The 41933-nt window shown below is 59.8% G+C and carries 34 protein-coding genes, 1 tRNA gene and 1 pseudogene (1 of these 36 only partly in view); 20 read left to right on the top strand and 16 right to left on the bottom strand.

Going from position 1 to position 41933, the window contains the following annotated elements:
• Nucleotides 1-147 precede the first annotated feature (147 nt).
• On the bottom strand, nt 148-1116 hold the full coding sequence (locus tag QRN61_RS23900) for an AraC family transcriptional regulator (protein WP_285375799.1): 969 nt from the start codon (nt 1114-1116) through the stop codon (nt 148-150).
• 157 nt (nt 1117-1273) lie between these two features.
• Nucleotides 1274-2161, bottom strand: coding sequence for a LysR family transcriptional regulator (locus tag QRN61_RS23895; protein ID WP_177409056.1), 888 nt, complete (start codon nt 2159-2161; stop codon nt 1274-1276).
• Between the two features lie 134 nt (nt 2162-2295).
• Here QRN61_RS23895 and QRN61_RS23890 point away from each other — a divergent pair, with 134 nt between their 5' ends.
• Complete coding sequence (locus QRN61_RS23890) at nt 2296-3042, top strand: SDR family oxidoreductase (RefSeq protein ID WP_096796887.1); 747 nt, start codon at nt 2296-2298, stop codon at nt 3040-3042.
• A gap of 138 nt (nt 3043-3180) precedes the next feature.
• Here the strand turns inward: QRN61_RS23890 and QRN61_RS23885 are convergent, their stop codons facing one another.
• Nucleotides 3181-3543: a DUF6124 family protein gene (locus QRN61_RS23885; RefSeq protein WP_096796885.1), complete on the bottom strand. Its 363-nt coding sequence runs from the start codon at nt 3541-3543 to the stop codon at nt 3181-3183.
• Nucleotides 3544-4001: 458 nt separating this feature from the next.
• Here QRN61_RS23885 and QRN61_RS23880 point away from each other — a divergent pair, with 458 nt between their 5' ends.
• From QRN61_RS23880 to QRN61_RS23870, 3 genes are all read left to right on the top strand, one after another.
• Nucleotides 4002-4874: a helix-turn-helix domain-containing protein gene (locus tag QRN61_RS23880; protein WP_285375796.1), complete on the top strand. Its 873-nt coding sequence runs from the start codon at nt 4002-4004 to the stop codon at nt 4872-4874.
• A 117-nt stretch (nt 4875-4991) separates the two neighbouring features.
• Nucleotides 4992-6260, top strand: coding sequence for a DUF1479 domain-containing protein (locus tag QRN61_RS23875; protein WP_285375794.1), 1269 nt, complete (start codon nt 4992-4994; stop codon nt 6258-6260).
• A 650-nt stretch (nt 6261-6910) separates the two neighbouring features.
• Nucleotides 6911-7162: a DUF2790 domain-containing protein gene (locus tag QRN61_RS23870; RefSeq protein WP_027613803.1), complete on the top strand. Its 252-nt coding sequence runs from the start codon at nt 6911-6913 to the stop codon at nt 7160-7162.
• Nucleotides 7163-7207: 45 nt separating this feature from the next.
• On the opposite strand, the gene QRN61_RS23865 is transcribed toward QRN61_RS23870, so the two are convergent.
• A complete protein-coding gene (locus tag QRN61_RS23865) occupies nt 7208-8152 on the bottom strand; it encodes a LysR family transcriptional regulator (protein ID WP_115990012.1) in 945 nt (314 codons plus the stop codon).
• Nucleotides 8153-8239: 87 nt separating this feature from the next.
• Between QRN61_RS23865 and QRN61_RS23860 the strand changes: the two are divergent.
• The 13 genes and pseudogenes from QRN61_RS23860 to QRN61_RS23800 all read left to right on the top strand — a co-directional run.
• Nucleotides 8240-8326 (top strand): annotated as a pseudogene (locus tag QRN61_RS23860) (G/U mismatch-specific DNA glycosylase); the annotation flags it as partial.
• 355 nt (nt 8327-8681) lie between these two features.
• Entirely contained in the window at nt 8682-9197 is a 516-nt protein-coding gene (locus QRN61_RS23855; protein ID WP_027613808.1) for an Hcp family type VI secretion system effector, read from the top strand.
• Nucleotides 9198-9323: 126 nt separating this feature from the next.
• Nucleotides 9324-12230, top strand: coding sequence for a type VI secretion system Vgr family protein (locus tag QRN61_RS23850; protein ID WP_285375793.1), 2907 nt, complete (start codon nt 9324-9326; stop codon nt 12228-12230).
• Complete coding sequence (locus QRN61_RS23845) at nt 12227-16912, top strand: RHS repeat-associated core domain-containing protein (protein ID WP_285375791.1); 4686 nt, start codon at nt 12227-12229, stop codon at nt 16910-16912. Before QRN61_RS23850 ends, QRN61_RS23845 begins: the two co-directional genes overlap by 4 nt.
• A complete protein-coding gene (locus QRN61_RS23840; protein ID WP_285375790.1) occupies nt 16902-17384 on the top strand; it encodes a DUF4265 domain-containing protein in 483 nt (160 codons plus the stop codon). Before QRN61_RS23845 ends, QRN61_RS23840 begins: the two co-directional genes overlap by 11 nt.
• A gap of 59 nt (nt 17385-17443) precedes the next feature.
• Nucleotides 17444-17707, top strand: a complete 264-nt coding sequence (locus QRN61_RS23835) for a PAAR domain-containing protein (RefSeq protein WP_007969244.1) — start codon at nt 17444-17446, stop codon at nt 17705-17707.
• A gap of 124 nt (nt 17708-17831) precedes the next feature.
• A complete protein-coding gene (locus tag QRN61_RS23830; RefSeq protein ID WP_285375789.1) occupies nt 17832-22535 on the top strand; it encodes an RHS repeat-associated core domain-containing protein in 4704 nt (1567 codons plus the stop codon).
• Nucleotides 22535-22774 (top strand): hypothetical protein, encoded by a 240-nt coding sequence (locus QRN61_RS23825; protein WP_238547102.1) that lies wholly within the window; start codon nt 22535-22537, stop codon nt 22772-22774. The genes QRN61_RS23830 and QRN61_RS23825 overlap by 1 nt, the downstream gene beginning before the upstream one ends.
• Nucleotides 22775-22823: 49 nt before the next feature.
• Nucleotides 22824-23219: a hypothetical protein gene (locus QRN61_RS23820; RefSeq protein ID WP_285375786.1), complete on the top strand. Its 396-nt coding sequence runs from the start codon at nt 22824-22826 to the stop codon at nt 23217-23219.
• A 24-nt stretch (nt 23220-23243) separates the two neighbouring features.
• Complete coding sequence (locus QRN61_RS23815; RefSeq protein WP_285375784.1) at nt 23244-23627, top strand: DUF1801 domain-containing protein; 384 nt, start codon at nt 23244-23246, stop codon at nt 23625-23627.
• Between the two features lie 137 nt (nt 23628-23764).
• Nucleotides 23765-23839, top strand: a tRNA-Gln gene (locus tag QRN61_RS23810).
• A 172-nt stretch (nt 23840-24011) separates the two neighbouring features.
• Nucleotides 24012-24392: a RidA family protein gene (locus QRN61_RS23805; protein WP_003224376.1), complete on the top strand. Its 381-nt coding sequence runs from the start codon at nt 24012-24014 to the stop codon at nt 24390-24392.
• 217 nt (nt 24393-24609) lie between these two features.
• On the top strand, nt 24610-26598 hold the full coding sequence (locus QRN61_RS23800; protein ID WP_115990005.1) for a peptidase U32 family protein: 1989 nt from the start codon (nt 24610-24612) through the stop codon (nt 26596-26598).
• Nucleotides 26599-26625: 27 nt separating this feature from the next.
• Here QRN61_RS23800 and QRN61_RS23795 read toward each other — a convergent pair whose 3' ends face one another.
• The 6 genes from QRN61_RS23795 to QRN61_RS23770 form a co-directional block, all read right to left on the bottom strand.
• A complete protein-coding gene (locus QRN61_RS23795) occupies nt 26626-27588 on the bottom strand; it encodes a Dyp-type peroxidase (RefSeq protein ID WP_285375781.1) in 963 nt (320 codons plus the stop codon).
• 68 nt (nt 27589-27656) lie between these two features.
• Nucleotides 27657-28922, bottom strand: a complete 1266-nt coding sequence (locus QRN61_RS23790) for an NAD(P)/FAD-dependent oxidoreductase (protein WP_285375780.1) — start codon at nt 28920-28922, stop codon at nt 27657-27659.
• 2 nt (nt 28923-28924) lie between these two features.
• On the bottom strand, nt 28925-30502 hold the full coding sequence (locus QRN61_RS23785) for an aldehyde dehydrogenase (NADP(+)) (RefSeq protein WP_285375779.1): 1578 nt from the start codon (nt 30500-30502) through the stop codon (nt 28925-28927).
• Between the two features lie 57 nt (nt 30503-30559).
• The gene (locus QRN61_RS23780; RefSeq protein WP_041072540.1) at nt 30560-31507 is read right to left on the bottom strand and encodes a dihydrodipicolinate synthase family protein; all 948 of its coding nucleotides are present in this window, start codon (nt 31505-31507) and stop codon (nt 30560-30562) included.
• Nucleotides 31508-31556: 49 nt separating this feature from the next.
• Nucleotides 31557-32483 carry a 4-hydroxyproline epimerase gene (locus QRN61_RS23775; protein WP_285375777.1) on the bottom strand — a complete coding sequence of 309 codons (927 nt, stop codon included), beginning with the start codon at nt 32481-32483 and terminating at the stop codon, nt 31557-31559.
• A 21-nt stretch (nt 32484-32504) separates the two neighbouring features.
• Nucleotides 32505-34133, bottom strand: coding sequence for an APC family permease (locus QRN61_RS23770; protein WP_027613819.1), 1629 nt, complete (start codon nt 34131-34133; stop codon nt 32505-32507).
• Between the two features lie 200 nt (nt 34134-34333).
• Here QRN61_RS23770 and QRN61_RS23765 point away from each other — a divergent pair, with 200 nt between their 5' ends.
• Nucleotides 34334-35107, top strand: coding sequence for an AraC family transcriptional regulator (locus tag QRN61_RS23765; RefSeq protein WP_183785318.1), 774 nt, complete (start codon nt 34334-34336; stop codon nt 35105-35107).
• Nucleotides 35108-35117: 10 nt separating this feature from the next.
• Here the strand turns inward: QRN61_RS23765 and phnE are convergent, their stop codons facing one another.
• From phnE to QRN61_RS23740, 5 genes are all read right to left on the bottom strand, one after another.
• Nucleotides 35118-35885 (bottom strand): phosphonate ABC transporter, permease protein PhnE, encoded by a 768-nt coding sequence (phnE, locus tag QRN61_RS23760; protein WP_285375773.1) that lies wholly within the window; start codon nt 35883-35885, stop codon nt 35118-35120.
• A complete protein-coding gene (locus QRN61_RS23755; protein ID WP_103370548.1) occupies nt 35882-36709 on the bottom strand; it encodes a PhnE/PtxC family ABC transporter permease in 828 nt (275 codons plus the stop codon). The genes phnE and QRN61_RS23755 overlap by 4 nt, the downstream gene beginning before the upstream one ends.
• A complete protein-coding gene (locus QRN61_RS23750) occupies nt 36703-37500 on the bottom strand; it encodes a phosphonate ABC transporter ATP-binding protein (RefSeq protein ID WP_103367576.1) in 798 nt (265 codons plus the stop codon). Before QRN61_RS23750 ends, QRN61_RS23755 begins: the two co-directional genes overlap by 7 nt.
• Nucleotides 37497-38360, bottom strand: coding sequence for a putative selenate ABC transporter substrate-binding protein (locus tag QRN61_RS23745; RefSeq protein WP_041072554.1), 864 nt, complete (start codon nt 38358-38360; stop codon nt 37497-37499). The genes QRN61_RS23750 and QRN61_RS23745 overlap by 4 nt, the downstream gene beginning before the upstream one ends.
• A gap of 157 nt (nt 38361-38517) precedes the next feature.
• Nucleotides 38518-38916 (bottom strand): RidA family protein, encoded by a 399-nt coding sequence (locus tag QRN61_RS23740; RefSeq protein WP_285375766.1) that lies wholly within the window; start codon nt 38914-38916, stop codon nt 38518-38520.
• 122 nt (nt 38917-39038) lie between these two features.
• Between QRN61_RS23740 and QRN61_RS23735 the strand changes: the two genes are divergently transcribed.
• Both QRN61_RS23735 and QRN61_RS23730 read left to right on the top strand, forming a co-directional pair.
• Complete coding sequence (locus tag QRN61_RS23735) at nt 39039-39983, top strand: LysR family transcriptional regulator (RefSeq protein ID WP_285375764.1); 945 nt, start codon at nt 39039-39041, stop codon at nt 39981-39983.
• A gap of 74 nt (nt 39984-40057) precedes the next feature.
• Nucleotides 40058-41218, top strand: coding sequence for a radical SAM protein (locus QRN61_RS23730; RefSeq protein WP_097089983.1), 1161 nt, complete (start codon nt 40058-40060; stop codon nt 41216-41218).
• Here QRN61_RS23730 and QRN61_RS23725 read toward each other — a convergent pair.
• On the bottom strand, nt 41200-41933 hold the 3' portion of the coding sequence (locus QRN61_RS23725; protein WP_285375761.1) for a LysR substrate-binding domain-containing protein. The gene runs 154 nt beyond the window's last position; only the last 734 of its 888 coding nucleotides appear in the window; its start codon lies off the right edge, out of view — the gene reads right to left on this strand; the stop codon is at nt 41200-41202. The two genes, QRN61_RS23730 and QRN61_RS23725, sit on opposite strands and share 19 nt — an antisense overlap.

Raw genomic sequence — 41933 nt, 5'->3', positions numbered from 1 at the left:
TGAGCCCAGCACATAACCCCACGGCACCGACCAGCCGCAATCTTGAGTCCACCAACTAACCCTGTGGGAGCGAGCCTGCTCGCGAAGGCGTCATGTCAGCCCACATCACCATCAACTGACCCACCAGCATCCCCGCCGATAAACCAATCAACCACGCCCCCTCAACTGCGCCGGACTCACCCCATACGCCTGCTGAAAATACTGACAAAACCGCCCGACATTACTGAAGCCAAAACGCAGCGCCACCTCCGTCACTGACGCCGAATGCCGCTGCCCCAGCACCTCAAAAGCCCGCTCCAGCCGCACCTGCCGCTGATACGCCACAATCGGCATCCCGACAAACCGCCGAAAGCCCTCCTGCAATGCACGCTGACTGACATTGCTCAACCGCGCCAACTCCACGCCACTCACCAGTTGCTCCGGATGTGCCTGAATAAACTCCATCGCCAACTTCACATGCCGGGGCGCGACCCTCGGCGCCGGCTGGTGCAACGCCTCGGTAAAATTGTGCGGCCACGCCTCCAGCACCGCATCAATCAACATCTCGCGCAACCGCGACGGCATCAGCGTGCCGCTATTGAGCAACAGATCAAACTCCGTCCCCGTCGCCAGATCAATCAACGCCTTGATCCCCCGGAACGCCGACGTGTGCAGATCCACCACCGGCTCAAACACAATCTTCTGCACAATCGGCCGCCCCAACAACGCCGCCAACCGCTCAGTCAGTTGCCCCCGATTCACCGAAATCCCGTGCTGCGCATGATTGTCGAGAAACCGCATCGAACGGATATCCGCCTTATCAATCGCCAACCCCACCTGCGCCACACCGACGGACTCGGTACGGTGGTTGAACACAATCTTGCCCGCCGTGGGAATCACGAAAGTTATCTCGTCCTGCGGGTCGGGGAAGGTCACGGTGAAATCGCCGTGGTAATGCATGCGACGGAAACTGACGTCATCGTGTCTGCCGTAAACGCCGCCGATAATGATGTTGGAGGGGATCGGCGGGGTGTCGGCGTAGCGATTGCCGAAGAGCCGGGAGAAGAGGGCGCCGAAGTCTTCGGAGTGGAGGTTTTCGGAGCGGAGGATGATTTTTTGGCGGGGGTTTGGGGACACCTTGAGGGCACCTTTGGTTGGGGCTCTTGGATAGGGGGATTGCTAGTCGCAGGGGAGGTTAGCAGCTTGGGGTGACAGGTCTGTGACGGGAATTGAGTCGAGGGAGGGGCCGCATGCTGATGCTGCTTCGTTCGCAACTTGGCCGTGGTCTAAAAAACTATTCAGGGCGCTCATGGAATTCAGCAAAAATATCCGCCATGAAATCCATGAAAACGATGGCTCGCTGAGGCAGCAGCCGATTAGCCAGGTAGACAATTTGGATCGGGACGGGGGGCGCCACGTATTCGTTAAGCAGCAATTGAAGATTGCCACTTCTCAGCCCTTCCTCATAAAGCCATTGCGGCCCCTGCGCGATGCCCAACCCTGCATTGACGTACTCACGGATCGCCTCAGGCGAGTTGACACGCAGTCGTCCGGAGATCGGGACATCCGTATCCCTGAACCGCCAGTTGGTTCCAGTGGATAGAAGGGTATAAATGAGGCAGTCGTGTTTCTTCAGGTCATCAGGCGAAGAGGGAGTGCCACGTTTTTCCAAATATGCACGGCTGGCAACGCACACACGCTCGAACCAAGCCAGTGGCCGGGCTCGCATTGCACTGTCCTCCAGGTGACCGATACGAATCGCGAGTTCTACCCCCTCGTCGACTAAATTGACGTAGCGATCATTGATTTGAAGATCGAGCGACAGTTCGGGGTAGCGGCTTAGAAAACTCGCGACGTGCGGTACGATGAAGGTGTGAGCCAATGCGGTCGGGCAAGCGACGCGCAGCAACCCGGACGGCGCTACGTTTCCTCTCAGTGAGGACTCGGACTGTTCCACTGAGTCCAGGATACGCCGCGCATCTGCGTAGTACCGTTCACCCTCGGGCGTGAGCATCAGCTTTCGTGTGGATCGGTGAAGCAGCCTGGTTTGCAAATGGTCCTCAAGAGCAGCGACGTAACGACTGACGCTCGGTTGCCCTAGTCCCAGATCACGTCCCGCAGCAGAAAAACTGCCTGTCTCGACAGCCCGTACAAAACAGCTCATCAGTAACAACCGGTCCATCACACCCCTATTCATGCGACTTTCGCATGAGATCTATTCTATTTGCCCATCTTATCAGCGCACAGGCATGAATACATAGTTGCTCTCAGAGGGCCAGTCGTCCGTTTGGCGGCCCCAAAAAAGAGGAAATTCAGATGTCCCGTTTACAAGGCAAACGTACCCTCATCACTGGCGGTACAAGCGGCATCGGTCTAGAGACCGCGAAGCAATTTCTCGCCGAAGGCGCACGTGTGATCGTCACCGGTGTCAATCCTGAGTCCATGGCAAATGCTCAAGCAATTTTAGGTAGCGAAGTCCTGGTGTTGCGCGCCGACTCAGCTAGCGTCGCAGCCCAGAAGGAGCTGGCGCAGGCCGTTCAGTCTCATTACGGGCAGCTGGACGTTGCCTTCCTCAATGCTGGCGTATCCGTCTGGAGGCCAATCGAAGACTGGAACGAGGAGATGTTTGATCGCTCCTTCGACATCAATGTCAAAGGCCCTTACTTCCTTCTGCAAGCACTGCTGCCGACTTTCTCTAACCCTGCGTCGGTGGTTCTTAACACCTCGATCAGTGCACATCTGGGCGCCGCGAACTCATCCGTTTACGCCGCAACCAAGGCTGCCTTCCTGAATATGTCGAAAACGCTCTCTGGCGAGCTTCTACCGCGTGGTGTTCGAGTCAATGCGGTCAGCCCTGGTCCGATCGACACGCCGCTGTACGACAAGGCGGGTATACCCGATGCCTACCGCGAGCAGGTCAATAAGGAGATTGTCGCGACTATCCCATTTGGCCGTTTTGGCACGCCTGAAGAAGTAGCCAAGGCGGTGCTGTACCTCGCGTCGGACGAGTCTCGCTGGACGGTGGGAACGGAAATTATTGTTGATGGTGGTCGCGCGCTTTAACGAAATAGGCGCGTCTTCGAGTCTGTACATCCCGCTTCCTGCCCGGAAGCGGGAGTTGTCGAAATGACAGTGTTGATGTCCATTAGGCAATACCCTCCGTGGCACCAGGCTAGCTAGCGGCCACAGAGGCCTTACGAGTTACTGCATCGGCACAACATTATCCAACGCCTGATTCACCGCCAACTCCCCGAGCATCACCACCTGCGCAATGCCCAGCAGCGTCTTGCGAATCGGCCCCTCAACCAGCGCCGCGACATCCCCCAACATCACCGTCGCCGAACCCAGTGATTCACTGGCGTTCGCCAGCAGTTCCTCGGTGGCGATTTTGGGGTTGGCGAGGAATATGGCGTTGGGTGTGTAGGGCGTGGCCATGATCTGGCTGGAGGGGTTGAGGTAGTGGTCGAGGGCGCGTTCGGCGGCTTCGCTGAGTTTTCGGGAATCGGGGGATTCGTAGGGGGAGACCGTTTCGGTTTCGGGTGGGTTCGGTGTGACTTTGAACATGATGATGCTCCTGGGAAAACGATTAGGGAGCCATCACGCTTCGCTACCAAACGAAGGGTGGCGGCCATGCACAGGTTGGTAGACCGGCCCAGGAGCCCGGCGCGCCCTAAGACGCCCTACGCATGACCACCATAAAACAGGGACGAGAAATCGACCTCTGCATAAGGGGAGCTATGCGACCTGGAAGTGCCGGGCTACCAAACCCGATCGCTGCTTTTCAGCGACCGACCCACGATAGAACCCGCACTCTGGGCGCACAAGCCGGCGGATTCTGGCGTAGTCGTAGGCAATGGCGCAAGGCGTTGTAGCCTGGGATGACGTAACACTGGGTGTCTTTAAACGGCTCTGGCAAAACCTTAAACACGAGCGAGAAACTGACCGATGCGCGGCTTGAGCATTTCGATCGCGGTGATACGATCGTGGCGCGCCACCCACGCCAAAGAGCAGAATCGATCACCATGAAACCCAGTTTCGAAAAAATCCCCACCGAAGCCACTGCCTCGTGGACACTGCTGAACCGGCGTTTGCCGGAGGCGATTCCGTTCGAATGGCATCACCATCCCGAGTACGAGCTGACGCTGACCTTGAACAGTCGTGGCCATCGCTACATCGGTAATGATGTCGAGCCTTACGATGACGGCGATCTGATTCTGGTCGGACCGAATGTGCCACATAGCTGGTCGTCGGCGGAGCGGGTCGATGCCGGGCAACCGCATGTGGCGTTGGTGATCTGGTTTTCGGCGGCGTGGGCGGAGTCGCTGGTGACGTTGTTTCCGGAAATGGGATCGGTTCGGCAATTGCTCGCGGCGGCGCGGCAGGCGTTGAGTTTCAGTGCGGCAGCGTCGCGGGAGATTCGCCCGCTGATCGAGGCGATGGTCGAGCAGGAGCCGTCCGAGCGGTCGATCGCGTTGCTGGTGGTGTTGAACAAACTGACGCGGGACGTCGATGCCAGGCGAATTCTCTCTGCCTCGGACTCGCAGGCTGGCACTCAGATTGTTGAAGACCCGCGCATCCATCGGGTTGTGGATTATTTGCATGGTCACTACGCCCAGGCGATCAGCATTCCCGCGTTGGCCGAGATGGGGTGCGTCAGTGTGTCGGCGTTCCATCGGATGTTCCGCCGTCATACGCGCTGTACGGCGTTGGACTACATCGTACGGCTAAGAGTCGGACATGCCTGTGCGCTGTTGATGCAGGGACATTCGACGGTCTCGCTGATTGCCGAGGAAGTGGGGTATTCGTCGCTGGCGCTGTTCAATCGGCAGTTCAAGGCGTTGAAGGGGCTGACACCTTCAGAGTTTCGTCGTCAGCACGGTCATCATTTTCTGTAAGCGGCGCGCTGCTTAAGCGCCACAATCGTATTACTCGACGCGGTAAATCAGGCTGCCGCCGCCACCCTCGGAAGTGGTCCCATACCTGCACCAACAATAAGGTCTGCAGGTCCCCCGATGAGCAAATACCAGGCATTCGAGAGCGCAACGCTTCCGGAGAACTACCGCGACAGCATCGTCAAAATGAAACGCACCTTGCGCGCGCAGATCGGCGATGTACAGGGGCTGTTCGCCGAGGTCAGTGAGTTTATTGCCGGCGAAATTGCGTCGATCAAAGTGCAGGAGGGGCAGACGGGTTCCGGTTGGCCGGTGTTGGAGTTCGCTGAGATCGCCGCCGGTAAAGTGACTGCCGAGCGTTTGGCCTTGATCAAGCGTCGGGGTTGCGTGGTGATCCGCAATCACTTCCCCCGCGAGCAGGTGCTGCAGTGGGACCAGGGCTTGCTGGATTACCTCGACAAGAATCGATTCGATGCGCTGTATCGCGGGCCGATTGACCAGTTTTTCGGCAATCTTGAGGCGTCGCGGCCGGAAATTTTTCCGATCTACTGGTCGGCGGCGCAAATGCAGCTGCGCCAGCATGAGCGGATGGGCACGGCGCAGGCGTTTCTCAATCGATTGTGGAAGACTCATTCGCACGGCCAGGACTGGTTCAACCCGGATATTAATGCGCTGTATCCGGATCGGGTGCGCCGACGTCCGCCGGGCACACACTCGAAAGGCCTTGGCCCGCACACCGATTCCGGGGCGCTGGAGCGCTGGCTGCATCCGGCGTATCTGAAAGTCTTCGACAACATCTACAGCAACGACTTCGCGGCCTACGACCCGTGGGACGCGGCGTTTCGTACCGAGGTGGATGAATACGCCTACAAGGACACGGTCAAGTGCTCGGCGTTTCGCACGTTTCAGGGCTGGACTGCGCTGTCGGACATGCAGGCCGATCAAGGCGTGCTGCACACCGTGCCGATCCCCAAGGCGATGGCCTACCTGCTGCTGCGGCCGCTGCTCGATGACGTGCCCGAAGACGAGTTGTGTGGGGTGGCGCCGGGCAAGGTGCTGCCGGTATCGCGGCAATGGCATCCGTTGCTGGTGGAGGGGCTTAGTCCGATTCCGGATGTGCAGGCCGGCGATTCAGTGTGGTGGCATTGCGATTTAATCCATAGCGTCGCGCCGGTGCAGAACCAGCAGGGCTGGGGCAACGTGATGTACGTGCCGGCGGCGCCGATGTGTCCGAAGAATCTGCGTTATGCGCGGGATGTGTTCAGGGCATTCGAGCAGGGCGCTTCGCCGGATGATTTTCCGCGTGAGGATTATGAGCGCTCGTGGGTGGAGCGTTTTCCTGTGGAGCGTCTGAATTCGCTGGGGCGTGCGGGGCTTGGACTGGAGTAGGTGAGTTTGGGGTTTGGGGCCGGTCGCGGCCCATCGGGACGCTGCGATGTTTCGCTAAATCCTCTCACCACCGTTTTTTGTTTTGTCTGATTGAGCGGGGTGCCTTTCGGACAGCGAAACGCCCAAGGGTTTGGCACATCCTGAATGTTTAGGACGGCTTACTGCCTTGGGCGGGATGGGCGCAGATTGGTCGACGGCAATGCGAGGAGAAAGATAGAACTGCTTCGGAAAGCCTACAAGCCAGCCACTTCCGCAAGATTTGTAGGCAAATGCGCGGGCGCTTGTAGCCCCAATGTGGGGGTGATAACGGCTTGATATGAGTGGTTTGCCTGTTGGTGGTTGAAAACGGCCATGGCTAGGCGGTTTTTGAACTGGCGGCAGACTTGGGTTTTTCGCTGACTGGGCTGGCGTTTTCGCGAGCAAGCCCGCTCCCACAATGGTTTTGCGGTGTTCTGGAATGGTGTGGTCGGCGCAAAACCTGTAGGAGCGAGCCTGCTCGCGAATGGGATATCCACGGTACTCAGGTCTTATTCATCACCATTCTGGACACAGTGTTTGTCCAGCCGACCGATTTTTGCCGTGCGCTTGAACCCCTAACATCGTCTCCACTCCGTGAACAAACACGGTTCCCCCACGAGACGGTGAACATCATGAAACTGGCAAAAATCGCTCTTCTTCTGGTCTTCGGTGGTATCGGCGCGCAAGCGTTTGCAGCTGACGAGACCGCGCAAGTCGAGGCCTACAACGCCGCCGCTCAAGCAGACATCGCCCATGTGGTGTCGATCTCCGAAGCGGCCAATCAGTGCGGCGCGGTGCCGGTGCAGATGACTTATGACGACTCGACCGGTGCACGGCATGTCGTGCAATACCAGGTGATGGGTAGCGGTTGTTCCAACGGTTGATGGTCGATGCCGGCGCTGGAGGGTCGACACTCCGGGTCTGCGGCACTAAGCGTTGGCAAGTTCCTTGGCGCCGGCCATGTCTTCATCGGATGCCAGCAGTTGCGGGATGGCGGTTTTCAGGAACTCCACCCAGGTCTTGATTTTGGCGTCGACGAATTTGCGCGACGGGTAGATCGCGAACAGGTTGTATTCCTCCAGGCGGTACTGCGGCAGTACCCGCACCAGCGTTCCTCCGACCAATCCTTCGACGGCTGATGCCAGCGGCTGAATGCCGATGCCCATGCCATTTCTGATCGCCGTGGCCATGCCGTCGGCGGTGTTGATGTGGAAGGGTGAGTCGGGGATATTCTGCGTTTCCATGCCTTGCGGGCCTTCGAACACCCAGTTGTCTGCGGGCATCACCGTGTTGACGATGCGCAGGCAGTCGTGCGCTGCGAGGTCGGCGGGTGTGGCGGGGTGGCCGCGTTTGGCCAGGTACGCCGGTGAGGCGCAGAGGATGCTGTAAGTAGTGCCCAGGCGTTGCGCGACGAAGCCGGAATCCGGCAGGTCGCGGGCGAGGACGATCGACATGTCGTAGCTTTCTTCGAGCAGATCGGGCAGGCGATTGCTCAGGGTCAGGTCGAACATCACCGTGGGGTGAATTTCGCGGTAGCGGGCGATCGCATTGATCACATAGTGGTTGCCGATGGCGGCCATGGCGTGGATCTTCAGACGCCCGACCGGCAAGGTCTGCGCGGTGCCGGCTTCGTCATCGGCCTCGCGCAGGTCATCGAGGATTTTTTCGGCGCGCTGCAAATAACGCACGCCGGCTTCGGTCAGGGCGAGGCGGCGGGTGGTGCGGTTGATCAAGCGCGTGTGCAGCCGGGCTTCGAGGCTGGAGACGGCTTTGGAGACGTTGGTTGTGGTGGTGTCGAGCACGTCGGCCGCAGCGGTGAAGCTGCCGCTCTGGGCGACGGCGACGAAGCAGCGCAGGGTCTGAATAACGTCCATCGTTGTGGTTGGCTCTGTGGCTGGGATGGCCATTCTAGGGTTTGCCGTGGGTGGTGTTGCAAATGTTTGCGAATGAGGGGTGGGCGCATGGCGGGTGAAGGGCTTGAAGACATTCTGGCGCCGGGGCTGTCGGTGGTGTTCTGCGGGATCAATCCGGGATTGCTCGCGGCGGCGTATGCGGCGTTGACGGGGCAGAAGGTGGTGGCGCCAGCGTCGAAAATCTAAACACCACCACTGCGCAAAAAGTTGCGCAGTTGCTTCGTCAATTTCACCCGAGAATTCCCTTCAAGCCTCTCTAAATCAAGCCCTTCAGCCAAGTGCGCAAGAAGTTGCACAGTACTGCGCAACTTCTTGCGCACTTTTTTCTGTTTATCGAAGTTTAAAACGCCGGAACGCGAAGGTATTGCCGCCAACCCATTGATCCGAAATGGCTAGAAGATGGCTGGCACGGAACTTGATATCCGAGCAGGTACCCGGGCAGGCAATGGTGCCTGTCGGTTGTGTTTTTTCAGGCAAGGAGAGCATCCCCATGGCAACACCAGCGTACATGTCCGTCACTGGCGAAAAACAAGGTCTGATCACTGCCGGCGCGTTCACCGCCGACTCCGTGGGCAACACCTTCCAGGAAGGTCACGAAGACCAGGTCATGGTTCAGGCCTTCACCCACGACGTGATCATCCCGCGTGACCCGCAATCCGGTCAGCCAACCGGTCAGCGCGTACACAAGCCAGTGGTCATCACCAAGGTCTACGACAAGGCTTCGCCTCTGCTGCAAGCGGCGCTGACTTCCGGCGAGCGCATGAGCGAAATCGTTATCCAGTGGTACCGCACTTCTGCTCAAGGTACTCAAGAGCACTACTACACCACCAAACTGGAAGACGCGATCATCGTCGCCATCAACAACAAGATGCACAACTGCCAGGACCCGTCGAACGCCCACTTCACCCACCTGGAAGAAGTGCAGTTCACCTACCGCAAAATCACCTGGACCCACGAAGTCTCCGGTACTTCGGGTTCCGATGACTGGCGTGCTCCAGTCGTTTAATCGCGACTGATGGTTGTACCACCCCGGCAGTGCGGCTGGCCGGGGCGGCTTTGACCTACAGAATTTTTTGCGTGCGCCACGCTTCATGGAATGGCGCCCGTCGCAGCATTGCGCGAGGAACAAGGGATGTTCTCACCGGCCAATCAGCCTCATTTCAATCTGACCATCGATGGCGCGGACAGCGATTTCCAGGTGCTGTCGTTCACCGGGAAAGAGGCGCTCAACACCCCCTTCGAGTTCGAGCTGGAACTGGTCAGTGAGAAAGCCTCGATCAACCTCGAAAGCCTGCTGCACAAACTCGCGTTCCTGCAGCTGTCGCCCAGCAGCACGGGGATTCACGGGCTGATCTACAGCATCGCCCAGGGCGAGGCCGGCAAGCGCCTGACCCGCTATAAAATCTCCCTGCGCCCGCAGCTGTCGTACCTCGCGCATCGGGTCAACCAGCGCATCTTCCAGCAGATGACCGTGCAACAGATCATCAGCAAGGTCCTGGAAGAACACGGCATTCTCGCCAGTGACTATCACTTCCAGCTGAGCGCGATTTATCCGGAGCGCATCTACTGCGTGCAGTACGACGAAAGCGATCTGCATTTCGTCCAGCGCCTGTGTGAGGAGGAGGGGATTCACTACCACTTCCAGCACACCGCCAGCGGCCACAAACTGATGTTCGGCGATGACCAGACGGTGTTCCCGAAACTGGCGCCAGTGGCTTATCAGCAGGACTCCGGACTGGTCGCCGATCAACCGGTGGTCAAGCGTTTCGGCCTGCGTCTGGCGACCCGCACCAGCCGCACTACACGACGTGATTACGACTTCGTCAAACCGAAGATCGAGCTCGAAAGCGATGCCAAGAGTAGCGCCCAGCCGGATCTGGAGGATTACGATTACCCGGGGCGTTTCGTAGATCGCGAGCGCGGCAAGCACCTGGCCAATCGCGCACTGGAGCGCCATCGCAGCGACTATCGTCTGGCCGAGGGCAACAGCGATCAGCCGATTCTGGTCAGCGGGCATTTCCTCGCCCTCACCGAACACGCCAACCCGACCTGGAACGATCTGTGGCTGCTCACCGAGATCTTCCACGAAGGCAAACAGCCGCAAGTGCTCGAAGAGTCGGTGACCAGCGACACCACCGATAACAAGGACGATTTCCACCAGGGCTACCGCAACCGCTTCAACGCGATCCCGTGGGACGTGCCGTACCGGCCGCCGCTCGATCACCCGAAACCGAAAGTCCTCGGCACCCAGAGCGCCGTGGTCTGCGGCCCCGAGGGCGAAGAGATCTACTGCGACCAGTACGGTCGGGTGAAGGTGCAGTTCTTCTGGGACCGCGAAGGCGAGCACGACGACAAGACCAGTTGCTGGATGCGTGTGGCCTCGAACTGGGCCGCGGAAACCTTTGGCGCGATCAACATTCCGCGGGTCGGCATGGAGGTGTTGATCACCTTCCTCGAAGGCGATCCCGATCAGCCGCTGATCACCGGTTGCCTGTACCACGGCGCGAATCTGCCGCCGTACAAACTGCCGGACTTCAAGACCCTGGCCACGGTCAAGAGCAAGGAATACAAGGGCAGCCGCGCCAACGAACTGCGCATCGACGACACCACCAGTGAGATCAGTATTGCGCTGCGCAGTGATCACGGCGCCAGTGCGATCAACCTCGGCTACCTGACACACCCGCGCCCGAGCGGCGGGCAGCCGCGTGGCGAAGGTTTCGAGTTGCGCACCGACCGCCATGGCGCGGTGCGTGCTGGCGCCGGTCTGTTGATCACCACCGAGCCGCGCCCGAACGAATCGAAGCACCACAAAGACCTGCCGGAAACCGCCGAGCGCCTCGCCACCGCGAGCGATCAGCAGGACGGTTTCGCCACCCAGGCCAAAGAGCTTCAAGCGCAGGAGGCGGGCGATCAGGACGACGTGGCCAAGGCCTTGCACGCGCAGCATCAAGGCGTGCTCGGCAGTGGCCCGGCGAACATGACTGCCAATGAATTCCCTGAATTCACCGAGCCGCATCTGGTGCTCGCCAGCCCCGCGGGTATCGCCCTGACCACGCCGCGCTCCAGCCATATCGCCACCGGTGAACACCTGGCGCTGAGCAGCACCGGGCACACCAGTTTTTCCATTGGCAAACGCCTGCTGGCCAGTGCCAGCCGTGGCATGCGTCTGTTCGTGCAAAGCATGGGCTGGCGTCTGGTCGCGGCGTCCGGCGACATCGACGTCAAGGCCCTCAAGGACAGTATCAACCTGCTGGCCAAACTCAACATCACTGCCAACGCCGACCGCATCACCATCACCGCCAAGACCGAACTGGTGATCCAGGGCGGCGGCAGCGCGACCACCTACAACGCCGGCGGCATCACCCACGCCACCACCGGCCCGTACACCGCGCACGCGGCGAACTTCGCCTACACCGGCGCGAAAAGTCTGGCCGGGGTGTTCCCGGAACCGCCAAAACCGGGCAAGGGCAATCTGGAACTGTTCAACCAGTACGCCGGGCGTCAGGGCATCAAGGAAGGCGACTACGAAGTCATCGACGCCCTCGGCAAAAGCATCAAGGGCAAGCTCGACGCCAAGGGTTTCGCCAGCGTCGCCGGCGCCGCCCCAGGCCCCGCGCGAGTGGTGTTCGGCAAGGATCCGGCGGACACCTGGAGTGAGGGCAGCTACATCGGCAAAGCGGAATGGCCGCTAAAACCGCCAGCCACTGAAGACGTGCCGAGCCAGGTGCAGGCGATGGTTGCGCAGGTTCTGCCGAACAAGAACTGGGACATGCTGGAGAAGGGCAAGGAACTGGCGCAGAGCGGCATGGGCGCCATGCAGACCGCACAGGGCGCGATGCAGACGGCGCAGCAGGTGAAAGGGGCGGTGCAAGGCGGGGTGGCCGGGTTGCCGAAACTTGCCAGTGCGGCGCTGCCGAGTGCATCGAGCATCCTCGGCGCAGCGAGCAAGGCAGGGAAACTGCCAAGCCTCCCGGCCCCGTTCTTGCCCAAACCATCGCTCAAGACGCCTGGCCTGCTGAATGGGGAGGTGCTCTCATGACTGAGGCAGCCGTTGCCAAGAAGCGCGAGCCGCAGGTCGCTATCGTTCCGCTCAACACGCTGGACGTGCAGGACGTAGGTCGTGGTGCTGCCCGGTTTGATGCCTGGCTGCGATCCATCAGCGGTGGTGTCGTCACGCTCGATCGAATCAAAGGAGTTGCCGGGTCGCTGCCGGTTGTCGGCAACATCATGGCGCTGGTCGATGCGCTGGGCGATATCGTCACGCTTACCAGAAGCAAGCAGCGGGAGTTGCTTGATTGGGTCAGCCTGGGGATCAACCTGATCGGTGTTTTACCTGCGCCTCCGACCATGGCGGCTGCTCGTATGAGTTTGCGTCCGACCTTGTTTCTGGTACGTCAGGAATTGCGTAACAGCGTCAAGATGCTGTTGGGCGATTCAATGATCGAAGTGCTGGTCGGGCATTTGAACGCGACTATCGTCGGCACGATCGATGACTTCGTGAAACAGGCTCAAGGCAAACTCTCGGGCATTCTCGCCGATGCAGGAAAACTCGGCGAAAGCGCAGTCACCGAAATTGCCAAGGGTCTTGAGGCCGTTGTAAATGGCAAGCTTGATTCAAAAGGCGATGCGCGCGCGGCTGGACAAAAGATCACGGCGGCGGGCAATCAACTGCTCAGCGATCCCAAAGCGGCGATCAGTAATATCTTCGGGGCGGCATTCAGTGCCTACAAAGCCGTGGGTAAAGGGGTTGCCAACAGCGCGGCGAAGAATCTTCTGCCGGATCAGGCCAAAAAACTGGTGATGACGCACACCGGCTCATTGAGAGCGATGGGGCCTGAGATCAAAACCCAATTGAGCAAGTTGGGTGACCCGGGAACGCGTCACACGATTGGTTGGTTGTTGCAAATGCTCAGCGGTGCTGTGTTGACGTGGCGCAAGCGTCGTGGGCATGGACAGAGTGCCAGCGTTAAACCCAACGCCACCAGTAAGGCTCAGAACAAGGCAGGTGAAGGACGACTCGAGGCCAGCAGCCATCAGGCTCCTGCGAACGCCAACGCCAATGGCAAAAAAAATGGTGCTTGTGCGGGTACTTGCAACAGCATCAGTTTTGCGTTGGGATCCGAGTCACTGAGCCATACCGATTTCAGCCTGCCGGGTCCATTTCCTGTCGAGTGGGTGCGCACCTACAGCTCCCGGTTCGATGCTTTTGACAATGGCGAATCAGGGGCACGGTGGGTAACAGAGTTTACGACCCGATTCGACTGCAAGGACGATGGACTGGTTTTTTTTGGAGCCGATGGTCGTAGCATCGATTTCCCCCTGCCCAAGCCAGGCCTCTTTCACTATGACCCCGTTGAAAATCTCACGCTGGTTCGTTCCGCTGAGGATCAACTGCTCGTTTGCTTCGGTTTCGAGCGCAAGGAAACCTATGTCCGTCGTGGTCGTTCCTTTTGGCTGACGGATGTCAAAATGCGCAGTGGTGCCGGGCTGATGCTGCATTACGAGCATCGTCATGGGGACGCCCTCGTATTATCCGACCTGATCACCTATCAAGGTGACGTCACGCAAGTCCACTTGCACGTCGGAACGCTGCTTGATGATCAAGGACGCTTGACCGGTCTCTGGGAGATTCGTGACGGCGCGCCTGTACGGCAATTGTGCCATTACCAATACGACATCCATGGCAACTTGATCCAGGCGCAGGATGAAAACGGTGCGGCCTGGAGTTATCAGTATCAGCATCACCTCCTGACTAGGTATACCGATCGCACCGGCCGCGGGTTGAATCTGCAGTGGGATGGTCACACATCGCACGCCAGGGCTGTGCGCGAGTGGGCGGATGACGGCAGTTTCGATACTCGCCTTGAATGGGACGAAAATATCCGCCTGACTTACGTGACTGATGCCCATGGCAACGAGACTTGGCATTACTACGACATCAAGGGCTATACCTACCGGATTCGCTATGCCGATGAACGTTCAGAGTGGTTCTTTCGCGATGATGCGAAGAACGTGATTCGTCACGTTCATACAGATGGCACCACCGATCGCTACAGCTATGACGAGCGCGGTAATTTGCTCGAGCACATCAGCCCCGACGGCAGTGTCGCTCACTACGCCTACGATGATCTCAACCAACTGATCAAGGTCAGTGATGCAGAAGGCGGTCAGTGGCAACGAGCTTACGACGACGCCGGCAATCTGGTGGAGTCGGTCGATCCGCTTGGCAACAAGACGGAGTACGCCTATGACAAAGCAGGTCAGTTGATCGCTATCAAGGATGCAACAGGCAACGAGAAAACGCTTGAGTACAACGTTGCCGGTCAGCTTCTCAAATATACCGATTGCTCCGGCAAGACCAGCGAATGGGAATACAACGATCGCGGTCAGATGATCTGCTTTACCGATGCAGCGGGGCAAAGCACCGAGTATCAGTACAAGGTCGGGCATGTCGCCTTGATAACGCATCCGGATAAAACCGAGGAGCGATTCGAGCGTGATGCCGAAGGGCGTCTGCTCGCTCATGTTGACGGTCTGGATCGCTGTACGACGTGGAGCTATAACGCGGCCGGTCTGGTTGCCGAGCGAGTAGACGCCTGCGAGCAAACGCTTCGTTACCGTTGGGACCTGCTAGGCCGTTTGATAGCACTCGAAAACGAAAACGAGCAGCGCACCCAGTTTCACTATGATCCTGTCGGAAGATTGCTCGAGGAAAAAGGCTTCGACGGCCTTGCCACACGCTATCAATACGACGCTGAGAGCGGGCGGTTGGCGAGCGCCATCAGCGGTGAGCGCATCATTTCGATGGCGTTTGACCCAATGGGGCGGCTTGTTGAACGCCATGCGAGCCTGGGCAATGCGACTCAAAGCGAATCCTTTGCGTATGACGGTAATGGCAACATGGTTTTGGCCACGAACGACCAGAGCCGGTTGCTGTGGTTTTATGATTCGGCCGGTAATCTGATCAGAGAGCACCAGCATTATCAGGATCTGGATGCACCGCTCGTTGCCATCTGGAGGCATGAGTACGATGCCCTCAATCAGTGTGTCGCCACGACTCGTCCGGATGGCCATCGGGTGAGTTGGTTGACGTACGGCAGTGGGCATTTGCTCGCGTTAAAACTGGATGATCACGAACTGGTCGGCTATGAGCGAGATGATTTACATCGCGAAGTCGCTCGTTATCAAGGGAATCGCCTGCGCCAGACGCAAAAGTGGGATCCGGCAGGGCGGCTACAGGAGCAACTGCTCGGTCGAAGCGACGACAATTCGACGTTGCTCAAACGCCAGTACCAATATGATGCGGTCGGCCAGTTGACCGAGCTGAACGATACGCGTCGCGGACCGCTTACCTACCGTTATGATCCGGTCGGGCGACTGATCAGCGCAGCAAGTCGCCTCGGCGTTGAAAACTTCGCGTTCGATCCTGCCAGCAACCTGCTGGACGAGAAGGTGACAGAAGTGCGCCGGCCTCTTGATCAGGCCCCGGCACGTAGTCGGTTGGTAGACAATCTTTTACGTGAATACGTCGGTACTCATTACGAGTACGACGATCGTGGCAACCAGACATTGCGTTGGCACAATGGTCAACGCAGTCGATTGCAATGGGACCTGTTCGATAGGTTGGTGCATTTTGAGGATGAGCGTCTTTCGGTCAGATACGCCTACGATGCCTTGGGTCGCCGGCTGTATAAGCACTCGACAGCCCATTATGTGAACCGTCCTGAAGCAGGTTCGCACTGGAATAAAAATGAGCAGGGGCGCATTCAGCGCTTGCTTGGCTGTGGCTTGACCTTGTACGGGTGGGACGGGGACAACCTTTCCTGGGAAAGCAGTCCAGCCCCTATTGATGGGGGGACAGGTCGCACCGTCCATTACGTTTATGAACCCGGCACATTCGTACCGGTGGCTCAAGCCCTCACACACGCCTCGATTGATCTGTTGAGTCAGCCTGAATATGTCGGCGGCGACAATCTTGAAGATGATCCGCTGTGGAGTCACGCTCCTGAAGCACAACCGTTCGATGCCCTGGCCTGGTATCAGTGTGACCATTTAGGCACACCATTGGAACTTACCGATCAAGACGGTGAGATCGCCTGGAGCGCTCAATACAAAGCGTGGGGGCAGGTGAAAGAACAGACATCAGCCTCGGCAGTGCGGCGCGGGCTGACTAATCCCATTCGTTTCCAGGGTCAGTACCACGATCACGAAACAGGCTTGCACTACAACCGCTACAGGTACTACGACCCCCATGTAGGTCGCTTCATCTCGAAAGACCCGATAGGTCTGATGGGCGGTATCAACCTTCATCAATACGCGCCTAACCCGACGCAGTGGGTGGATCCTTTAGGTCTGGTCAGAAAACCGCCATCCAAGCGCGCGCTGAAGGACGGTGCTGGAGCCTCCGCTAAAGACATCGCTGCGAGCAAGGTCGGCGGCGGTAGTCGGAAAGGACAAGCGGCATGTCGCAAAAAACTTATTGCCAAAAGCAAACCGGTGGGTGTGTACAAGTGCTGGCGGTGCGGGCATACCTCTAGCAATCCTGATGACATGCACTTGGGGCATAAAAATGTGGCGACCTCGAATGGCGGCAACCTGGCCGATGTCAACGTAGATCTTGAGGGCGCTTCGTGTAACCTGAGTGCTGGAAACAGCGGTTACGTGAAAGAAGGGATGTCGTGTGTCGAACGTGGAAGTTGTGGAGCGCCATATGGACGATAAAGAATTGCCTGTTCTGATTGAGGTGTTTGTATCAGATGACGATGGCCCTGTATTCGAGGAGCTCCCTGCAATCGCGATGGGGCAGGATACTTATCAGCTGCTGTCCTCACCTGGTCTTGCGTTGAATTTGGCTCGAGGTGACATCATCTCGATAAAAAACAAAAACACTCACGCTGAAGTCCTGAAGCGCGGAGGGAAATTTTGTATTCATATCTACGCCGACTACATCCCCGAGGACGTCATTGCACAACTGGAAACTGATGTTGGCAATGAACTGGGTGGAACGCTGGATGGCGTTTTCGAAGGCAACCTGTCACTGGCTGTGCCGTCAAGCAATGGCATGGACAGCATCAATGCGTTTTTTGATCGGTTCCGCGAGAAAACCGGACTCGAATGGTATTACGCCAATATCTATAAAAACATTGATGATGAAGATGATGAAACGCTGCTCAATTGGTGGCTGCAGAGCTGACTGACAGGCCAGCGGACGGCAGGGTCGCGAGACCAGGATCAAGTCAAAGGAGTGACAACATGAAAGACGCCATTCGCTTGGGCGACTCCACCACTCACGGTGGCAAGGTGCTCGAAGCCTTCTCCCAAACCGATCTCAACGGCAAGCCTGTTGCCGGAGTCGGTCACAAGGTCAGCTGTCCACTGTGCAAAGGGGTTTTCCCGATTGCAGAGGGCAGCAGCACCTACACCGTTGATGGCACGCCCATCGCTCTGGACGGTATGAAAACCGCTTGCGGCGCTGCGCTGATTGCAAGCGGCCCGAAAGGGGCTGTGATCAGTTGAATCAACATGTACCGCATCGGCATATGCCGGGCATCACCTGATGTTTGTTGCATGAGTGTTGGCAGGCCCAGGCCATCAATCATTTCTTTAAAGTCTCGAACTATCTTACGGATGAGATGCAGTCATGACGACTGAAACGCCTGTCGCGAAAGTACGTGAACCTCAAGTGGCGATCGTTCCGCTCAACACCATTGACATCAAGGATGTCGGACGCGGTGCAGCCAGATTCGATGCCTGGCTGCAATCGATCAGTGGTGGAGTAGTCACTCTTGAGCGCGTCAAGAACGTTGCCGGAGCGTTGCCGGTGGTGGGCAACATCATGGCCTTGGTGGATGCGCTCGGAGACATTGTTGTCCTTGCCAAAAGCAAGCAACGCCAGATTCTGGACTGGGTCAGCCTGGGTATCAATCTGATCGGTGTTTTACCGGCCCCACCCACAATGGCCTCGGCGCGTATGACCTTGCGTCCGACCTTGTCACTGGTGCGTCAAGAACTTCGTAACAGCGCCAAGATGCTGCTGGGCGATTCGCTGATCGAAGTCCTGATCGGACATTTGAATGCCACCATTGTCGGTACGATCGATGACTTTGTAGAGCAGGCCAAGCCGAAGCTGGCTGAAATACTCGACAACGGCGGCAAGCTTGGCCAGAACGCGGTCAACGAAATCGCCAAGGGCCTGGAAACGGTCGTCAACGGCAAGCTTGATGCAAAAGGCGACATGAAGTCGGCGAGTGCCAAGATGAGTGCGGCCGGAGGTCAGTTGTTGCATGACCCCAAGGCAGCCATCAGTAATATTTTCGGCGCAGCCTTCAGCGCCTACAAGGCTGCCGGTAAAGGTGTTGCCAACAGCGCGGCAAAGAACCTGTTGCCGGACAGTGCCAAGGCTTTGGTGCTGAGCAATACCGGCATGCTTCGTACTATGGGTGTGGAGTTGCGCACTCAAATGAACAAGCTGGGTGATCCGGCTGTTCAGCATTCAATCGGTTGGCTGCTGCAGATGCTGGCAGGTTCTGTCATGACCTGGCGCAAGCGTCGAGCACATGGTCAAGGGGCCAGCGTCAAGCCGGATACTACTTCAAAGACTCAGCACAGGGCTGGAGAGGGGCGGCTTGAAGCCAGCAGCCAACAAGCGCCAGCGACGCATAACTGCAAAACATGTAAAAACGGCGTCATGCCGGGCACGGCGCATAGCATCAGTTTTGCCCTGGGCTCTGAATCGCTGAGCCATACGGATTTCAACCTGCCTGGTGCATTCCCTCTCGAGTGGACACGCACCTACTGTTCGCGTCTGGATGCGTATGACGCCAGCGAGATGGGCGCCCGCTGGATTACGTCGTTGACTACCCGTTTTGACTGCGTTGGCGGGAGTCTGGTGTTCCATGACGCTGATGGTCGCAGCCACGACTATGTGCTGCCCGAGACAGGGCAGACTCACTACGATGCCATTGAAAACATGACGCTGGTACGGGTGACCGATGACCAGCTTCTGTTGTGCAGAGGGTTTGAACGCAAGGAAACCTATCTGCGTCGTGGACAACGTTTCGTGCTGGTCGGCGTGGTTTTGCGCAACGGTGCGGGAATCATGCTGCACTACGAGCATCGCCACGAAGGAATACCGGTGCTGTCCGACCTGATTACCTATCAGGGTGATATGGCCGACGTCAGATATCACCTCGGCACCCTGCTTGATGAGCACGGTCGCGTAAAGGGGCTTTGGCTGATCAGCGACGGTGTTCCTCAGCGTCAACTGTGTGCCTATCACTACGACAGTGTCGGTGATTTGATTCAGGCTCAGGACGAGAACGGGGCGGCCTGGAGCTATGAGTACCAGCATCATCTGATCCGTCGTTACACCGATCGGACCGGACGGGGCATGAATCTGGAATGGCAGGGCACAGGCGCTGATGCGCGGGCCGTTCGCGAGTGGGCGGACGACGGCAGTTTCGACACGCGCCTTGAATGGGACGAGAATATTCGCCTGACCTATGTCACCGATGCATACGGTAACGAAACCTGGCACTACTACGACATTCTTGGTTATACGTACCGCATTCGTCATCTGGATGAACGTTCCGAATGGTTGTTCCGTGACGAAGCGAAAAACCTGATTCGACACGTACATGCTGACGGCACAACTGATCGCTTCATCTACGATGCGCGTGGCAACGTCGTCGAACATTTGCGTGCCGACGACAGCGTGCTGCATTTTGCCTACGACGATCTGGATCAACTGATCAAGACCAGCGATGCAGAAGGGGGGCAGTGGCAGCGTGCTTATGACGATCATGGCAACCTTGTGGAAGCAGTCGACCCCCTTGGTAACGTAACGGAGTTTGCCTACAGCGTGGCAGGGTTGCCGACAGCGATCAAAGACGCCGACGGCAATGAGAAGAAGCTCGACTACAACGATGCCGGTCAACTGGTCGAGTATGTTGACTGCTCAGGAAAGACCAGGGCCTGGGAGTACAACGAACTCGGACAGATGATCTGTTTTACCGACGCGGCCGGCCAGAGTACCGAGTACGGGTATCGACTGGGCCAGTTGGCCTGGATCAGGCACCCGGACAAGACCGAGGAGTATTTTGAACGAGACGCTGAAGCCCGGTTGCTCGCGCACACGGATCGTCTTGGCCGCTGTACTACCTGGAAGTATACGGCTGCGGGTCTTGTAGCCGAGCGCCTCGATGCTGATGAGCATACATTGGTCTATCGCTGGGATCGTCTCGGGCGCTTGCAGGCGCTGGACAACGAAAACGAAAGCCGGGCGCATTTCCTCTACGACCCGATAGGTCGCCTGCTGGAAGAAAAGAGCTTTGATGGTCGTATCACCCGCTATCGGTATGATTCTGATACGGGCCATTTGAGTCATATCGTCAACGGCGAGCGTGTGATTTGCGTGAGCTTTGATGCCATGGGACGCCTGATTGAGCGACGCGCCAGTCAAGGTGAGAAATCGCAAAGCGAGCGCTTCATTTATGACGGCAACGGTAACCTGATTGAAGCCGCCAACGCAGACAGTCGTTTACAGTGGTTTCACGACCTGGCCGGCAATGTGCTGCGCGAGCATCAGCATTACCTTGGGCTGGACCAGCCCCCGGTAGTTGGCGTGTGGCAGCACGAGTACGATGTGCTCAACAATCGGGTCGCGACAGTTCGTCCGGACGGGCACCGTGTCAGCTGGCTCACCTATGGCAGCGGTCATTTGTTGGGGCTACGCCTGGACGAGCACGAGCTGATTGGCCTGGAGCGCGACGACCTTCATCGTGAGATTGTCCGGCATCAGGGCAACCACCTGCAGCAGTCGCAAAAGTGGGATTCTGCCGGTCGTTTGCAGGAGCAGGTGCTGGAGCGCAGTGAGGACGGTGCGACGCTTGTCAAACGGACATATCAATACGATGCCGCTGGTCAACTGACTGCGATCAACGATACCCGAAGAGGCGCGATTTCATACCGTTACGATCCTCTCGGTCGACTGTTGGAAGCAGCGACACGACAGGTGGTTGAAACATTCACCTTTGACCCGGCCAGTAATCTGCTTGATGAAAGGGCGAGTGAAATTCGACGACCACTGGACCGGTCTCCGCGCCAGGAGAGGCAGGTAGACAACCTGCTACACGAGTACGAAGGTAATCAGTTCACATACGATGAGCGCGGCAACCTGGTCGAGCGTCTGCAAAACAATCAGCGGAGCTTCCTGCAATGGGATCTGTTTGACCGTTTGGTGCGATTTGAAGATCAACGCTTGTCGGTTGAATTCGCCTATGACGCTCTTGGACGTCGTCTTCACAAAAACTCTGTCGCCCATTCCAAGGGGCGTCCCGAGGCGGGGTCGCACTGGAACCGGAACGAGCATGCACGCATACAGCGTGAGTACGGCTGTGGCTTCACGCTCTACGGCTGGGACGGTAACCGACTTGCCTGGGAAAGCAGTGCCACGCAACTGGATGGCGGTGCCGGACGCACGGTGCACTACATTTTCGAGCCCGGGAGTTTCATTCCTGTAGCACAGGCCATACGACATGCCCCGATTACACTGACGAATCAGCCTGAGTATCAGGGAGAGTACAGCCTGGATGACGATCCGTTGTGGAATCGCAAGGTCACGGTTCAGCCAATTGACGTTTTGCTCTGGTATCAGTGCGATCACCTGGGTACGCCTCAGGAACTGACCGACTCTGAGGGGCAGTTGGTCTGGACGGCTCAGTACAAGGCATGGGGGGCGATATCGGAGCAGCAATCGCAATCGGCCCGACAAAGTGATGTGAGAAATCCTATAAGATTTCCGGGGCAGTACCATGATCATGAGACCGGGCTGCATTACAACCGGCATCGTTACTATGACCCGGCGGTGGGGCGATTCGTCAGCCAGGATCCGATCGGTTATGCGGGCGGTCTGAATCTCTACACCTATGGTCCGAACCCTACAGGGTGGGTGGATCCGATGGGCCTGACGGGGGTCGATGTCTATCGGGCCATGAAAACCGACGAAAAAGGAAAGCCCATTGCTGACTCGACCGCGCGTGGCCTAGGGGTACGTCCTGTCGATATTCCAGTTGATAAAGATGGGAACGTTCATCCCAATACCGGTGGGATGTCCGTAGCGCCGGATACTCCGCAAAACCTGCCGGATCATCGGCGCCCCTCCACGTTACCCGGCGGAACCGGCAAAGACAGCGCCTGCAAATTGAATACCGCTTCACTTCCGGAAAGTCTTCGTTACGTGCAAGACAAAAAAACTCACGGAACCATTCAGCCTAGTAAGGCCATGCCACTTTCTGATTACCAGAAGGCACTAGGGTCGACGGCTGAGCATTGGGAGAAACAATGATGAAAACGCTTGATAAACCGTTGGACGATGAACTGTCCGGCGCATTGAGGAGGGGGGATGATCTTCTTTCGATACGGGAAATCCTGCTGAAGTATCGAGATAAGGGTTTTTCGGCGATATCGGTTAATGAACTGTTGGGGTCAATGCGCGGTGATGCCGATGAAGAGTTGGAGGATCGGATTCTGGAGGTGATGGATATCGTTACCGGGTTTTGTGCGCCAGCTCTGGAAGTCTGGTAAGCGGCGGGTTTGGAATTGAGAAGTTTCACTGGAAATCTGGGGAATGAGCATGAAAAACACTGCTGTGATCCTTGCACTGACCGCCACTTTCGGCCTCTGCGCCCTGGCCCGCGCAGAAGCGCCAGATCCCGCTACCCTGAAAAGCATGTATGACAGCGGTCGCAACATGTCGGGCCTGATCAAGCATTGCGTCGACAAGGGCTACCTGAAAGCGGACAGCACGGAAAACGCCAACAAGATGGTGGCGTTCGTTGCGAATATGCCGGGCGCGTTCGACAAGGCCGATGGCGACAAGAACGAAGGTCTCGGTCGCAAGGGCGAAGTGTTGGCCGACGGTCAATACAAGAGTCTGCAAGGCAACCTGCCGCCGGATCTGAGCCTCAAGCAATGGTGCGAGCAAGCGGATCAAGGGATGCGTGAGGGGCTCAAGCAAATCGGCTTGTAAACTACATCGAAGAGAACACTTGCCATGAAATCCGAAATACCACCCACCGACGCTTCGGCACTCATCGACGCTCGAATCGCTGAACTGGCCGATTGGCGTGGTGCCATCCTCGGCGAGATTCGCAAAGTCATGCACCAGGCTGATCCCAAGGTGGTGGAGGAGTGGAAGTGGCGCGGTGTTCCGGTGTGGTCACGGGGCGGGATCATTTGTACCGGGGAGACTTACAAGGCGGCGGTGAAGATGACCTTCGCCAAGGGCGCGGCGCTGGCTGATCCTGCGGGGTTGTTCAACGCCAGCCTTGAGGGCAACACCCGCCGGGCGATTGATTTTCATGAGGGCGACACGGTCGATGAGCAGGCCTTGAAAGCGCTGATTCGCGAGGCGATTGCGCTGAATCTATCGAAGTGAATCGTGGCGTTTGCCTTGGCTCAGAAATAACTGGCTGTTTTAAAACAAATTTTTTTGCACTCAGGGCTTCCCAGATCAAAAAAAGGTTGGTAAATTGCGGCCCATTCTCGCAGAGCTTGTTACAGAGCTTGAGATACAGGGGCGTCGCCAAGCGGTAAGGCAGCAGGTTTTGATCCTGCCATGCGTTGGTTCGAATCCAGCCGCCCCTGCCATATTCAGAAAAAACGCCAGTCCGAAAGGGCTGGCGTTTTTTTATGCGCGCGATTTGTGGCTGGGGCTGACAGTTGCCTGAGCCGGAGCGGGGGACTGATGTAAACTGCCCGCGCGAAAGTCCCGGCGGGTTATTGGCCGGCGACCCTCAATCTCTCCAGACAAGAGACTTTCATGGCTAATCAAGACCTCAGCTTTACCCCTGATCCGGATGCAGATTCGATTTCCTCCGACGTTGTCGGTTTCAACGGCATTCTGGTTTCGACCCAGATCCCGACCCGCGCCGACGGCAGCCTGGAGCTGGGCGATATCACCCTGCAAAGCGAATGCACCCTGCAGGCGCTGAAAGTGGCGCTGGAGCGGGCCGGCAGTTCGATGGATCGCGTGATGCACCTGACCATCTACCTCACCGACATGGCCGACCGTGCGGCGTTCAACGAAGTCTACAAGCGCTTCTTCGCCAAGCCATGGCCGGTGCGCGCCGCTGTGGGCGTGGCGTCGCTGGCGGTGGAAGGCATGCGCGTGGAAGTCACCGCGATGGCCGCCAAGGCCTGACCGCCCCCTGTAGGAGTGAGCCTGCTCGCGATAGCGGTAAATCAGCCACCATCAACGTTGACTGTGCCACCATCATCGCGAGCAGGCTCACTCCTACAGGAGACTCTCGTGTCGGATTGGAGCGAGGTCATCTGCCACTTGGCAGCACAGGCGTGCCGCTCGGGCGTTTCGCGGCTACAATGCGCGCCTTAACCGTGACAGCCTGACTAAAAAAACTATGTCCTTGCCCAAGCATCATCTGGAACTGCTCAGCCCCGCCCGTGACGTGGCGATTGCCCGCGAGGCGATCCTGCACGGCGCCGACGCCGTGTACATCGGTGGCCCGAGCTTCGGCGCGCGCCACAATGCCTGCAACGAGGTGAGCGAAATTGCCGAGCTGGTGGAGTTTGCCCGCCGTTATCACGCGCGCATTTTCACCACCATCAACACCATCCTGCACGACAACGAACTGGAGCCGGCGCGCAAGCTGATCCACCAGTTGTACGATGCCGGTGTCGACGCGCTGATCGTCCAGGACCTGGGCGTGATGGAACTGGACATTCCGCCGATCGAGCTGCATGCCAGTACCCAGACCGACATCCGCACCCTTGAGCGGGCGAAGTTCCTCGATCAGGCCGGTTTCTCGCAACTGGTACTGGCCCGCGAGCTGAACCTGAAAGAAATTCGTGCCATCGCCGACGAAACCGATGCCGCCATCGAATTCTTCATCCACGGCGCGCTGTGCGTGGCGTTCTCCGGGCAGTGCAACATCTCCCACGCGCAGACCGGGCGCAGCGCCAACCGTGGCGATTGCTCGCAGGCCTGCCGTTTGCCGTACACCCTCAAAGACGAAAAGGGTGGGGTGATCGCCTACGAAAAACACCTGCTGTCGATGAAGGACAACAACCAGAGCGCCAACATTCGCGCGCTGGTCGAAGCCGGTGTGCGTTCGTTCAAGATCGAAGGTCGCTACAAGGACATGGGCTATGTGAAGAACATCACCGCCTATTACCGCCAGCGCCTTGACGACGTCCTCGAAGACCGCCCGGACCTGGCCCGCGCTTCCAGCGGCCGCACCGCGCACTTCTTCCTGCCGGACCCGGAAAAGACCTTCCACCGTGGCAGCACCGACTACTTTGTCACCGATCGCAAGATCGACATCGGCGCGTTCGACTCGCCGACCTTCACCGGCCTGCCAGTGGGCACCGTCGAGAAAGTCGGCAAGCGTGACCTGCAGGTGGTGACGCAGGAACCGCTGTCCAACGGCGATGGCCTCAACGTGCTGGTCAAGCGTGAAGTCGTGGGTTTCCGCGCCAACATCGCCGAGCCAAAGGGCGAGTTCGAAGAAGACGGCGAGAAGCGCTATCGCTATCGCGTCGAGCCGAACGAAATGCCCGAAGGCCTGTACAAGCTGCGGCCGAATCATCCGCTGAACCGCAACCTCGACCACAACTGGCAACAGGCGCTGCAGAAGACCTCTGCCGAGCGTCGTATCGCATTGAGCTGGGTCGCACGTCTGCGTGAAGAACAGCTGGAAGTGACCGCGACCAGTGAAGAGGGGATCAGCGCCAGTGTGACCCTCAACGGTCCGTTCGGTGTGGCCAACAAGCCGGAGCAGGCGCTGGAGCAATTGCAGGATCTGCTCGGTCAGCTCGGTACCACGCAGTACCACGCCACCGACATCAAGCTCGACGCGCCGCAGGCGTTCTTCATCCCGAACTCGCAGCTCAAGGCCTTGCGCCGTGAAGTGATCGAAGCGCTGACCGCTGCTCGCGTCGCCGCACACCCGCGTGGCGGCCGCAAGGCCGAAACCACGCCGCCGCCGGTGTACCCGGAGTCGCACCTGTCGTTCCTGGCCAACGTCTACAACCAGAAGGCCCGCGACTTCTATCACCGTCACGGCGTGAAGCTGATCGATGCGGCCTACGAGGCGCACGAAGAGGCCGGTGAAGTGCCGGTGATGATCACCAAGCACTGCCTGCGTTTCTCGTTCAACCTGTGCCCGAAACAGGCCAAGGGCGTGACCGGAGTGCGCACCAAGGTCGCGCCGATGCAGCTGATCCACGGCGACGAAGTGCTGACCCTGAAGTTCGACTGCAAGCCGTGCGAGATGCACATCATCGGCAAGATGAAGGGCCACATCCTCAACATGCCGCAACCGGGCAGCGTGGTCGGCCACATCAGCCCGGAAGACCTGCTGAAAACCATCCCGCGCGCGCCACACTGAGTGACGGGCGGGCGTGGCGCTACGGTGTCACGCCTGCGCGGGCTCTCGCTCCGCCAGCTCTTCGAGCAGGTCGGCTGACGGCACAAAGAACAACCCCCCGGTGACTGCGGTGCTGAAGTCCAGCAAACGGTCGTAGTTGCCGACGGGTTTGCCGACAAACATGTTCTCCAGCATCTGCTCGATCGGTTCCGGCGAGCGCGCGTAGCCGATGAAATAGGTGCCGAACTCGCCAGCTCCCGGACGACCGAACGGCATGTTGTCGCGCAGGATTTTCTGCTCCTGGCCGTCCTTGGTGATGGTGGTCAGGGCGCTGTGGGAATTGCTCGGTTTCACCTCTTCACCGAGTTCGATGTCGGCCAGTTTGGTGCGGCCGATCACCTTTTCCTGAGCTTCGACGCTCAGCGCATTCCACGCCTCCATCTTGTGCAGGTACTTCTGCACCAGCACATAACTGCCGGATTCGAACGCCGGGTCTTCGTTGCCGATCAGGGTGAAGTGGTCTGCCTTGCGGCCCACCGGGTTCTCGGTGCCATCGACGAAACCGATGATGCTGCGCATGTCGAAGTAGCGGAACCCCTGCACCTCATCCACCACGGTGATCGCGCCATTGAGTGCGCTGCACAACTGGGTCGCCAGTTCGAAACACAGATCCATCTGGTCGGCACGGATGTGCAGCAGGATGTCGCCCGGCGTTGCGACGGCACGACGGCCCTCGACGCCGAACTCGCGGAACGGATGCAGCGACGCCGGGCGCGGGCTGCCGAACAAGGCGTCCCAGGCGTTGGCGCTGAAACCGCAGACACATGACAAGTTGCCGTTGGGCACACGTTTGCCGACCGAGCGGGTGAGGGCGGCGATGTCGCCGCACCAGCCGCGCACCTGACTGGCGGCGTCGCTGCCGGGCAGCAGCGTGGCGACGATGAAAATCGCGCTGCTGGTGATCGGGTTGCAGATCGCTTGTGGCTCGGGGGTATCCATTGATGAGGTCATAGTCGGTTCCATATGCGCGGGGCCAAGGTCGGCGCTCAGTATGAAACCAAAAACGTTTCATCGGTATCTCAGAAGCGACCCAGTCGATAGGCATCCATCGTCGGCACGCCGGAATTGGCCGAGGGAGACGCCAACTGAGCAATCATCTGCGCAGTCACCGCCGCCTGCGTCAGCCCCAAATGCTGATGCCCGAACGCGAGCAGCACTTTACCGTCGCCGACCTTGTCGATGACCGGCAGCGAGTCCGGCAGCGACGGACGAAAGCCCATCCACGGCGTCGCGTCTTCAGCGTTCAAATCACGGCGGAATAAGCCCTTGCTCAAACGGTGTAACTGCCAGGCGCGTTCCATAAACGGCGGGCGCTCCAGACCGGCGAACTCAACGGTGCCGGCCAGGCGCAAGCCGCCGGCCATCGGCGTCATGATGAACTTGCGCTCCAGCGACGTGACGGCGAACGGCAGTCGCTCGTGCTCGTGGGGCAACATCAGGTGATAGCCGCGCTCGGTGTCCAGCGGCACGCGTTTACCGGTCAGCGCAGTGGTGAGCTTCGCCGAATGCGCGCCACAGGCGATCAGCACCTGCCGCGCGGTGAAACGCCCCTGATCGGTGATCAGTGACACGCCATGCGCCTGCAACTGGCCGCCCTGAACCTCCTGCTGAATGAACTGCACGCCGGCCATTTTGGCCGCACTCACCAGTTCGCACACCACCTGATACGGGTCGAGAAAATGCCCGGTGCGCGGGTAGAACAACCCGCCCTGAATCTGTTCGCTGAGCTGCGGCGCGGTGTCCCGCACGGCGCTGGCCGACCAGAAGTCCACGGGCACCTGTTGCTGACGCATGCGAGTCTGCAAGGCGTCGATCGCTTGCCGCGACTCGGCGCGCTCGAACACCAGCAGCGAGCCGTCCTCCTTGAGCAGGTCGGGGCGGGCGATGCTGTGCAGCAGGCGCTTCCAGGCGTCGAGGCTGCTTTCGTTGAGCGCGCGCAGGCCGGCCACGGTGCGCTGAAACGGAGCTGGGCGCAGGTTCAGCAGCAGGCGGCTGAACCACGGCACGGCGCACGGCAGGTACTTCCAGTCCAGGCGCAGCGGCCCCATCGGGTCCATCAGCATCGCTGGCAGACGCTTGAGGATCGACGCATCGGCAATCGGAAACACCTGCTCGGTGGCCAGATGCCCGGCGTTGCCGAACGAGGCGCCATGACCGGGCGGTTGCTTGTCGATGACCACCACCCGTTTACCCTGACGTGCCAGTTGCAGGGCGCAGGCGACACCGATGATGCCGGCGCCGATCACCGCGATATCGGCGTTGTCCGCTGTGAGGTTGTCGGGCATGTTCAGGCTTCCCTCTGACCGTCGAGCAAGCGCCGTAATTGCAGCGGATTCGTCTGTTTCAGCGGCTGCGGCAGCAGGCTGTCGGGGAAATCCTGATAACACACCGGACGCAGGAAACGCAGGATCGCCGCCGTGCCGACCGAGGTGCTGCGCGAATCCGACGTGGCCGGGAACGGCCCGCCATGCACCATCGCGTCACACACTTCGACCCCGGTCGGCCAGCCGTTGACCAGCAGACGTCCGGCCTTGCGCTCCAGTGTCGGCAACAAGGCCCGAGCTTGATCCAGATCGGCGTCATCCAGGTGCAGGGTGGCGGTCAACTGGCCTTCGAGGTGTTCGCAGATCTGACGGATTTCATCGTCGTTGGTGCACTGTACGATCAGTGATGCTGCACCAAAGATTTCACCTTGCAGGCGTGCGTCGGCGAGGAAGTCCTGCGCCTGAGTGACGAACAATTGCGCCTGGCACTGGTTCGGCTCTTCAGTCGCGAGACCGCTCGCTACGTGTTGCGCCTGCGGATGTTCGGCCAACGCGGCGACGGCGCTTGCATAGGCGCGGAAAATCCCCGGCGTGAGCATGGTCTGCGCCGGGCTGCGCTGGACCCCTTCGGCGGCGGTGGCGATGAAACTGTCCAGCGCCGGCCCTTGGTGAGCGATGACCAGCCCGGGATTGGTACAGAACTGCCCGGCACCCTGAGTCAGCGAGGCGACAAAGCCCTGCGCCAACGCCTCACCGCGAGCAGCAAGCGCTGCGGGAAACAGCAACACCGGATTGATCGAACTCATTTCCGCATACACCGGAATCGGTTCGGGCCGTGCCTGCGCCGCTTGGCTCAGGGCGAGGCCGCCACTGCGCGAGCCGGTGAAGCCCACCGCCTTGATGCGCCAATCGCTGACCAATGCAATACCGACTTCGTTGCCGGAACCGAACAGCAGCGAAAACACGCCTTCAGGCAAACCGCATTTTTTCACCGCGCGAGCCAGCGCTTGGCCGACCAGTTCACTGGTGCCGGGATGCGCGCTGTGCGCCTTGACGATCACCGGGCAACCGGCGGCCAATGCCGAAGCGGTGTCGCCGCCCGCCACCGAGAACGCCAGCGGAAAGTTGCTGGCGCCAAACACCGCCACTGGCCCCAGCGCGATCTGCCGCTGGCGCAAATCAGAACGTGGCAGCGGCTGGCGCTGTGGTTGTGATTGATCGACGCGAACGTCCAGCCATTCGCCAGCACGCACTGTGCGGGCAAAGGTGCGCAATTGCCCGCAAGTGCGTCCGCGTTCGCCCTGGATACGGGCGCGAGGCAGGCCGGTTTCGGCCACGGCACGGTCGATCAGCGCATCGCCAAGGGCTTCGATCTCATTGGCGATGGTTTCGAGAAATTCGGCGCGAGCTTTGAGGGAGGTCTCGCGATAACGATCAAAGGCTTGCCACGCCAGTGCGCAGGCCTGTTCGACATGTTCTGCAGTGCCACCGGCATAGGCCGGTTGCAGCACCGCGTCGGTGGCGGGATTGATCGCATGGATCGCTTCACGGCTGCCGGCAATGGCTTGGCCGCCGATCAACATGTGGCCTGTCAGAGTCATGACGCTTCCTTGAAAAACAGGTGAAGCCCCGGTATCACACCGGGGCAGGGGCTGCGGTCAGGCGAGGTTCTGTTCGGCGGACCAGTTTTTGTACCACTGACGGAACAGCGCGTACTGGGTCTCGGCGTAACGACGCTGGGCATCGCTCAAGGCGTCGGTTTCGTTGAAGTGCAGGGCGTATTCGCGGTCGCCGTTGAGCACCATCAGATGCTTGTAATACAGCACCAGGTCGCAGCCTTCGTCGAACGACGACAGCACCGCCAGCGCCGCTTCCAGTTCGCGCGCCAGACGCCGGGCCTTGGCGTCGCCCTTGGCCGCTTGCTTGCTCAGCGCGACCAGTTGCAGCACTTCGCGCGGCAGGGCGTTGCCGATACCGGTGATCGCGCCGGTGGCGTTGCAGTTGACGAAACCGTGCACCACTTGGGTATCGACACCGACCATCAGGGTCACGGCATCGTCCTGCGAGGTGATGTTTTCGGCGGCGTAGCGCAAGTCGGCGCCACCGCCGAACTCCTTGAAGCCGATCAGGTTCGGGTGTTCACGGCGCAGTTCGAAGAACAGCTCGGCGCGGGTGGCGAAGCCGTAGTAGGGACTGTTGTAGATCACCGCCGGCAGGTTCGGCGCGGCGTTGAGGATCGCGGCGAAGTGGGCTTTTTGCGCGGTGGCCGAAGCACCACGGGACAAGACGCGCGGAATCACCATCAGGCCATGGGCGCCGACTTTCGCCGCATGTGCAGCGTGGGACACCGCTTCACGGCTGTTGACCGCGCCAGTGCCGACGATGGTCGGTACCCCGGCGGCCACCAGACGCGCCACGCCTTCCTGACGCTCGGCCTCGGTCAGCAGCGGCCAGTCGCCCATCGAGCCGCAGTAAACCACCGCGCTCATGCCGATATCGATCAGCTCGCGACCCTTGGCCACCAGTGCGTCGAAGTCGGGTTTACGCGCGGCGGTGCACGGGGTCATCAGTGCGGGAATGCAGCCAGTGAAGATGTTATCGCTCATTGTTGTAGCTCCTCGGGACATTCATTCAAGTCGAAAAAAACGGGGCAGGTCAGATGCCCCACGCGAAAGAGTCCTGCTCGTCGATCAGCAGGGTGGCGTCGGCGGTCATGTAGGCGCGGCCGGTAATGAAAGGACGCACGCGTTCGCCATGCCATTCGAAGCGCCCTTCGAACTGGCTGCCGGTGATGCTCGCTTGCGTCCAGACCTGGCCTTCGGCGAGTTTGCCGTCAGCGGCCAGGCAGGCGAGTTTGGCGCTGGTGCCGGTGCCGCAGGGGGAGCGGTCGTAGGCTTTGCCCGGGCACATGACGAAGTTGCGGCTGTCGGCGTGGGCGTCGTCGGCAAACAGTTCGACGTGATCGATCAGTGCGCCGTCCTCACCGTGGATGCCTTGGGCCTCAAGGGCCTTGAGCATCGCCCAGGTGTAATCGGTGAGGGCTTCGACGTTGCTCATCTGCAGGTCCTGGCCGTGTTCGGAAACCAGGAAAAACCAGTTGCCGCCCCAGGCGACGTCGCCGAACACGCGACCGTAGCCGGGCACGTCCACCGGCACCTGTTTGCGGTAGCGCCAGGCCGGGACGTTGCCCAGAGTTACCGCGCCGTCCTCGTGCAGGGTGGCGCTGACCGGGCCGACCGGGGTGTCGATCTTGTGCACGCCCGGTTCGATGCGGCCCAGGTAATGCAGCGAGTTGACCAGGCCGATGGTGCCGTGGCCGCACATGCCGAGGTAACCGGCGTTGTTGAAGAAAATCACCCCGCAGGTGGCATCCGGCGAGACCGGCGCGCAGTACAGCGCACCGACCAGCACGTCGTTGCCACGTGGTTCGAGCAGGCAGGCGCGGCGCCATTGATCGTGGCCTTCGCGCAAGGCATCGCGCTTCTCGGCCATGCTGTTGCCGGGCAGCTCGGGGAAGCCCTTCATCACCAGGCGCGTGGGTTCGCCGCCGGTATGGGAATCGATGATGTGCAGTCGTTTCATGGTTCGTCCCTTGAGTGAAGGTCAGGCGTGAGCAGGGCGCTGGCCCGTTGCCGAATGGGTGGAGGATTCAGCGGCTTCGCTTTCGTCGTCCTCGGTTTCCAGACGAATCAGGCGTGCCGGTACGCCGGTGGCGGCGCCCCAGTAGTAGATGCCCAGCGCGCAGACCGCGACGATCACCGTGTCGAACGGATGGCTGAGCACGCCGATGCCGCCGAAACTGCCGAGCTTGGAGAGGACGATGGTCACGGCGTAGAAGCCGATCAGCCACGCCGACGAGCGCACTTGCTGGCCCAGATTCAGGTGCGCGGTCGGCACCATGCGCCCGCACAGCAGGTAGATGACAAACATCAGGATTTGCAGGCCGAGCAACCACGACACGGTGCCCCAGCCCGACCAGTAGACAATCAGCGCGGCGATGATGAACGACAGCGGCCCAAGCACGCTCATGCCCTTGACCCGGAACGGACGCGGCATGTCCGGCGCATTGCGACGCAGTGCGGCAACCGTCACCGGGGCCACGGCGTAGCTCAATACCAGCGCGGCAGAGACCACGTTGATCAGCGCTTCCCATGACGGGAACGGCAGGGTCCAGAACACCGACAGGCCAAAGGTCAGCCACAGCGCCGGGCGCGGGATGCCGGATTTTTCGTCGATGCGGGTGAAGATCTTGAAGAAGGTCCCGGTCTGCGCCCAGCCGTAGATCACCCGTGGCGTGGCGTTCATGTAGATGTTGCCGCAGCCGCTGGGCGAGATCACCGCATCGGCCACCACCAGATACGCCAGCCAGCCGACACCCAGTGCCAGAGCGATGTCGCGGTACGGCAGGGCCAGTTCCTTGGCGACGCCGGCCCAGCCATTGGCGAGCATTTCGGTCGGGATGCCGCCGAGGAAAGCGGTTTGCAGCAACACGTAAATCGCGGTGGACAGCAGCACCGACAGGATCAGCGCAATCGGGATCGTGCGTTGCGGGTTCTTCACTTCACTGGCCACGGAAATGATCGGCGTCAGGCCCAGATAAGCAAAGATCACCCCACCCGCCGAGACCGCCATTTCAATGCCGGACAGACCGAACGGCGCAAAGCCGTGCACTTCGAAATTGGTCGGTTTGAAGAAGGTGAACAGCACGCCAATCACCAGCAGCGGCACGATGAACTTGAACACGCTGACCAGATTGTTGGCCATGGCGAAGGTCTTCACGCTGCGGTAATTGAGCAGGAAAAACAGGCACAACAACCCGAACTGCACGAACCACCCGAGCACGGTCGGGTCGCTGGAACCGGCCTTGGTCAATTCGGGAAACCACGCCGCCGCATATTGCCGCGAGGCGACCACTTCGATCGCCACCAGACTGGAAAACGCGATCAGCGTGATGAAGCCCATCAGGTAACCGAGCAGCGGGCCGTGGGAGTAAACCGGATAACGCACCACACCGCCGGCACGGGGCAGCGCGGCGCCCAATTCGCAGTAGACGATGCCCAGCAGCAATACGGCGAAACCACCGAGCAGCCAGGAAAAAATCCCTGCCGGGCCGGCGATGGCCGACACGTGACTGGCGGCGAACAACCACCCCGAACCGAAGATCGCCCCCAGCCCGATGAACGTGAGGTCTATCAATGAAAGTTGTTTCTTGAACTTGCCTTGGCCTGTCATAGCGTCGCCTTCTTGTTGGTTGTTGGAGGGGCGTGCAGTGGCGCTACAGTGAACTGATCGGGCGATGGGCGATTGATGTTTTTTGCCGGTGACGATGACGAAATCAGCACAATGGCCAACGGCAAAGGCCCGGCTCGACAGGCTGTCGGCCATGGGGCAATCTGCGTGCAAGTGATAAAACCGAGTGGGGAGTGAGAGGCATGCCGCAGAACGCGTTTGCGATCCTGAGCCAGCACAACGAAGCGAGCCGACCGCAATGCCTCGACGATCTGCTCGCCAGCATGGCGCTGCTGTTGCCGATGCTCGACGTGATTCCCAACGCGGCGATCTTCATCAAGGATCTGCAGGCGCGCTACGTAATGGCCAACCAGACGCTGGTGCAGCGCTGCGGTTTGAAAGACCTGCGACCGTTACTGGGCAAGACCAGCGCCGAAGTGTTTCCGGCGCAATTGGGCCCGGGCTACACCGAGCAGGATCGGCGCGTACTGGAAGAGGGATTTGTGCTGGAGGATCAGCTGGAGCTGCATCTGTACGGCAGCCGCGAACCGGGCTGGTGCCTGACCCACAAGCGTCCGTTGTACGACCGCAACAATCGGATCATTGGCCTGGCGGGAATTTCCGTCGACTTGCAGACCGCCAGCGAAACCCATCCGGCGTATCAGCGACTGGCGGCGGTGGATGAATACATCCGGGCGAACTTCAATCAGCGCGTCAGCCTGAGCGAACTGACGCGCATCGCCGGGATTTCCGTGGCGCAACTGGAGCGTTACTGCAAGCGAGTGTTCCACCTGACGCCGCGGCAGATGATCCAGAAGGTGCGTCTTGAGCACGCGCATCGGCTGTTGCACGGCGACCTGCCGATCACCGAAGTGGCGCTGCAGTGCGGTTATACCGACCACAGCGCGTTCACCCGGCAGTTCAAGGCTTCCACCGGATTCACCCCGCGCCAGTACCGGTTGGCGACGGCGCAGTGAGGCTTGCCCGTCAGGCCTTGACCCAGCGCTGCCGGCTCCACGCACTCAGCGAATCCACGCCCAGCACCAGAATCAGCATCGCCAGAATCACCGTACTCGCCTGCGCTTCCTGAAACAGGCTCAGGCTGACATACAGCATCTGCCCCAAACCGCCGGCACCGACAAAGCCCAGCACGCTGGCCATGCGAATGTTGTTTTCCCAGCGATACAGGCAATACGCGAGCAATTGCGGGGCAAGGTTGGGCAGGGTGCCATAGCAGAAGGCGAGCACCGGGTTGCCGCCCTGCAAACGGATCGCTTCGGCAGGTTCCGGCGGGGTGTTTTCCAGCGCTTCGGCGAACAGCCGGCCGAGCACGCCGGTGGTGTGCAGCGCCAGCGCGAGGGTGCCGGCGTTCGGGCCGAGGCCGGCGGCGAGCACCATCAGCGCCGCCCACACCAGTTCCGGAATCGCCCGCAGGCCGTTGAGCAACAGGCGCGAAGCGCTTTGCAACGGCCAGCCGAAACGCCCGGCCGCGGGCAGCGCGAGGATAATGCCGAACACCGCCGCGAGCAGGGTGCCGAGGGCCGACATGGCGAGGGTTTCCAGCGAGCCCTTGAGGATCGCCTGTAAATGCGTGGCGCTAAGGTCCGGGCTGAGAAAACGCTGCGCGTAGGCACCCATCTGCTTGAGGCTGGTGGCGCTGCCCAGTTCACCGAGGTCGAGTTCGAGGTAACCGAACGAGGCGATGACCGCGACGCCAATGCCAACGATCAGCAACAGATTGATCAGGCGATTCATGTCAGCCTCCAGCGCAGCAGGCGGCTGAGTTGGTCGGCGCCGAGCACCAGAATCAAAAAGGTCAGCAACATGCTCGCCACTTCACCGCTGGCGAACATGCGCAATGACAGGTCGATCTGTTGGCCGAGGCCTCCGGCGCCGACAAATCCCATCACCACCGACGCACGAATCGCGCACTCCCAGCGATACACCGTGTACGACAGCAGCTCGGCCGCGACATTCGGCAGAATCCCGTAGGCGAACGCCGCGAGCCGCCCGCTGCCGGCCTGCATCAAGGCGTGCGCCGGGCGTTGGTCGGTGGATTCGAAAATCTCCGCGTAGACCTTGCCGAGCATGCCGCTGTAGGTGATGGCGATTGCCAGCACACCGGCCGCCGGGCCGAGGCCCACGGCACGCACAAACAGCAGCGCCCAGACAATCTCGGGCACGCTGCGCAAGAAGATCAGCAGCCCGCGCACCGGCCAGCGCAGCAAGCTTCCGACCCGACTGGGAATGCCGCCGCGGGACGCGGCGGACAACGACAGTGCGCGACTGGCAATCAGGCTCGCCGGTACCGCCAGCAGCAGTGCGAGGGCCATGCCGGCGGTGGCGATGGCCAGGGTTTGCAGGGTCGCCTTGAGCAGCAACTGGAGAAAATCGTGGTCATGCGCCGGTGGCCAGAATCCGGAGATGAAGCGGCCCATTTCGGTCTGGCTGTCGCTGTGCAGCAGCACGCCAAGGTCCAGTTCGCTGAGCTGGATGCCCGGCCACAGCAAGGCAAGTGCCAGCAGGGTCAGCAGTAATCGCGGCGCGGCGGCCGGGTCGCGTGAATCGGCCCTCAGCATCGCGGGATCTGCACAATCAGCGGCGCATTGGGCGTCGTCGGGCTTTGCAATTGCTCGTTGGCGTACAGCGTGTCGAGCATCTCGCGGCTGACCTGTTCGGCCGGGCTGTCAAACAGGATCTGGCCGTCGCGCAAACCGATGATGCGCGGAAAGTGCGCCAGCGCCAGTTCCACTGCATGCAGGCTCGCTACCAGCGTGACGTTATGCGTCCGCGCGTGCTGCGAGAGGATCGACAGGGTGTGCCCGGCGAGTACCGGGTCCATCGCCGACACCGGTTCGTCCGCCAGCAGAATCTCCGGTGCCTGATACAGCACCCGGGCAATGCCTACGCGCTGCAATTGGCCGCCGGACAATTGCTGGCAGTAAGCGAAGAGTTTGTCGCCCAGATCCAGTCGTGCCAGGGCCGCACGGGCGCCGGGAATATCCGTCGGGTGCAGCAGATTGAGCAGGCTCTTGCCTAAACTCCACTGGCCGAGTTTGCCGGCCAGCACCGCCGTTACCACGCGCTGGCGCGGCGGCAGCGGTGGGGCTTGATGCACCAGGCCGATGCGCGCACGCAGGCGTTGCCGTTGACGGGCCGAGAGATGCCAGGGACGTTCGCCCAGCACCTCGATTTCACCGCTGCTGGGGCGCAACGCGGTGGCCAGCAGGTTCAACAGACTCGACTTGCCGGCCCCGGAAGGACCGATGATCGCCACCTGCTCGCCGGCGCCAATCTGCAGGTCGATGCCGCGCAGCGCATCGACCCCGTTGGCGTGGTGCAGAGTGCCTTGTTTGAGGCTCAGGGTCATTTCAACAGATCGGCAGCGCGAGCAGCTTCCTCGATACCCTTGTAGTTTTCGGGCTTGGTGTCGATGAAGCGGCTGGCAGCCTGCAGATCAAGAATCTTCTTCTGCTCGGGGTTGGCCGGGTCGAGGTCGAGGAAGGCTTTCTTGATCTTCGCCGCCAGCGCCGGGTCTAGGGTGCCGCGCACGGTCCAGTTGTAATCGAAGTAGGCCGGGGTGGTGGCGAACACGTGGACCTTGCTGGTGTCGACCTTGCCCGCGTCCACCAGTTTCTGCCAGACGCTGGCGTTCAGCACTCCGGCATCGACCTTGCCGGCCTGAACCCAAGCCACGGTGGCATCGTGCGCGCCGGAATAGGCAACGCGGCTGAAATAGGCTTCAGGCTTGATGTTGTCGTTCTTCAGCATGAAGTAACGCGGCATCAGGCTGCCGGAGGTGGACGATACCGAACCAAAGGCAAAGGTCTTGCCTTTGAGGTCGGCCAGGCTCTTCACGTTTGGGTCGGCAGTGATGAACTTGCTGGTGAACTGCGCATCCTGCTCGCGCTGCACCAGCGGGATCACCGGGGTGGTGGCGTCGGTCTTCAGGCGTGCCTGAACGAAAGTGAAACCGCCCAGCCAGGCCATGTCGAGGCGATCGGTCGCCAGCGCTTCAACCACTGCCGGGTAGTCGGCCACCGGAACGAACTGCACTTTCATGCCCAGTTGCTGCTCCAGATAGGCCCCCAGTGGTTCGAATTTGCGCAGCAATTCGGTCGGGGCTTCATCGGGAATTGCACTGACCCGCAACACATCGGCGGCATGCGCCACCAAAGCAGAAAAAGACAGGGCCAGACCAGCAGTCAGTGCCAGGGTTCGTTTGAGCATGGAAATCTCCGTTTCATGAGCGTCGCATTCTAAGCGCCGCGACGCGAGGTGTCGCGATCGGGCGCTCAATCAGGTTAGACGAAACGGCGAGGTTATACGCAGCCGCGCTGTCAAAGGCCAGCAGTGGTGTCCGACGATGTTTTACCCCGGATTACGATCATGGGGTTTCCGGGAGTTTGGCAATCACCTTGATCTCGAACTGAAACCCGGCCAGCCAGGTCACGCCGACCGCAGTAATCGTCGGATACGGTGCGCTGCCCCAGAACTCCGGCACCACTTCCCAGATGGTTTCGAAGGTCGATTGCGGATCAATCATGAACACCGTGACGTCCACCGCATCGGCGAAGCTGCAACCGGCGGCATCGAGGATCGCATTGAGGTTATTGAACGCCAGGCGCACCTGGTTCTGCAGATCCGGCTCGGGCGAACCATCTACACGGCTGCCGACTTGCCCCGAGACAAACAGAAAACCGTTGGAACGAATCGCTGGCGAATAACGATGGCGCTCGTAAAGCGCATGGCGGGCTGGCGGGAAAACGACGTCGCGCTGGGTCATGGGTGTCTCCATCATTGTTTGGTGGTTGCTGATGGAGTGACTGTAGGGGCTTGCGCAGTGGCGATAAACGCGCAAGCTTGGCGTTCACTGTTTGCAGATTCCAAACAATCCGAGGGCGCAAAGTGGACCGTTTCGATGCAATGCAGGCGTTCGCCCGGGTGGTCGAGGCGGGCAGTTTCACCAAGGCTGCCGAGACCTTGCACATGAGCAAGACCACCGTGACCCAACTCGTGCAGCAACTGGAAGCCCGGCTGCGGGTCAGGTTGCTCAACCGCACCACGCGCAAGGTCAACGTCACTGCCGATGGCGCAATCTATTACGAGCGGGTCATTAGGTTGTTGGCCGATATGGACGACGCCGAAACCAGTCTGTCCGGCGCCTCGGCATTGCCCAGAGGACGCTTGCGCGTAGATGTGCCGAGCCCGCTGGCGAGGCTGATTCTGGTGCCGGCATTGCCTGAGTTTCATGCGCGGTATCCGGACATTCAGATCGACATGGGTGTCAGCGACCGCATCGTCGACATCATCGATGAGAACGTCGATTGCGTGGTGCGCGGCGGCGAACTGCTTGATCAGTCACTGATGGCGCGGCGGGTGGCCGATCTTCAGCTCGGGGTTTTCGCCGCGCCGGATTATCTGGCCCGCGCTGGCACGCCGCAGCATCCACGCGAGCTGGAGGACTCGCATCATCGGGTGGTCGGATTTCTCTGGGCGCGCACCGGCAAACCCGTGCCTTACGCCTTGCACAATGGCAGCGAACACCTGCAGATCAAGGGCCGCCACGTGCTCGCCGTCGATGACGGCAACGCTTACCTTGCGGCAGGTCTGGCCGGCATGGGCGTGCTGTGGTTACCCAGGTACATGTCGCACGCGCATCAGACTCGGGGTGAGTTGGTGCCGCTGTTCGAGGACTGGCAACTCGAGCCGATGCCGCTCTACGTGGCGTACCCGCCGAACCGGCATATCAGCCAAAAGCTAAGGGTATTTATCAATTGGATCGTGGAATTGATGGCGCACCATGGCAATGGCCCGGAACTTGCTGAGCCGCGCTCCGGGACTGTCAAATAACTAACGAATAACGCCAACCATGACAGTCGCTTGCTCTGGATGCACCGCTATTCACTCAAGGAGCGTCACCCGTCATGAATATGTATATCGATATTGTCGGTGCGTGCAATTTAAGCTGCCCTTCGTGCCCGATGGGCAACTCGGAAAACGTCAACTTCAAGAAAGCCATGCAAGTCGACATGTTCCGCAAGATCGTCGAGAAGGCCCGCAACGAAGGGGTCGAGACGATCTTTCTGTACAACTGGACCGAGCCGTTGATCCATCCGCGAATCGGTGAGTTTGTCGAGATCATCAATGCCGCCGGTTTGCAGAGCGGTATCAGCTCCAACTTGAACCTGGCCAAGAACATGGAAACCGCCATGCTGGCCAACCCGTGGTTCTTCCGTATTTCGTTGTCCGGGTTTTACCAGGAGACTTACCAGCAGGGGCACGTGGGCGGCGACATTGAAGTGGTCAAGGCCAACATGATCAAACTGCATGAACTCAAGCAGCAACATGGCTTGAGTACGCGCATCGAGGTTTACTACCACCGTTATCTGGACAACATGGAAGAAGAAGGGCTGATGCGCGAATTCAGCCAGAGTCTGGGTTTCGAGTTCTCCACTGGGTATTCAGTGATGATGCCGCTGGAGAAAACGCTGGCGCTGATCGAGCGCGACCCTTCGGTGACAGATACCGATCATGAAACCCTGAAAAGGCTGGCGCTGCCGCCCTTCGACGATCTGGTCAATCTGGTCCGTCAGTATCCCAAGCAGGCGTGCTCGCTCAAGGATGACTGGCTGGTGCTCGACTGCAACGGCAATACCGTTTTGTGCTGTTCCGTTTTCAATCAGACCGAATACCAGGTCGGCAAGTATCTGGATATGCCTCTGGCGCAATTGACCGGCCTGAAGTCCACCCAGAAAAATTGCGTCGACATGTGCAATCGCTGCGCAAAAAACGGCTTGCACATCTACTCGACGCAATCCAATCGGGGGCCGCTGGAAAGCCATGCGGTCAACCGCATTATCGACTTCCAGCGGCGCACGATCATGGGGCTGCCGGTCGAAAGCGAAAAGCTTGGGCGAACCGGTGAAGTCAGTGCGGATAACTTCGACGAAGCGCAATACCTGCATATGAACCAGGACGTCAAAAACGCGATTTCCACGGGCGCGTTCACCAGCGGTTATCAGCATTACGTGCTGTTCGGTCGTCTGGAAGGCCGGCTCGGTGCGGGTTATCTCACGGTCGTCTGATCGTGCGGATCAGGTCCCGCCAGTTGGTTTGAAAGCCATTCACTGAAGCATCGCGCCATCGGGTCATTCTCGCTGTCGCGATGCGTCAGCAGCGCCCAGTTCGGGCCACGAATGGTTTGCTCCACCAAGGGCTGCAACAGCCCGTTTTCCTGCGCCTGATGGCTGAGCAACTGACTGACCAGCGCAATCCCCAGCCCTGCCGCAGCGGCATCGAGCAACAAGCCCGGATCGGAAAAATTCAGCCCCTGATCCTGTTGCCCGACATCGACGCCGGCCTCCACCGCCCAGTGGCTCCAGTCCATTTCACGCTCACCGTGCAGGGTCGTGCGTTGCGCGGCGGGCTGCGCCAAAACGCTGGGATGACACGCCGGAAACAGGCGGTCGGCATGCAGCACCTTGAAGCTGCATTCAGCCTGGGAGCTGATGTCGTCGCGCACCGCCAGATCGATGGTTTGCGTGGCCATGTCCGGTACTTCATCGGTGCTGAAAATCCACAAATCGACTTGCGGATGCTGGCGCCGAAAATCCGCCAGACGCGGCAGCAACCAGTGCCGGGCAAACGCCGGCGTGGTGTTGAGCACCAGTTGATTGGGCTTCTGATATTGCCCCAGACGCCGGATGCCGACCGCCAGTTGCTGCAGCATCGCCTGGGTGGTGCTGAGCAGATCGTGGCCGGCATCGGTCAGCGCGACACTGCGACCGTTGCGAAAGAACA

This window comes from Pseudomonas sp. lyk4-TYG-107 (genome assembly GCF_030209055.1).
Taxonomy (GTDB): domain Bacteria; phylum Pseudomonadota; class Gammaproteobacteria; order Pseudomonadales; family Pseudomonadaceae; genus Aquipseudomonas; species Aquipseudomonas putida_A.
This window is presented reverse-complemented; position numbering and strand designations above follow the sequence as displayed.

Excerpts from the sequence above, each read along its gene's own strand:
- QRN61_RS23825 (WP_238547102.1), top strand. The coding sequence starts at position 22,535 with ATGAAAACGCTTGATAAACCGTTGGACGATGAACTGTCCGGCGCATTG.
- QRN61_RS23865 (WP_115990012.1), bottom strand. The coding sequence starts at position 8,152 with ATGGACGTTATTCAGACCCTGCGCTGCTTCGTCGCCGTCGCCCAGAGC.
- QRN61_RS23870 (WP_027613803.1), top strand. The coding sequence starts at position 6,911 with ATGAAACTGGCAAAAATCGCTCTTCTTCTGGTCTTCGGTGGTATCGGC.
- QRN61_RS23800 (WP_115990005.1), top strand. The coding sequence starts at position 24,610 with ATGTCCTTGCCCAAGCATCATCTGGAACTGCTCAGCCCCGCCCGTGAC.
- QRN61_RS23875 (WP_285375794.1), top strand. The coding sequence starts at position 4,992 with ATGAGCAAATACCAGGCATTCGAGAGCGCAACGCTTCCGGAGAACTAC.
- phnE (WP_285375773.1), bottom strand. The coding sequence starts at position 35,885 with ATGAATCGCCTGATCAATCTGTTGCTGATCGTTGGCATTGGCGTCGCG.
- QRN61_RS23730 (WP_097089983.1), top strand. The coding sequence starts at position 40,058 with ATGAATATGTATATCGATATTGTCGGTGCGTGCAATTTAAGCTGCCCT.
- QRN61_RS23880 (WP_285375796.1), top strand. The coding sequence starts at position 4,002 with ATGAAACCCAGTTTCGAAAAAATCCCCACCGAAGCCACTGCCTCGTGG.
- QRN61_RS23805 (WP_003224376.1), top strand. The coding sequence starts at position 24,012 with ATGGCTAATCAAGACCTCAGCTTTACCCCTGATCCGGATGCAGATTCG.
- QRN61_RS23775 (WP_285375777.1), bottom strand. The coding sequence starts at position 32,483 with ATGAAACGACTGCACATCATCGATTCCCATACCGGCGGCGAACCCACG.
- QRN61_RS23765 (WP_183785318.1), top strand. The coding sequence starts at position 34,334 with ATGCCGCAGAACGCGTTTGCGATCCTGAGCCAGCACAACGAAGCGAGC.
- QRN61_RS23895 (WP_177409056.1), bottom strand. The coding sequence starts at position 2,161 with ATGGACCGGTTGTTACTGATGAGCTGTTTTGTACGGGCTGTCGAGACA.
- QRN61_RS23855 (WP_027613808.1), top strand. The coding sequence starts at position 8,682 with ATGGCAACACCAGCGTACATGTCCGTCACTGGCGAAAAACAAGGTCTG.
- QRN61_RS23780 (WP_041072540.1), bottom strand. The coding sequence starts at position 31,507 with ATGAGCGATAACATCTTCACTGGCTGCATTCCCGCACTGATGACCCCG.
- QRN61_RS23830 (WP_285375789.1), top strand. The coding sequence starts at position 17,832 with ATGACGACTGAAACGCCTGTCGCGAAAGTACGTGAACCTCAAGTGGCG.
- QRN61_RS23845 (WP_285375791.1), top strand. The coding sequence starts at position 12,227 with ATGACTGAGGCAGCCGTTGCCAAGAAGCGCGAGCCGCAGGTCGCTATC.
- QRN61_RS23885 (WP_096796885.1), bottom strand. The coding sequence starts at position 3,543 with ATGTTCAAAGTCACACCGAACCCACCCGAAACCGAAACGGTCTCCCCC.
- QRN61_RS23835 (WP_007969244.1), top strand. The coding sequence starts at position 17,444 with ATGAAAGACGCCATTCGCTTGGGCGACTCCACCACTCACGGTGGCAAG.
- QRN61_RS23840 (WP_285375790.1), top strand. The coding sequence starts at position 16,902 with ATGGACGATAAAGAATTGCCTGTTCTGATTGAGGTGTTTGTATCAGAT.
- QRN61_RS23745 (WP_041072554.1), bottom strand. The coding sequence starts at position 38,360 with ATGCTCAAACGAACCCTGGCACTGACTGCTGGTCTGGCCCTGTCTTTT.
- QRN61_RS23755 (WP_103370548.1), bottom strand. The coding sequence starts at position 36,709 with ATGCTGAGGGCCGATTCACGCGACCCGGCCGCCGCGCCGCGATTACTG.
- QRN61_RS23770 (WP_027613819.1), bottom strand. The coding sequence starts at position 34,133 with ATGACAGGCCAAGGCAAGTTCAAGAAACAACTTTCATTGATAGACCTC.
- QRN61_RS23785 (WP_285375779.1), bottom strand. The coding sequence starts at position 30,502 with ATGACTCTGACAGGCCACATGTTGATCGGCGGCCAAGCCATTGCCGGC.
- QRN61_RS23815 (WP_285375784.1), top strand. The coding sequence starts at position 23,244 with ATGAAATCCGAAATACCACCCACCGACGCTTCGGCACTCATCGACGCT.
- QRN61_RS23850 (WP_285375793.1), top strand. The coding sequence starts at position 9,324 with ATGTTCTCACCGGCCAATCAGCCTCATTTCAATCTGACCATCGATGGC.
- QRN61_RS23740 (WP_285375766.1), bottom strand. The coding sequence starts at position 38,916 with ATGACCCAGCGCGACGTCGTTTTCCCGCCAGCCCGCCATGCGCTTTAC.
- QRN61_RS23750 (WP_103367576.1), bottom strand. The coding sequence starts at position 37,500 with ATGACCCTGAGCCTCAAACAAGGCACTCTGCACCACGCCAACGGGGTC.
- QRN61_RS23820 (WP_285375786.1), top strand. The coding sequence starts at position 22,824 with ATGAAAAACACTGCTGTGATCCTTGCACTGACCGCCACTTTCGGCCTC.
- QRN61_RS23790 (WP_285375780.1), bottom strand. The coding sequence starts at position 28,922 with ATGCCCGACAACCTCACAGCGGACAACGCCGATATCGCGGTGATCGGC.
- QRN61_RS23795 (WP_285375781.1), bottom strand. The coding sequence starts at position 27,588 with ATGACCTCATCAATGGATACCCCCGAGCCACAAGCGATCTGCAACCCG.
- QRN61_RS23890 (WP_096796887.1), top strand. The coding sequence starts at position 2,296 with ATGTCCCGTTTACAAGGCAAACGTACCCTCATCACTGGCGGTACAAGC.